The sequence below is a fragment of the Blastococcus sp. SYSU DS0753 genome (genome assembly GCF_054051175.1).
This window is the reverse complement of the sequence record NZ_JBJHAT010000007.1, coordinates 114,436-170,645: the sequence shown is the minus strand read 5'-3', so window position 1 is coordinate 170,645 and position 56,210 is coordinate 114,436. Positions and strand designations below refer to the sequence as shown.

The 56,210-nt window shown below is 74.8% G+C and carries 57 protein-coding genes (2 of these 57 only partly in view); 32 read left to right on the top strand and 25 right to left on the bottom strand.

Annotated features, from left to right (window positions below; all coding sequences use genetic code 11):
* The 4 genes from ACI799_RS08830 to ACI799_RS08815 form a co-directional block, all read right to left on the bottom strand.
* Window positions 1-653, bottom strand: partial view of an FtsX-like permease family protein gene (locus ACI799_RS08830; RefSeq protein WP_456612900.1) — the 5' portion only. 1,876 nt of this gene lie to the left of the window's left edge; the window shows 653 of its 2,529 coding nt (coding positions 1-653); it begins with the start codon at window positions 651-653; its stop codon lies beyond the left edge, outside the window.
* A gap of 6 nt (window positions 654-659) precedes the next feature.
* Window positions 660-1,445 carry an ABC transporter ATP-binding protein gene (locus ACI799_RS08825; protein WP_456612899.1) on the bottom strand — a complete coding sequence of 262 codons (786 nt, stop codon included), beginning with the start codon at window positions 1,443-1,445 and terminating at the stop codon, window positions 660-662.
* A 291-nt stretch (window positions 1,446-1,736) separates the two neighbouring features.
* Window positions 1,737-1,970, bottom strand: coding sequence for a heavy-metal-associated domain-containing protein (locus ACI799_RS08820; protein ID WP_456598879.1), 234 nt, complete (start codon window positions 1,968-1,970; stop codon window positions 1,737-1,739).
* 108 nt (window positions 1,971-2,078) lie between these two features.
* A complete protein-coding gene (locus ACI799_RS08815; RefSeq protein WP_456612898.1) occupies window positions 2,079-3,578 on the bottom strand; it encodes an MFS transporter in 1,500 nt (499 codons plus the stop codon).
* Window positions 3,579-3,706: 128 nt separating this feature from the next.
* Between ACI799_RS08815 and ACI799_RS08810 the strand changes: the two genes are divergently transcribed.
* From ACI799_RS08810 to ACI799_RS08790, 5 genes are all read left to right on the top strand, one after another.
* Window positions 3,707-6,421 (top strand): AAA family ATPase, encoded by a 2,715-nt coding sequence (locus ACI799_RS08810; protein WP_456612897.1) that lies wholly within the window; start codon window positions 3,707-3,709, stop codon window positions 6,419-6,421.
* Window positions 6,422-6,764: 343 nt separating this feature from the next.
* Window positions 6,765-8,384 carry a molybdopterin-dependent oxidoreductase gene (locus ACI799_RS08805; protein ID WP_456612896.1) on the top strand — a complete coding sequence of 540 codons (1,620 nt, stop codon included), beginning with the start codon at window positions 6,765-6,767 and terminating at the stop codon, window positions 8,382-8,384.
* A 174-nt stretch (window positions 8,385-8,558) separates the two neighbouring features.
* Window positions 8,559-9,152 (top strand): HhH-GPD-type base excision DNA repair protein, encoded by a 594-nt coding sequence (locus tag ACI799_RS08800; RefSeq protein WP_456612895.1) that lies wholly within the window; start codon window positions 8,559-8,561, stop codon window positions 9,150-9,152.
* A 100-nt stretch (window positions 9,153-9,252) separates the two neighbouring features.
* Window positions 9,253-9,597: a DUF3099 domain-containing protein gene (locus tag ACI799_RS08795; protein ID WP_456587746.1), complete on the top strand. Its 345-nt coding sequence runs from the start codon at window positions 9,253-9,255 to the stop codon at window positions 9,595-9,597.
* A gap of 251 nt (window positions 9,598-9,848) precedes the next feature.
* Window positions 9,849-10,079, top strand: coding sequence for a DUF3039 domain-containing protein (locus ACI799_RS08790; protein WP_456587747.1), 231 nt, complete (start codon window positions 9,849-9,851; stop codon window positions 10,077-10,079).
* Window positions 10,080-10,081: 2 nt separating this feature from the next.
* On the opposite strand, the gene ACI799_RS08785 is transcribed toward ACI799_RS08790, so the two are convergent.
* From ACI799_RS08785 to ppgK, 5 genes are all read right to left on the bottom strand, one after another.
* Entirely contained in the window at window positions 10,082-11,143 is a 1,062-nt protein-coding gene (locus ACI799_RS08785; protein ID WP_456587748.1) for a YihY/virulence factor BrkB family protein, read from the bottom strand.
* An 83-nt stretch (window positions 11,144-11,226) separates the two neighbouring features.
* Window positions 11,227-13,425 (bottom strand): VanW family protein, encoded by a 2,199-nt coding sequence (locus ACI799_RS08780; protein ID WP_456612894.1) that lies wholly within the window; start codon window positions 13,423-13,425, stop codon window positions 11,227-11,229.
* 142 nt (window positions 13,426-13,567) lie between these two features.
* Complete coding sequence (locus tag ACI799_RS08775; protein WP_091930645.1) at window positions 13,568-13,792, bottom strand: DUF7455 domain-containing protein; 225 nt, start codon at window positions 13,790-13,792, stop codon at window positions 13,568-13,570.
* Between the two features lie 378 nt (window positions 13,793-14,170).
* Window positions 14,171-15,514: an RNA polymerase sigma factor gene (locus ACI799_RS08770; RefSeq protein ID WP_456587750.1), complete on the bottom strand. Its 1,344-nt coding sequence runs from the start codon at window positions 15,512-15,514 to the stop codon at window positions 14,171-14,173.
* Between the two features lie 280 nt (window positions 15,515-15,794).
* The gene (gene ppgK, locus ACI799_RS08765) at window positions 15,795-16,538 is read right to left on the bottom strand and encodes a polyphosphate--glucose phosphotransferase (RefSeq protein WP_456587751.1); all 744 of its coding nucleotides are present in this window, start codon (window positions 16,536-16,538) and stop codon (window positions 15,795-15,797) included.
* 97 nt (window positions 16,539-16,635) lie between these two features.
* On the opposite strand from ppgK, the gene ACI799_RS08760 reads away from it, so the two are divergent.
* Window positions 16,636-17,466, top strand: coding sequence for an inositol monophosphatase family protein (locus tag ACI799_RS08760; RefSeq protein WP_456612893.1), 831 nt, complete (start codon window positions 16,636-16,638; stop codon window positions 17,464-17,466).
* 13 nt (window positions 17,467-17,479) lie between these two features.
* Here ACI799_RS08760 and ACI799_RS08755 read toward each other — a convergent pair whose 3' ends face one another.
* Both ACI799_RS08755 and ACI799_RS08750 read right to left on the bottom strand, forming a co-directional pair.
* Window positions 17,480-18,025 (bottom strand): LytR C-terminal domain-containing protein, encoded by a 546-nt coding sequence (locus ACI799_RS08755; RefSeq protein ID WP_456587753.1) that lies wholly within the window; start codon window positions 18,023-18,025, stop codon window positions 17,480-17,482.
* Window positions 18,026-18,144: 119 nt separating this feature from the next.
* On the bottom strand, window positions 18,145-19,191 hold the full coding sequence (locus ACI799_RS08750) for a phosphotransferase family protein (protein WP_456612892.1): 1,047 nt from the start codon (window positions 19,189-19,191) through the stop codon (window positions 18,145-18,147).
* Window positions 19,192-19,476: 285 nt separating this feature from the next.
* Between ACI799_RS08750 and ACI799_RS08745 the strand changes: the two genes are divergently transcribed.
* The 6 genes from ACI799_RS08745 (at window position 19,477) to ACI799_RS08720 (ending at window position 23,295) form a co-directional block, all read left to right on the top strand.
* Complete coding sequence (locus tag ACI799_RS08745) at window positions 19,477-19,776, top strand: DUF4193 domain-containing protein (RefSeq protein WP_456587755.1); 300 nt, start codon at window positions 19,477-19,479, stop codon at window positions 19,774-19,776.
* A gap of 84 nt (window positions 19,777-19,860) precedes the next feature.
* On the top strand, window positions 19,861-20,736 hold the full coding sequence (locus tag ACI799_RS08740) for a hypothetical protein (protein ID WP_456598873.1): 876 nt from the start codon (window positions 19,861-19,863) through the stop codon (window positions 20,734-20,736).
* A 27-nt stretch (window positions 20,737-20,763) separates the two neighbouring features.
* The gene (gene dut, locus ACI799_RS08735; RefSeq protein ID WP_456596424.1) at window positions 20,764-21,267 is read left to right on the top strand and encodes a dUTP diphosphatase; all 504 of its coding nucleotides are present in this window, start codon (window positions 20,764-20,766) and stop codon (window positions 21,265-21,267) included.
* Between the two features lies 1 nt (window position 21,268).
* Window positions 21,269-22,003, top strand: a complete 735-nt coding sequence (locus ACI799_RS08730) for a DUF3710 domain-containing protein (protein WP_456612891.1) — start codon at window positions 21,269-21,271, stop codon at window positions 22,001-22,003.
* Between the two features lie 64 nt (window positions 22,004-22,067).
* Window positions 22,068-22,445: an OB-fold nucleic acid binding domain-containing protein gene (locus ACI799_RS08725; RefSeq protein ID WP_456596426.1), complete on the top strand. Its 378-nt coding sequence runs from the start codon at window positions 22,068-22,070 to the stop codon at window positions 22,443-22,445.
* Window positions 22,446-22,506: 61 nt separating this feature from the next.
* Window positions 22,507-23,295 carry a DUF3159 domain-containing protein gene (locus tag ACI799_RS08720; protein ID WP_456587760.1) on the top strand — a complete coding sequence of 263 codons (789 nt, stop codon included), beginning with the start codon at window positions 22,507-22,509 and terminating at the stop codon, window positions 23,293-23,295.
* A gap of 85 nt (window positions 23,296-23,380) precedes the next feature.
* Here ACI799_RS08720 and ACI799_RS08715 read toward each other — a convergent pair whose 3' ends face one another.
* The gene (locus ACI799_RS08715; protein ID WP_456612890.1) at window positions 23,381-24,061 is read right to left on the bottom strand and encodes a potassium channel family protein; all 681 of its coding nucleotides are present in this window, start codon (window positions 24,059-24,061) and stop codon (window positions 23,381-23,383) included.
* Complete coding sequence (locus ACI799_RS08710) at window positions 24,061-24,729, bottom strand: potassium channel family protein (RefSeq protein ID WP_456587762.1); 669 nt, start codon at window positions 24,727-24,729, stop codon at window positions 24,061-24,063. The genes ACI799_RS08715 and ACI799_RS08710 overlap by 1 nt, the downstream gene beginning before the upstream one ends.
* 175 nt (window positions 24,730-24,904) lie before the next feature.
* Here ACI799_RS08710 and ACI799_RS08705 point away from each other — a divergent pair, with 175 nt between their 5' ends.
* From ACI799_RS08705 to ACI799_RS08670, 8 genes are all read left to right on the top strand, one after another.
* Window positions 24,905-26,950: an APC family permease gene (locus ACI799_RS08705; protein WP_456612889.1), complete on the top strand. Its 2,046-nt coding sequence runs from the start codon at window positions 24,905-24,907 to the stop codon at window positions 26,948-26,950.
* A complete protein-coding gene (locus tag ACI799_RS08700) occupies window positions 26,943-28,304 on the top strand; it encodes a class I SAM-dependent RNA methyltransferase (protein WP_456587764.1) in 1,362 nt (453 codons plus the stop codon). The genes ACI799_RS08705 and ACI799_RS08700 overlap by 8 nt, the downstream gene beginning before the upstream one ends.
* Window positions 28,305-28,371: 67 nt before the next feature.
* On the top strand, window positions 28,372-28,602 hold the full coding sequence (locus ACI799_RS08695) for a DUF4177 domain-containing protein (RefSeq protein ID WP_456587765.1): 231 nt from the start codon (window positions 28,372-28,374) through the stop codon (window positions 28,600-28,602).
* A gap of 87 nt (window positions 28,603-28,689) precedes the next feature.
* Entirely contained in the window at window positions 28,690-29,058 is a 369-nt protein-coding gene (locus ACI799_RS08690) for a hypothetical protein (RefSeq protein WP_456587766.1), read from the top strand.
* Between the two features lie 108 nt (window positions 29,059-29,166).
* Window positions 29,167-31,086, top strand: coding sequence for a 1-deoxy-D-xylulose-5-phosphate synthase (gene dxs / locus ACI799_RS08685; RefSeq protein ID WP_456612888.1), 1,920 nt, complete (start codon window positions 29,167-29,169; stop codon window positions 31,084-31,086).
* On the top strand, window positions 31,083-31,367 hold the full coding sequence (locus ACI799_RS08680) for a thiamine-binding protein (protein WP_456596430.1): 285 nt from the start codon (window positions 31,083-31,085) through the stop codon (window positions 31,365-31,367). Before dxs ends, ACI799_RS08680 begins: the two co-directional genes overlap by 4 nt.
* A gap of 80 nt (window positions 31,368-31,447) precedes the next feature.
* A complete protein-coding gene (locus ACI799_RS08675) occupies window positions 31,448-32,029 on the top strand; it encodes a SigE family RNA polymerase sigma factor (RefSeq protein WP_456598870.1) in 582 nt (193 codons plus the stop codon).
* Complete coding sequence (locus tag ACI799_RS08670) at window positions 32,026-32,700, top strand: hypothetical protein (RefSeq protein WP_456587770.1); 675 nt, start codon at window positions 32,026-32,028, stop codon at window positions 32,698-32,700. The genes ACI799_RS08675 and ACI799_RS08670 overlap by 4 nt, the downstream gene beginning before the upstream one ends.
* 111 nt (window positions 32,701-32,811) lie before the next feature.
* Here the strand turns inward: ACI799_RS08670 and ACI799_RS08665 are convergent, their stop codons facing one another.
* Entirely contained in the window at window positions 32,812-33,402 is a 591-nt protein-coding gene (locus ACI799_RS08665) for a TetR family transcriptional regulator (RefSeq protein ID WP_456587771.1), read from the bottom strand.
* 78 nt (window positions 33,403-33,480) lie between these two features.
* On the opposite strand from ACI799_RS08665, the gene ACI799_RS08660 reads away from it, so the two are divergent.
* Window positions 33,481-33,885 carry a VOC family protein gene (locus tag ACI799_RS08660; RefSeq protein WP_456612887.1) on the top strand — a complete coding sequence of 135 codons (405 nt, stop codon included), beginning with the start codon at window positions 33,481-33,483 and terminating at the stop codon, window positions 33,883-33,885.
* Window positions 33,886-34,022: 137 nt separating this feature from the next.
* Here ACI799_RS08660 and ACI799_RS08655 read toward each other — a convergent pair whose 3' ends face one another.
* Window positions 34,023-36,110 (bottom strand): 3-hydroxyacyl-CoA dehydrogenase NAD-binding domain-containing protein, encoded by a 2,088-nt coding sequence (locus ACI799_RS08655; RefSeq protein WP_456612886.1) that lies wholly within the window; start codon window positions 36,108-36,110, stop codon window positions 34,023-34,025.
* Window positions 36,107-37,312, bottom strand: coding sequence for a thiolase family protein (locus ACI799_RS08650; RefSeq protein WP_456612885.1), 1,206 nt, complete (start codon window positions 37,310-37,312; stop codon window positions 36,107-36,109). Before ACI799_RS08650 ends, ACI799_RS08655 begins: the two co-directional genes overlap by 4 nt.
* 220 nt (window positions 37,313-37,532) lie before the next feature.
* Between ACI799_RS08650 and ACI799_RS08645 the strand changes: the two genes are divergently transcribed.
* From ACI799_RS08645 to ACI799_RS08635, 3 genes are all read left to right on the top strand, one after another.
* Complete coding sequence (locus ACI799_RS08645; protein ID WP_456612884.1) at window positions 37,533-38,639, top strand: sugar ABC transporter substrate-binding protein; 1,107 nt, start codon at window positions 37,533-37,535, stop codon at window positions 38,637-38,639.
* A gap of 146 nt (window positions 38,640-38,785) precedes the next feature.
* A complete protein-coding gene (locus ACI799_RS08640) occupies window positions 38,786-39,592 on the top strand; it encodes an ATP-binding cassette domain-containing protein (protein ID WP_456596438.1) in 807 nt (268 codons plus the stop codon).
* Between the two features lie 10 nt (window positions 39,593-39,602).
* Entirely contained in the window at window positions 39,603-40,889 is a 1,287-nt protein-coding gene (locus ACI799_RS08635; RefSeq protein ID WP_456587777.1) for a sugar ABC transporter permease, read from the top strand.
* A gap of 208 nt (window positions 40,890-41,097) precedes the next feature.
* On the opposite strand, the gene ACI799_RS08630 is transcribed toward ACI799_RS08635, so the two are convergent.
* Entirely contained in the window at window positions 41,098-42,225 is a 1,128-nt protein-coding gene (locus tag ACI799_RS08630) for an HRDC domain-containing protein (protein ID WP_456587778.1), read from the bottom strand.
* Window positions 42,226-42,482: 257 nt separating this feature from the next.
* A complete protein-coding gene (locus tag ACI799_RS08625; RefSeq protein WP_456587779.1) occupies window positions 42,483-43,115 on the bottom strand; it encodes a DUF3000 domain-containing protein in 633 nt (210 codons plus the stop codon).
* A 104-nt stretch (window positions 43,116-43,219) separates the two neighbouring features.
* Here ACI799_RS08625 and hemE point away from each other — a divergent pair, with 104 nt between their 5' ends.
* The 5 genes from hemE (at window position 43,220) to hemQ (ending at window position 47,683) form a co-directional block, all read left to right on the top strand.
* Window positions 43,220-44,272: a uroporphyrinogen decarboxylase gene (hemE, locus tag ACI799_RS08620; RefSeq protein ID WP_456598862.1), complete on the top strand. Its 1,053-nt coding sequence runs from the start codon at window positions 43,220-43,222 to the stop codon at window positions 44,270-44,272.
* Window positions 44,269-45,639, top strand: coding sequence for a protoporphyrinogen oxidase (gene hemG / locus ACI799_RS08615; RefSeq protein WP_456612883.1), 1,371 nt, complete (start codon window positions 44,269-44,271; stop codon window positions 45,637-45,639). Before hemE ends, hemG begins: the two co-directional genes overlap by 4 nt.
* Window positions 45,640-45,713: 74 nt before the next feature.
* Window positions 45,714-45,899 (top strand): hypothetical protein, encoded by a 186-nt coding sequence (locus ACI799_RS08610; protein ID WP_456587782.1) that lies wholly within the window; start codon window positions 45,714-45,716, stop codon window positions 45,897-45,899.
* Window positions 45,900-45,942: 43 nt separating this feature from the next.
* The gene (locus ACI799_RS08605; RefSeq protein WP_456612882.1) at window positions 45,943-46,917 is read left to right on the top strand and encodes a hypothetical protein; all 975 of its coding nucleotides are present in this window, start codon (window positions 45,943-45,945) and stop codon (window positions 46,915-46,917) included.
* Window positions 46,918-46,963: 46 nt separating this feature from the next.
* A complete protein-coding gene (hemQ, locus tag ACI799_RS08600; protein ID WP_456587784.1) occupies window positions 46,964-47,683 on the top strand; it encodes a hydrogen peroxide-dependent heme synthase in 720 nt (239 codons plus the stop codon).
* A 153-nt stretch (window positions 47,684-47,836) separates the two neighbouring features.
* On the opposite strand, the gene msrB is transcribed toward hemQ, so the two are convergent.
* The 3 genes from msrB to ACI799_RS08585 are packed head-to-tail and all read right to left on the bottom strand — an operon-like array spanning window position 47,837 to window position 51,086.
* A complete protein-coding gene (gene msrB, locus ACI799_RS08595) occupies window positions 47,837-48,259 on the bottom strand; it encodes a peptide-methionine (R)-S-oxide reductase MsrB (RefSeq protein ID WP_456587785.1) in 423 nt (140 codons plus the stop codon).
* 41 nt (window positions 48,260-48,300) lie between these two features.
* Complete coding sequence (locus tag ACI799_RS08590) at window positions 48,301-48,957, bottom strand: response regulator (RefSeq protein ID WP_456587786.1); 657 nt, start codon at window positions 48,955-48,957, stop codon at window positions 48,301-48,303.
* Window positions 48,957-51,086 carry a sensor histidine kinase gene (locus ACI799_RS08585; RefSeq protein ID WP_456612881.1) on the bottom strand — a complete coding sequence of 710 codons (2,130 nt, stop codon included), beginning with the start codon at window positions 51,084-51,086 and terminating at the stop codon, window positions 48,957-48,959. Before ACI799_RS08585 ends, ACI799_RS08590 begins: the two co-directional genes overlap by 1 nt.
* A gap of 174 nt (window positions 51,087-51,260) precedes the next feature.
* Here ACI799_RS08585 and ACI799_RS08580 point away from each other — a divergent pair, with 174 nt between their 5' ends.
* Window positions 51,261-51,902, top strand: coding sequence for a hypothetical protein (locus ACI799_RS08580; protein WP_456612880.1), 642 nt, complete (start codon window positions 51,261-51,263; stop codon window positions 51,900-51,902).
* Between the two features lie 72 nt (window positions 51,903-51,974).
* A complete protein-coding gene (locus ACI799_RS08575; RefSeq protein ID WP_456612879.1) occupies window positions 51,975-52,451 on the top strand; it encodes a hypothetical protein in 477 nt (158 codons plus the stop codon).
* A 75-nt stretch (window positions 52,452-52,526) separates the two neighbouring features.
* On the opposite strand, the gene ACI799_RS08570 is transcribed toward ACI799_RS08575, so the two are convergent.
* The gene (locus ACI799_RS08570; RefSeq protein ID WP_014377016.1) at window positions 52,527-52,730 is read right to left on the bottom strand and encodes a cold-shock protein; all 204 of its coding nucleotides are present in this window, start codon (window positions 52,728-52,730) and stop codon (window positions 52,527-52,529) included.
* Between the two features lie 158 nt (window positions 52,731-52,888).
* Window positions 52,889-53,296, bottom strand: coding sequence for a hypothetical protein (locus ACI799_RS08565; protein ID WP_456587790.1), 408 nt, complete (start codon window positions 53,294-53,296; stop codon window positions 52,889-52,891).
* Window positions 53,297-53,563: 267 nt separating this feature from the next.
* On the opposite strand from ACI799_RS08565, the gene ACI799_RS08560 reads away from it, so the two are divergent.
* Window positions 53,564-53,809: a hypothetical protein gene (locus ACI799_RS08560; RefSeq protein WP_456612878.1), complete on the top strand. Its 246-nt coding sequence runs from the start codon at window positions 53,564-53,566 to the stop codon at window positions 53,807-53,809.
* Between the two features lie 132 nt (window positions 53,810-53,941).
* On the opposite strand, the gene ACI799_RS08555 is transcribed toward ACI799_RS08560, so the two are convergent.
* Both ACI799_RS08555 and ACI799_RS08550 read right to left on the bottom strand, forming a co-directional pair.
* Window positions 53,942-55,045, bottom strand: coding sequence for a glycerophosphodiester phosphodiesterase family protein (locus ACI799_RS08555; RefSeq protein ID WP_456612877.1), 1,104 nt, complete (start codon window positions 55,043-55,045; stop codon window positions 53,942-53,944).
* A gap of 176 nt (window positions 55,046-55,221) precedes the next feature.
* A protein-coding gene (locus ACI799_RS08550) for an alkaline phosphatase D family protein (protein WP_456598857.1) crosses the window boundary here: on the bottom strand, window positions 55,222-56,210 show its 3' portion. It continues 592 nt past the right edge of the window; 989 of the gene's 1,581 nt are visible here — the last part of the coding sequence; its start codon lies off the right edge, out of view; the stop codon is at window positions 55,222-55,224.

The window sequence follows — 56,210 nt, the reverse complement described above, 5'->3', positions numbered from 1 at the left end:
GCGGCGAGCACGTCGAGCGAGGTGACTCCGGCGCCGAGGTCGAGCAGCGCCTGCGCGGTGGGCAGGTCGACCAGCGCCACCGTGCTGTTGGCCAAGCCGTCGCCGTCCCCGACGCCGGTCAGGCCGACCACGCGCAGCTGCCGGCTGGCGGTCGCCGACACGGTGACGGTGTCGCCGAGAGCGATGCCGTGCTCGGCGGCGGTCGCCGAGTCGAGCACCACCTCCCCGTCACCGGCCGGGGCGCGGCCGGCCCGCAGGCTGTAGGCGGTGAACGGGGCCTCGGCCCAGGAGGCGAGGATGGTCGGCCCCGCCAGTCCCACGGACTGCCCGTCGACCTGCAGCTGCCCTGGACCCGAGACCACCGCCCGGACCCGGTCGACACCGGGGGTGGCAGCGATGCGGTCGGCGAGGCCGACCGGTAGCGGGTCGCGCTGCACCTCGACCCCCATCGCGGCGTCGAAGGCGGCCGCACCCCGGACGGTGAGGTCGACGCCGGCGGCGGTGGCGCGGAACTGCTCGTCGAGCAGTCGACTGCTCGTGTCGGTGAGCACGAGGCTGCCGGCGGCGAACGCGACACCGAGCGCGACGGCCAGCCAGGTCAGCGCGAGCCGGGACCGGTGCGCGAGCGCGTTGGCGAAAGCCAGACGGAACATCTCGGCTCACACCCCCGCTCGCGTGTCGAGGCCGGCCATGCGGGCGAGCACCGTCTCGGCGGTGGGGTCGGGCAGCTCGTCGACGATGCGGCCGTCGGCGAGGAAGACGACGCGGTCGGCGGAGGCGGCCGCGACCGGATCGTGGGTGACCATGACGATCGTCTGGCCCAGCGTGCGGGTGGCGTTGCGCAGGAAGGACAGCAGCGCGGCGCCGGCGCGGGAGTCGAGGTTGCCGGTCGGCTCGTCGGCGAAGACCAGCTCTGGGCGGGCGATCAGCGCCCGGCCGACGGCGACGCGCTGCTGCTGCCCCCCGGACAGCTGCGCCGGGCGGTGGTCGAGCCGGTCACCCAAGCCCAGCATCGCCACCAGCTCCTCCTGCCACGCCGGGTCGGGGCGCTTGCCGGCGAGCGTGAGCGGCAAGCTGATGTTCTCGGCGGCGGTCAGCGCCGGGATGAGGTTGAAGGCCTGGAAGACGAAGCCGATCCGCTCGCGACGCAGCAGGGTGCGGTCGCGCTCGGACAGGGTGGTCAGGTCGGTGTCGCCGAGGAGGAGCCGGCCGGAGTCGACGGCGTCGAGGCCGGCGAGGGCGTGCACGAGGGTCGACTTGCCCGACCCGGAGGGACCCATGACGGCGGTGAACTCACCGGCGGGGATCGCGACCGAGGCGCCGTCCAGGGCTCGGACGGTGGCCTCGCCGCGGCCGTAGGTCTTGACCAGGTCGATGGCGCGGGCGGCGATCGGCGGCTCGTCTTCCGTCGTCGCGGCGGCCGGGACGGCGGAGGAGCGGGTCATGGTCTCTCCTGCAGAGGCGGGCCGAGGGCGCGGTGGGAGAAGAGGGCGGGCGGGCATGGCGTCTCCAGGGGGCGTGTGAGGCGGGTGGTCAGCGGGTGCGGCGGCGCAGGGAGCGGGCCACGGCCGCCCGCGCGAGCTGGTGGGTGCGGGCGTCGTGGAGCAGTTCGGCCTGGCGGGCGTGGAAGAGCTCCTCGTGGAGCAGGTTCACGGCGGGTGTCCCTTCGTGCGGGCGGTGCAGGGAGTGGGGGAGCGCCCGCGGCGGAAGCATCGCGGGCTTCCGCCGCCGGGCGGTCAGGGCAGGACGCGGTAGCCGGCCGCCTCGATCGCGGCGGCGATGTCGGCGCGGTCTACCGGCCGGGTGGCGGTGACGGTGGCCATGCCGCTGGCCAGGTCGACGGTGACGGTCTCGACGCCGTCGACGGCGGCGATCCGCTCGGTGACCGCCTGGCGGCAGTGCGCGCAGGTCATCCCGGTGACGCGGAAGGTGGTGGCGCCGATGAAGGTGCGCGGGGTGCCGGACAGCATGGGGAGCTCCTGGTGCGTGGGTGCGGCGTCGGTCGGGAGGAGCCTCGACGCCGGGGTGGGTGCCTCTCACCGGGGAAATCGCCGGGATCTGTGCTGGGATCGGCCGGGTCAGTGCCCGTGCCCGTGCCCGTGCCCGTGCCCGGCGGTGCCGGCCGGGGGCTTGCCGCCGGGAACGGCGAGTGCGGTGAGCACGAACAGCGCGGCGAGGACGGCGGCGGTGACGGCGAACGCCCGGCCGTAGCCGTCGATGAGCCCGGCGGAGGTGGCGAGGTTGCCGGCGACGGCGGTGAGCGCGGCGACGCCGAGGGCGGCGCCGATCTCGTGGCCGGTCATCATCAGCCCCGAGGCCAGCCCGGAGCGCTCGGCGGGCACGTCGCTCATCGCGGCGACGGCGATGGCCACGAACATCGGGCCGACACCGGCACCGACGAGCAGGAAGCCGGGCAGCACGTGGGCGGCGTAGGAGGTGCCGCCGGCGCTCGTGGCCAGCAGCAGCACGCCGGCGGCCAGCGCGACCAACCCGCCGAGGATGAGGGTGCGGGCGCCGAGGTGGCCGATGACCTTCGACGCAGCGGCGGCGGCGAGGGTGATCGCGGCGGCCAGCGGCAGGAACTGCAAGCCGGCCACGACCGGCGTCGAGCCCACGATGGCCTGCAGGTACAGCGAGGTCAGGAAGATCGCGCCGACCACCACACCGGTGACACCGGCCATCACCGCCGAGGCCGGGACCAGCGACCGCATCCGCCAGGTGGCCGGCGGGATGAGCGGATCGGCGGCGCGCCGCTCGAGCCGGGCGAACGTCGTGAGCAGGGCGGCGGCGGCGACCAGCGCGAGCCAGGTGCGCGGCGCGGCCCAGCCGGCCGAGCGGGTGGCCTCGATGCCGAACACCAGGGCCAGCAGCCCGCCGACCAGGGTGAGCGCACCGGGCACGTCGAGGCGGCGCAGCGCACCGGTCCTCGCGTTGCCGCGGGTCACGGTGCGCAGGGTGCCGAGCACGACGGCGATGCCGATCGGCACGTTGATGAAGAAGACCGCCCGCCAGCCCAGCGCGCTGGTCAGCGCCCCGCCGAAGAGCACGCCGGCGGCGATGCCGAGGCTGCCGACGGTGCCCCACACCGCGAGCGCGGTCTGCCGCTGCTTTCCGGCGTAGGCGGTCATGATGATCGACAAGGCGGCCGGGGTGAGCAGTGCCGCACCGGCACCCTGCGCCGCCCGGGCTCCGATGAGCGTGAGCGGGGTCTGCGCCAGACCGCTGACCAGCGACGCGGCGGTGAACAGGGCGATACCGGCGAGGGCCGCGCGGCGCCGGTCGAGCAGGTCGGCGATCCGGCCGCCGAGCAGCAGCAGCCCGCCCGACAGCAGCACGTAGGCGCTGATCGTCCACTGGTAGTCCGCGGCCGACAGGCGCAGGGACTCGCTGATGGACGGCAGGGCGACGTTCACCACCGACACGTCCAGGATGACCATGAACTGGGCGGCGATCATCAGCGCGAAGACCGTCCACGGCCGGCGCGGCTCGTCCGCGGCAGGTGCCGCGTGACCGTGGCCGCAGGCGTGCGGGTGCTGGTGAGCGGGCGCCGCCGGTTCGATGGTGGGGTGGGCCGACATGGCTCCTCCTCGAGGTGGGTCTGCGGGTCTGGCTGCCACGCTCGCCGCCGTCGAGGGCCCTCACGCCGGGAAAACCACCGGGATCGCGATCACGGGACCTGTCCGCTGCGGTCGGTACGGTCCCGTTCGTGCTGGCCGGACGGGATGCCGAACGCGCGGCGATCGCTGCGCTGCTCGGCGCCGCCCGCGCCGGGGCCGGCGGATCCCTGGTGATCCGCGGCGTGGCCGGGTCGGGCAAGTCGACGCTGCTGGCCGACGCGGTCAGCGCTGCGGCCGGCATGCAAGTGCTGCGCACGTCGGGGGTGGAATCGGAGTCGCCGCTGGCGTTCGCCGCGTTGCAGCGGCTGCTGTGGCCGCTGCGCGCCCGCCTGGACGCGCTACCGGCGCGGCAGGCCGCCGCGCTGGGCGCGGCACTGGGCGAGGCCGACGGCGAGGGCGATCGGTTCCTGGCGTTCCTGGGAACGCTGAGCCTGCTCGCCGACGCCGCCGAGGAGGCCCCGGTGCTGGTCGTGGTCGACGATGCGCACTGGCTCGATGACGCCTCGGCCGCGGCGCTGCTGTTCGTCGCTCGCCGGTTGCAGGCCGAGCGCGTCGCGCTGCTGTTCGCCGCCCGCGAGGGCGAGGGCTACGGCTTCGAGGCGCCCGATCTCCCCACCGCTGTGCTCGGTGGCGTGAGCGGTGCCGACGCCGAGGAGCTGCTGACCGCCCAGGGCAACGGTGAGGTCGACCCGGCGGTGCGCGACCGGCTGGTGACCGCGACCGGTGGCAACCCGCTCGCGCTCGGTGAGCTCGCCGCCGCGCTGACCGGTGACCAGCTGGCCGGGCGGGCGCCGCTGCCGACCCCGCTTCCGTTGACCGGCGGGGTCGAGCGCGGGTTCCTCGACCGGGTCCGTCGCCTGAGCGCGCCGGCCCAGCGGCTGCTGCTCCTGGTCGCAGCCGACGACACGGGCCGGCTGACCGTGGTCCGCGACGCCGCCTCGCGTCTCGACATCGCCGACGACGCCCTGGACGAGGCGGAGGGGATCGGGCTGCTCCGCGTCGACGGCGACACCCTGGCGCTGTACCACCCGCTGGTCCGCTCGGCGGTGTACCGGGCGGCCACCAGCGCGCAGCGCCGCGCTGCCCACCGAGCGCTGGCCGACGTCCTCGGCGCCGACCCCGACAGGCGCGCCTGGCACCTGGCCGCGGCGGCCGATCGGCCCGACGAGACGGTGGTCGGCGCGCTCGACGGCGTCGCCGAGCGCGCCGCCGCCCGCGGAGGACACGAGGCCGCCTCCGCCGCCTGGGCCCGCGCGGCCGAACTGACCGTCGACAGCGCCGCCCGCGGCCGGCGGCTGTTCTCCGCTGCCTCCTCGGCCTGGCTCGGCGCCCATCCGTCGCACGCCGCCGGGCTGGCGGCCGCCGCCGCGGCCGACCTCACCCACCCGGTGCAGCGCGCACGGCTGCTGCTGCTGCAGGGCCAGATCGAGTGGAACACCCACTCCCTCGACGACGGCTACGACCTCGTCCTGGAGGCCGCCACCCTCGCCGCCACAGCGGACGAGGCGATCGCGCGGCCGCTGGCGATGCTCGCCGCGGCGCTGTCGGCGTTCGGGGCGCGCTCCCCGCGCCCGGTCGACCCCGCCACGCTGGTCGGCCAACCTCCCGCCGACGCACCGGCCACCGGCCGGGCGGCCTGGGAGCTGCTGCAGGGGTTCGCCGCCGTCGGCCGGCGGGACTGGGCGCACGCCGCGGCCGCGTTCCGGCGCGCGTTCGACCTGACCGACGCCGAGCCGCTCGACGGCGACCACGTGCTGCAGCCCAACCTCGGCATCGCCGCCTGGCTCATCGACGACGACGAGCGCAGCCTGCGGCTGCACGCCGAGCAGCTGACCGCCGCCCGCCGCGCCGGCGCGCTCAACATGGTCGAGCACGCCCTCACCCGCGGGTTCCCCGCGCAGCTGGCGACCGGGGCGTGGACGAGAGCGGCCGCAGCCGCCGCCGAGGCGCTGCCGCTGACCGCGAGCACCGGCTCCACTGGGCTGACCGCCCTGCCCACCGCGCAGCTGGCGGTGATCGCGGCCCTGCGCGGGGACGATGCCGCCAGCCGTCACCTCGCCGACGTCGCCGCGGTCCGCGCGGCGCACCCGGTCGGAATCACCGACAGCCTCGTCACCGACCTGGCGCACTGGGCGCAGGCGCTGCGCGGCGCCGACCGGCCCGCGCCCGCGCTGCACCACCTGGAGCAGCTGCAGAACCCGATGCTGCGCCGCATGGCCGCCCTGGACGTCTTCGACATCGCCGTCCGCGCCGGCCGGACCGACGTCGTGCGCACGTGGCTGGCCGAGGTCGAGCAGTTCGCCGCGGCCACCGGCATCGCCTCGGCGGTCGCCGTCACCGAGCACGGCCGCGCGCTGCTCGCCGACGGCCCGGACGCCGAGAAGCACTTCCTGGCCGGCCTCGATGCGCACGCCGCCTCACCGCGGCTGCCCGACCGGGCCCGCACCCAGCTTGCCTTCGGTGAGCACCTGCGGCGCACCCGGCGGCGGGTCGACGCCCGCGAGCACCTGCGGGCCGCGCTCACCGTCTTCGAGGAGCTCGGCGCCGCGCCCTACGCCGAACGGGCCGCCCAGGAGCTGCGCGCCTCCGGGGAAACCGCCCGCCGCCGCGACGTCACCACCACCACCGAACTGACCGCGCAGGAGCGCCAGGTCGCCGCACTCGTCCGGCAGGGCCTGTCGAATCGGGACGTCGCGGCGCGGCTGTTCGTGTCCCCCCGCACCGTCGACTTCCACCTGCGCAACGTGTTCAGCAAGCTCGGCGTGGCCTCCCGGGCGGAGCTCACCGCTCTTCCGGTCGACTAGCCGCAGGGCTCGGGCCTGCTCCGGCGCCGTGCGGGCGTCCGGAACCGACCTGGAGGTTCTCCCCGGGTGCCCGGACCGGCCGGCGCGACGTTCCCGGCCGGCACGTTCCCGGCCTGCCCTGGCAGACCTGCCGCGGCTCCGCTCTGCTCGCCTCCTCGGCGCTCACGCCCGGGCGCTGGCCGCCCGGCTCATCGCGGACGCCGCCGGGCCGCAGCAGCCCACCGGCCCGGCCCCGGCAATCCCGGCGGTTCTCCCGGCGTGACGCCGGCGGTCCGTTCCTAGCGTCGGCCTCAGCCCACCGAGCCACTGATCCGCGACCGACCGCGCACCCGAGGAGCCCTGGATGGCCCACCACCCCACCCCTGCTGCACGTCCCGCGCGGACCGGCCTGCTCGCCGGGCTGCTCGCCGCCGCGGCCGGTGAGATCGCCGCCTCCGCCACGCGCCGTGGCCGCTCACCGTCCTCCGGCCTGGCCCGCGGCCTGGTCGACGCCGCCCCCGCGATGCTCGTCGACGGCGGCGTCGCCCTCGTCGGCCGGGCCGACAAGCCCGGCCTGGCCGTGCTCGCGGCCGGTGCCAGCGGCCTCGCCGCCGCCGCTGGCGGCACCGTGGTCGGCCGTCGCCCGCTGCTCGGTGCCGCCGTGGCCGCTGCTCCGCACGCCGTCGGCGGCTACCTCGCGCTGCGCCGCGGCGACGCCTCGGCCCGGGACACCGCAGCCGCCACGGCCGCCGGCATGTTCACCGCCGCGGCCGCGGTCGCGGTCGCCCCGCTGACGGTACCGCCGTCGGCGGTGCTGGCCGCCGCCGCGGCGGCCACGGGCGCGGTCGTCGCCACGGACCGCCGCGCACGTCGCCGTGGCGCCGCCGCGCTGCGCGACCAGGTGGCGTTGCCGACCCCCGTCCGGTCGCTGCCGCCGGTGCCTGCCGCCGACGCGGCACCGCAGCCGGGCGTCGCCCCGCTCCTGGCCGAGCCCGGCGAGCTGGTCGTCATCGACGTCACCGTCCCCGAGCCGCGCACCGACCTCGGCACCTGGCGACTCGAGGTGGACGGCGAGGTGGAGCGGCCGCTGTCCCTGACCCTCCGCGAGCTCCTCGCCCTGCCCCTGGAGGAGCGCGACCTGCTGGTGATCTGCGTGCACAACCCCGTCGGCGGCGACCGGATGGGCTGCGCCCGCTGGACCGGCTTCGGCCTGGCCGACCTGCTCGAGCGGGCCGGCGTGACTGACGACGACGGCTGGCTGGTCGCCGAGGCCGTCGACGGCTACGCCAACGTGCTACCGCTGGCCGTGGCCCGCCGGCACGGCTTCCTCGCCGTCGGGATGGCCGGGCAACCACTGCCCCGCGAGCACGGCAGCCCCGCCCGCCTGCTCGTCTCCGGCCGGCACGGGCAGGACGGCAACCTCAAGTGGTTGCGGCGCCTGACCGTCACCGCGACACCTCCGCCGTCCTACTGGGGCTCGCGCGGCTGGACCGACGGCACCTACCCGGTGCACCCGGCCTCCCGCATCGACGCCCCCGGCCCGCATGCCCACATCCAGCCCGGCGAGGTCACCATCCGCGGCTACGTCTGGGCGCCGCCCATCGGCGTCGATCGCGTGCAGCTGCAGATCGACGGCGGCCCGTGGACCGAGGCCACCCTCGGCGTCGACCTCGGCCCGGACGCCTGGCGGCCATGGGCGGCCCGATGGGCGGCCACGCCCGGTACGCACCGGCTGCGCGTCCGGTGCCGCACGACCACCGGCCAGTGGCAGGAGGAGGAGACCACAACACCCTTCCCGCACGGCGTACGGGGCCTCCACGCCATCACCGTCCACGTCGGCGGCAGTCCCGCCGGCCCGGCGCTGCGCCGGCTGGTCGGCCTGGGCGTCACCCGTACGAGCTGGGCGGTGCGGAGTGTCGCCGCATGGCGTCATCCCGAGCCCAGCGGTCCGGCCGCAGCCCGGCCCGCCGACCCAGCCAGCTGACCACACGCATCGCCACCCCCACCCACACCTCTCACTCCCACCGTTCTGCGCCGATCGCAGGAAGGGTGTTCCGATCAGCGCTCTGTCCCTCACCTCACAGGAACTCGCCATCGAGACGCTGCCCCTTGTCCGGGGGTGATTGCGGCAGGACCGCTCTGCGGCACCATCTCCGACGTGACCACCTTGCGCATCGCCCAGGACGACGCCGCCGACGAGCTGCTGAGCCGAGACCCGCTGGCCCTGCTGATCGGGATGCTGCTGGACCAGCAGTTCCCCATGGAGCGGGCCTTCGGGGCCCCGCGCCTGCTGGCCGACCGGCTCGGCGTGGACAGCCTCTCGGCCGAGCAGCTGGCGGCGATGGACGCCGAGGAGCTCGTGCGGGTGTTCCAGGGACCGCCGGCGTTGCACCGCTACCCCGGTTCGATGGCCGGCCGAGCCCAGGAGGTGTGCCGGACCCTCGTCGAGCGCTACGACGGCCGCGTGGAGGGGCTGTGGGCCGACGCACCCGACGGCGCCACGGTGCTGAGGCGGCTGAACCAGCTGCCGGGCTTCGGGGCGCAGAAGTCGAAGATCTTCCTCGCGCTGCTCGGGAAGCAGTACGACGTCACCCCGCCCGGCTGGCGGGAGGCGGCCGGTGACTACGGCGCCGACGGCTCCCGGCGCTCGGTCGCCGACATCACCGGCCCGGAGACCCTGGCCGAGGTGCGGGCGTTCAAGCAGGAGCAGAAGCGGGCCGCGAAGGCGGCGAAGCAGGTGACGACGGGCTGACCGGGGCCCCTGCACCGGGCCCCGCCCGGTGGCACCATGGGGGTGGTCCGGGGAGCCGGCGGGGCTGATCCCCCGCGGCCACCGGCCAGCGGAGGGAAGGGTGCCCGTGGCCTCGAGCCAGCAGTTCCCGCGGTCGCGCAAGCCGGAGCCGGTGCTGATCACCGAAGCTGCGCCGAGCCTGACCGACCAGCAGGCCGCCCGCAGGCGGCGCTACGTGATCACCATGGCGATCCGCGGTCTGGCGCTGATCCTGGCTGCCGTCTTCTACAAGATCGTCTGGCTGATGATCATCCTGGCGATCCTCGGCACGGTGCTGCCGTGGGTCGCGGTCGTCATGGCCAACGACCGGCCGCCCAAGAGTCGGACCCGCCTCGCCGGGGTGGATGCCCGGCCGGACCGGGTGCTGGAGAACCCCGCCCGGACGGGGCGCGTCATCGAGGGATAGCCGGTGAGGGCGGGCCGGCGCGCTCCGGGCTGACCGACCACCCCGGCCGCGCAGGTCACGACCGCGCCGGTGCGGAGCGCCGCCGCGACGGCGGCGGCCGCCGGGCGTCGGCGCCCTCGGCGGACAGGACCGGGCGGGGAGCGGTGCTCGCGCCCGGCACCCTGTCAGAATGGTCGCCGGGTGCGCCGAGCACCGCGGCGATCCCGGCCGCGCGGCCGTCGCACGACTGCACCGTCGAACAGGGAGACCGCATGAGCAGCAGCGACATCCTCGAGCGGCCGGACGTCCGCGACTCCGACACCGGCAACGCCAACGAGGTCTTCCACTACGTCAAGAAGAACAAGATCGCCGAGAGCGCCGTCATGGGCACCATGGTCGAGGCGCTGTGCGGCGAGGTCTTCCCGGTGACCAAGAGCCCCAAGCCCGGTAGCCCCGTGTGCCCGGCGTGCAAGGAGGTCTACCAGCAGCTCCGCAAGGAGTAGCGCTACCGCAGGCCGAGCCGGCGGGCCTCCTCGTCGAGCTTGGCCTGCCGCCGCTCCCGGCGGCGGCGCTCGTGCCGGCGCAGCGGCGCCGGCCAGCGGGCCTGGATGGTGGCGTTGAGCTCCGCACCCAGGAGCACCGCCATGCCGAAGAAGAAGCAGAACAGCAGGGCGCCGATCGGTGCCGCCAGCGCTCCGTAGGGCAGGGCGGTGGTGAGGAAGCTGCCGACGTAGGCGCGCAGCAGCAGCGCGGCCACCAGGAAGAACCCGAGGCTGAGCAGCGCGCCGGGCAGGTGCCGACGCCACGGCAGCCGGTTCGGCAGGGTCACGTGGAAGAAGCTGGTGAGCGCCAGCAGCAGGCCGATCACCACGAGCGGCCAGTACACGGCGTTGATCAGCATGTCGGTGGTGCTCCGCCAGTCGGCCGGGACGAGGCCGACCAGCGTGCCGCGGCCGAGCACCAGGAGCGGGAGCGTCAGCACCGCGAGGAGAAGCCCGACGACGAACAGCCACAGCGCCTTCAGCCGGGTGCGGATCGGGCCACGCACGTCGCGCTGGTCGTAGGCGATGACGATGGTGTTCATGAAGGTCGCGGTCGCCGAGGACCCCGCCCACAGCGAGACCAGGAAGCCGACGCTGACCACCTCCAGCCGGCCCGAGCCCAGGATGTCGGCCAGCGTGGGGCGTACCAGGTCGTCGACGACGTCGTCGGTCAGCACCTCGGAGGAGGCGTTCAGCAGTTGTTCCTCGATCATCGTGACCGCGTCGTCGCCGATGAGGGAGCCCAGGTAGCCCAGCGAGCCGAGCAACCCGATGAGCAGCGGCGGTACCGACAGGATCTGCCAGAACGCCGCCTCGGCCGACAGGCCGATGATGCGGTCCTGCCAGGCCTTGGCCAGCGTGCGCCCGAGCACCTGCAGCGGCACCCGCAGCGGGGTCGGCCACCGGCGCAGCCGGGAGGGCGGTGGCACATCGGCCCGGGTTGCGCCGGAGGCGCCGGGAACGGGGGGCTCCGGCTCGTCCGCGCCGGCCCGGGCGGGCGAGCCGCTGGGGAGGACGGCGCTCACCTGCACAGTGTGCACGCCGCGCCAGCGGGGACCGGCGGGACTCCCGGCGCCGGCGCCCCGCGGAACGCCTCGGGCGGCCGGCGTCAGGCCGCCCGCGGACGCGGCGGGCGCCGGCCTCCGGGCGCGGGCGGGCCGCCCGGTGCGGTGCCCTCGGGGCCCGGCGGGGCCGGCTCCTCGGCGGGGACGCAGTTGATCACGGGTTCGGCGGCGTAGCGCGTGCGGAAGGGTTCCCGCTTGATCTCCGCACCCGTGTCCAGGTCGCGGAAGACGCGGGTCACCGTGATGTCGAACCCGGTCGAGCCGGACTGGGGCTCGCAGGTGGGGCTGTCCGGCTTGTTCTGCACGACCGGCTGGCGGATGTTGTAGCGCTCGCTGCTGATCGACTCGATCTCGTAGCGCGGGGTCCCGTAGAAGGTGACGGTGATGGTCCCCGGCGTCCAGGCGGTGTCGATGTAGACGCCCGTGTCCCCGTCGTTGCGCCACTTGAGGTCGATCGAGTCGTAGTAGACCGTCGCCTCGCGGCCGGCCGGGTAGCGGCTGATGTAGTAGCTGTGCGGCTTGTGGAAGACGTCCTCGAGACCGGCGAAGAAGACGGCGTTGAACATCGTCGTGGCGAACTGGCTGATGCCGCCGCCCACGGCGGTGGTGAACTCGCCGTTGTTGATGACGCCGGCCTCGACGTAGCCCTGCGCCAGACCGCGGGGTCCGGTGAAGCCGTTCAGGCTGAACGTCTCCCCGGGCATGACGATCGCGCCGTCGACCTCTTCGGCCACCACCCGGATGTTCGTCCCGCTGGCCGGGTTGCCGATGTTGGTGGTGAAGCTGGAGATCTCCTCCCGGATGCCGAGGGCCTCGGCCTCCTCGGTGGTGAAGTCCGCGGGGACAGGGCCCAGTTCGGCGGTGACGGTCCGGGGCGCGTCCTCGGTCAGCACCGGCAGCAGCTGCTCGGCCAGCCGAGCCGGCGCGATACCGGTGCCGTCGACCGACGGGACGACGCGCACCGAGCCGCCGGAGACGTCGAAGGTGGCGTCCTGCGCCGGGGCGCCGAAGACCGACAGCTCGTCGTCGAGCGCCGCCTGCAGCGACCCGGGGTCCAGCTCGACGGCGAGCTCGCCGTCGTCCTCGGGGGTGAAGGCGAGCGCGTCGGCGATCGCCGTCACCGGTACCTCGGCCGAGGTGGTGCCGTCCTGGCTCACGACCTGGACGGGGGCGGAGAGCGCGGGGGTGACCGTCTCCTCGAGGACGCGGCGGGCCTCCTCGGCGTCGACCCGGACGGGGGTCTCTTCCACGGGCAGCTCGATCGGCGTGCCGGGGTCCCCGCCGGAGGCCAGGGCGTCGGTGATCGCGTCGGCGGCGCCCTCCCGGTCGAGGGTCCGGCCGTCCACCGGCTCCACGACCGACGGCGTGGTGCCCTCGATGGCGATCGTGGCGTCCTGCGGAGCCCGGTCGACCTGTGCGGCGATGGCCTCGATCTGTGCGTTCAGCGCCGTCTCCTCGCCGGTGATCACCGGCTCCACCTCGCGGTCGGAGACCAGGGTGACCAGGCGCGTCCAGGGGTTGAGCGGCTGCTCCTCGGCCGCGTCCACGGTCCGGGGGACGTCGAGGGTGATCCCCGCCGTGGCGGGGGAGAGGGTGGCCGTCACGTCGGCGGCGGTGACGGGGTGGTCGGCCACGACCCGGGGGGCGAGCTGCTCCTCCAGCCGCTGGGCCGCCATCGCGGGGGAGAGCCCGCCGACGTCGACACCGGCGACGACGGTGTTCCGCGGCACCTCGCCGGAGGACGCGACCAGGTCGATGCCGTAGAGGGCGGCCAGCGCGGCCAGGACACCGGCGGGGACCAGGGCGGCGCGGCGCCGCCACCAGGGGCCACGAGGGCCGCCGTGGTCCTCCTGTCCCGGCGGCGGGGGACCGGCGGCATCGGCGTCCTGGGTGGCCGGCTCGGGGGGCGCGGCGTCCGTGGCGTCCGTGGCGTCGTGGTCGTCGACGGGAGGGATGACGCCGGTTCGCGCGCTGTCGTCGTCCGCGGCGGGTGCCTCCGCGTCCACCGGTATGCGGCGGGTGCTGGCGGCGTCGTCGTCCACCGGGTCCGACCCGGTGGCGGCGTTCTCCGCGGTGACCGGGGACGCAGCGGGCGTGCCGGGCTGCCAGTCCCGGCCCACCGGACGGGTGTCGTCCGCCCCGGCCTGGTAGGCCGGGACCGAGCCCGTGGGCGGTGGTGGCCCGTCGCCGGCGTCGGGACGCATGCGCACCGTCTCGTCGGATGCGGGGTGGTGCTGGGACATGGGGGTTTCCTCCGGTCGCCGCCGACCGGGGGTCCCCACAGACGACGGAGCCGCCGGCCCGGCGCCCGCACGAGGCGGGACGTCGGACGCGGCGGCGTCGTCGGGTGAGGCGGTCATCGCGGGCGCGACGATAGCGCCTCTCTCACGCAGTTACGCGCTGCTCGCCCTCAGTGTCGATGATGTCGACGGCGATGTCACGCAGCTTGCCCTCGTACTCGCGGGCGTGGTGTCCGCAGAACACGAGGTCGCTGCCGTTGGCGAGCACGACACGGACCTTGGCAAGTGCGCCGCAGCGGTCGCAGTGGAAGGGCACGACCAGGTCGTCGGCGGCGGGGGTCGTCGTCAGCGTCTGGGTCATCTGGGTCATCACTCGCTCTCTACCGCACGGACCCGCGGCTGCGGATCGGCCTCCTGCACAGCGCCAGGATGGCCCCTCGGATTCCCGTTCCCGCCCGGTTCATCCCGGACTCGCCGAATGAGATGAGTCCGTAACACGCCGGGCGTGGGTGGAGCGGGTTCAGCAGGGGACGTCACTGGCTGGGACGGGTGGTGCACGTGCTGGTGATCATCTGCCGGGCCGTCGGGTGACCGGTCCGGCCGTGGGTCCGCTGCTGTTCTGACGGGCCCCACGCTACGCCGTCTACCCGACAGGTGTCGGCGTACACCGCCACCGGCACTCCGTGACCCGTCCGGGTCATGGCGCTGCGCGAGGCCGGCGGCGGCGTCCGGGACCGGTGCCGGCGGCCTAGTCCAGGTAGTCGCGCAGCACCTGGGAGCGGCTGGGGTGGCGCAGCTTCGACATCGTCTTCGACTCGATCTGACGGATCCGCTCACGGGTCACGCCGTAGACCTGGCCGATCTCGTCGAGGGTGCGCGGCTGGCCGTCGGTGAGGCCGAAGCGCAGCCGGACCACGCCGGCCTCCCGCTCGGAGAGGGTCTGCAGCACGCTGGTCAGCTGGTCCTGCATCAGGGTGAAGCTGACCGCGTCGACGGCGACGACGGCCTCGGAGTCCTCGATGAAGTCGCCGAGCTGGCTGTCGCCCTCGTCACCGATGGTCTGGTCGAGGCTGATCGGCTCCCGGGCGTACTGCTGGATCTCCAGCACCTTGTCCGGGGTGATGTCCATCTCCTTGGCCAGCTCCTCCGGGGTGGGCTCGCGGCCCAGGTCCTGGAGCAGCTCGCGCTGGATGCGGCCGAGCTTGTTGATGACCTCGACCATGTGCACCGGGATGCGGATGGTGCGGGCCTGGTCGGCCATGGCGCGGGTGATGGCCTGGCGGATCCACCAGGTGGCGTAGGTGGAGAACTTGTAGCCCTTGGTGTAGTCGAACTTCTCGACCGCGCGGATCAGGCCGAGGTTGCCCTCCTGGATCAGGTCCAGGAACGCCATGCCGCGGCCGGTGTAGCGCTTGGCCAGGGAGACCACGAGGCGGAGGTTGGCCTCCAGCAGGTGGTTCTTGGCGCGCTCGCCGTCGCGGACGATCCAGTTGAGGTCGCGGCGCATCTGCGGGGAGAGCTTCTGGCCCTCCTCCTCGGCCTGGCGCAGCCGCTCGGCGCCGTAGAGGCCGGCCTCGATCCGCTTGGCGAGGTCGACCTCCTCCTCGGCGTTGAGCAGCGCGACCTTGCCGATCTGCTTGAGGTAGGCGCGGACCGAGTCGGCCGAGGCGGTGAGCTCGGCGTCCTTGCGGGCCTGGCGGAGGGCCTCGGACTCCTCCTCCTCGTCCCACTCGAAGTCGGTGCCGCCCTCGGCGGTCTCCTCCTCGGCGGCGACCTCGACACCGTCCTTGCCGGTGACGACCGTCTCGTCGAGCTTGAGGCCCTCGGAGCCGGCGTCGACGACCGCGACCGCGCCGTCCTCGCTGGCCACCGCGGTGAGGACCGTGCCCTCGCCGGCCGCCGTGGACGGGGTGATCGCCGGCTTTGCGCGGCCCTTGGCCGCGGTCGTGGTACCGGCGGCCTTGGCCGGTGCCTTCTTCCGCGCAGCGGCCGGCTCGCCGGCCGGCTTCTTGGCACGGGTACCGGCTGCGGCCGTCCTGGCGCGCGGGGTGCTCGCTGCGGCTGCTTCCGGTGCTGGCTGATCGGCGGGCACTCAGGTTCCTTCCCGTGCTGGGTGCGTTCCCCGGGGGACCGTGTGGCCCGCGGGCAGCGGCTCCGGCCCTGTGCTCGGAGCGGGAGGGGACCCCACGGACCGGCGCGGCGTTTGGCCACGATCGGGTATGGGAATCCCTCCCGGCTGGAGCGCGGCGGGCTGGGGCTCCACCATTGTAACGACGTCGCCGGGTGAAACCAGCGCCTCGCACCCCGGCCCCTCGCTCCGAGGGGGCGGTCGGCTCACCCCGGGAGGGTCACCCGGCGCCGGGGCGCCGCGGTCAGGCCTCGCCGCGCTCGGCCGCAGCCAGGGCGGCCCCGACGATCCCGGCGTCGTTCTGCAGCTCCGCGGGCACCACCGGGGTGCGCGTGGACAGCAGCGGGACCCACTTGTGGGCCTTCTTGCTGACCCCGCCGCCCACGATGATCAGGTCCGGCCAGACGCCGGCCTCCAGGACGTCGAGGTAGCGGTCGACGCGCTGCGCCCACTCGGGGTAGCTGAGCTCCTCCCGCTCCCGGGCGGCCGCGGAGGCGCGCTTCTCGCCGTCCTCGCCGTCGACCTGGATGTGACCGAACTCGGTGTTGGGCACCAGCTTCCCGTCGACGAACAGCGCGCTGCCGATGCCCGTGCCGAACGTGAGCATGAGCACCACCCCGCGCCGGTCGCGGCCGGCGCCGTAGCGCATCTCGGCCAGTCCTGCGGCGTCGGCGTCGTTCAGCGTCTCCACCGGGCCGGGGACGCGCTGGGCGACCCCCGCGGCGAGGTCCGTGCCCAGCCAGGTCTTGTCGACGTTCGCGGCCGTGTGCGCGACGCCCGACTTGAGCACCCCCGGGAAGGTCACCCCCACGCGTCCGGACCACCCGAACGACCCGACGATGCGAGCCACGACGTCGAAGACGGGCTCGGGCAGCGACGGCTGCGGCGTCTCGATGCGCAGCCGCTCCCCGATCAGCCGTCCCTCGTCCAGGTCGACCAGGCACCCCTTGATGCCGCTGCCGCCGATGTCCACCCCGAAGCCCTGCACGCCGACAGGCTAGTGGAAGGCCCCCCTCGCCCCCCGCAGCTCGCATGCTCGCAGCGGGCCCCGACGAGGGGTCCCCTCCCTGCGGCAGGATCGCCGCATGACCTCTGCGCACGCACTTCCTTCCGACCAGCCGGCACCGGGCGCGCTGCTGGAGCTCGCGGTGACGGCCGCACGGGAGGCCGCCGCCCTGGTGGCCCGCGGGCGGGAGTCCGCCGGCGAGCACGTCACCACCAAGTCCAGCCCCGTCGACGTCGTCACGGCGGTGGACACCGCCAGCGAGGAGCTGCTGGTGCGGCGGCTGCTCGCCGCCCGGCCGGCGGACGGGGTGCTGGGGGAGGAGGGGGCCGCACGCGAGGGGACGAGCGGGGTGCGGTGGATCGTCGACCCGATCGACGGCACCGTGAACTTCCTCTACGGCATCCCGGCCTACGCCGTCTCGGTGGCCGCCGAGGTCGACGGGATCGTGCGGGCCGGCGTGGTGCTCAACGTGGCCACCGGGGAGCTGTTCTCGGCGACGTCCGGCGGCGGCGCGTGGCTGGAGTCGCCCGGGCGGCCGCCGCGCCGGCTCACCGTTCCGACGCCGGAGGCGCTGGACCGGACGATGGTCGCGACCGGCTTCGGCTACCGGGTCGAGCAGCGGAGGGCCCAGGGCGCGGTGGTGGCGCAGCTGGTCACGCGCGTGCGGGACATCCGGCGGTTCGGCAGCGCCGCGCTGGACCTCTGCGCCGTGGCAGCCGGCCGGGTGGACGCCTACTACGAGCTCGACCTGAACCCGTGGGACCACGCGGCCGGCGCGCTGGTGGCCGCCGAGGCGGGCGCGGTGGTGACGGGCCTCGACGGCACGCCGGTCGGCGAGCCGATGGTCGTCGCGGTGGCGCCCTCGGTGGCCGAGCCCTTCCTCGCGCTGGTGTCCGAGCTGCACCGCTGACCGGCAGTGCGGCTCAGCAGTCCTCGGCGGCGCTCTCCGGCGCGGTGAGCGCCGTCTCGACCTCCTCGGGGGTGGCCAGGCTGTCGGGGAAGGTGAACTCGGGGCCGAGGACGAGGTCGACGACCGCGGTGGCCCGGGTGTCGCGGTAGTCCCCGACGCCCGGCGCGTGCACCGCGAGGAAGCGTGCGGCGTCGTTGCCCGGCGAGCCGTGGCGGACCTCCCCGACGCCCTCCACCTCGCGGCTGCTCGGGTCGTTCGCGACCTCGCTCACCGTGAAGCCGCGTGCGGCGAGCTCGTCGGCCACCGTCTGCGCGAGCCCGCCCTGGTCCGTGGCGTTGAGGACCCGCACCGAGACGGCTGCCGGGTCCAGCGACGGGGGCGCCGCCTCCGCGGTGGCGCACGCCCGCGCGTCCGCGGCCTGCTGCTCCCGGTCCTGCCGGACCACCGTCCACCACACCGCTCCGGCGGCCAGCGCGAGGACCAGCAGGAAGATCAGCGGGGGGAGCGGGCGACGGCCACTGCGCGGGCGCACCGGAGGCTGGACGGTGCGCTCGGTCACGGGAATGCTCCTCGGGCGGGATCCGGCAGGCGGGGGGCCGACCGGCCGGGACGGGACGGACGGCGCCGACGACTGGTGCGGACGGCTGTCAGCAGCGAGCTTAGGGGCGGACGGCGTCCCTAGATCGCACCGTCGTCCAGCGCGGCGCGTCCCCGCTCGACGCAGGGGTCGATCCGGTCGGCGTAGCCCGCCGTGTCCTTGCCCGCCATGGCTCCGGCGGCCGAGCGGGCGACGATGCCGGCGACGATCGCCGCGAACTTGAAGTAGGCGAAGCCCACGTACCAGGGCAGGTCGGAGAGGTCCAGGCCGCTGCGCTCGGCGTAGCGTGCCGCGACCTCCGCGCGGGTGGGGAAGCCCTCCAGGGCCGTCACCGTGCTCTGCCCGGCGACGCTCCGCTCCCCGGCCTGCGGCCAGTAGACGTGGAGCATGCCCAGGTCGGCCAGCGGGTCGCCCAGGGTCGACATCTCCCAGTCCAGCACCGCCCGGACGCGGCCGGGCACCTCCGGGTCGAGGAGGCAGTTGTCCAGCCGGAAGTCGCCGTGGACGATCCCGTGCCGCTGGGTGGTGGGCACGGTCTCCGCCAGCCGGGCGGCGAGGGCGTCCAACCCCGGACGCTCGCGGTCGCGGGTCGCCTCCCACTGCTGGGTCCAGCGACGCACCTGGCGGGCCATGAAGCCCTCCGGTCGGCCGAAGTCGCCCAGGCCCACCGCGATGTGGTCGACCGAGTGCAGATCGGCCAGGACGTCGACCAGTCCCTCGCCGATCGCGCGCCGCCGGGCGGGATCGTCGGCGTAGCCCTCCGGGATCCGGTCGATGACGTGCAGGCCGACGACGCGCTCCATCACGTAGAACGGCGCGCCCAGCACGCTCGTGTCGGTGCACAGGTGCAGTGTCCGCGGCACCGGCACCGGCGTGGGGACCAGCGCGGAGATCACCCGGTGCTCGCGGGCCATGTCGTGCGCGGTGGCCAGCACGGCGCCCGTCGGCGGACGCCGGAGGATCACCGCGTCGTCCGCGGACCCGCCCTCGGGCGTCACCACGTAGGTGAGGTTGGACATGCCCGCGGCGATCAGCTCGACGTCCACCGATCGCCATCGCTCCTCCCCGAAGACGGAGGCCAGGTACGGCCCGACGACGGCTGGATCAGCACCCGGGGGAGTCGCCACCGGCGCAGGGTAACCTCTGGCGCTCCGCCGCCCGCCCGGCCCTTCCCGGGCCCGATGTGTCACCTCCGCGGAGTCGGGCACAAATCGGGGCCGGACGGCGTTGGGCGGCTGCTGGCCACTCCGCGAGGAGAGGCCGGCGCAGTGGACGGGCGCCCGGTGAGGGACGCCCCACACCGACCCACCGGTCGCCCACCGGCGATCGGCCAGGACGACGGCGCGCACCCCGCGCCGCGTCAGACGAGCGGGCACGACGCCCGCGAGAACCCCGGAGGAGGGGCACACCCCATGGCCACCGACTACGACGCCCCGCGCCGCAACGAGACCGACGAGCTCGGCGAGGACTCGCTCGAGGAGCTGAAGGCTCGCCGGGCCGAGGCCCAGTCCTCGTCGGTCGACGTCGACGAGACCGACTTCAACGAGAACCTCGAGCTCCCCGGAGCGGACCTGTCGAACGAGGAGCTGACCGTCCGCGTCCTGCCCAAGCAGGAGGACGAGTTCACCTGCTCGCGCTGCTTCCTGGTGCAGCACCGCAGCCGTCTGGCCTCCACCCGCGGCGACCAGCTGCTCTGCCGCGACTGCGCCTGAAAGGACCCCCGTGCCCCCCGCCACTCGCAGGCTCGCGGCGGGACCCTGCACGGGGGCCGTTCCAGCACCTCACCTGGGGGACCGATGACCGAGGGGCCGCGGACCGGGGCGCCGCGTGACGTCCCGCCGCCACGACCGGTGGCGCCGTCGGACGGCGCCGCGCCGGTCGAGGAAGGCCCCCTGGCGCGCGCCGGGCGGGCCGTCGCCGACGCCGTCGCCGGGCTGACCGGGAGCGGCGCCGACCGGGCGGCCGGAGGCGGCCTGCGCGACGTCGTCGGTGCCGTCGCCGGCGCCGTGGCCGGAGCGTTCGGCGCAGGGGGCAGCGGCCCGCCGACGCCCGGCCCGGCCGACGCCCGGGTTCCCGGCGGGGACGGCCGGGCACCTGGCGCCCTGCTGGGCGACCTCCTGGCGGCCGCGGTGCCCCGGCTGCCGATCCGTGACCGGGAGCGGCTGCGCGCCGCCCATCCCGGTCTCTCGGACGACGAGATCGCCGAGGCGCTCGTCCAGCGCGCCGGCCGGGCCACCTCCGGGATCGGCGCGGCCACCGGCGGGCTGTCCGCCGCGCACTGGTTCGCGCCGCCGTCGCTGCTCGCCGTGCCCCTGGAGCTGGGGGCGGAGACGGTGCTGGTGGCCGCGGTGGAGGTCGTCCTCATCGGTGAGCTGCACGAGCTGCACGGCCGACGACCTCCCGGGGACGCCGCCGCGCGCGCCCAGGCATACCTGGCCGGCTGGTCGCAGCAGCGGGCCGTGGCCGGCGTCGGCGCCGCGGGGCTCGGCTCCGTCCTGGGCACCGCCGGTATGCGCGCCCTGCGCCGGCGCATGACCCGCCGGCTGGCCGGTGCCGTCCCCGGCGCGGCCCCCTTCCTCGTCGGCGCCGCGCTCTCCGGCCGGGTCAACCGCCGGGCGACCGAGGGCCTGGCGCGCCGCGTCCTGTCCGACCTGCGCGGGCCCGGAGCGTGAAGGCGGGGACCTTATAGGGTCGCCGACGTGCCCGATCCCTCCGCCGAGCTGGACGTGCCCGTCCTCCTCACCGCACCCGACGCCGCCGTCCCGCGCTACGCGCTGGCCGGTGACGCAGGCGCCGACCTGGCAGCAGCCGAGGACGTCGAGCTGGCCCCCTTCGAGCGGCGGCTGGTGAGCACCGGCGTCGCGGTGGCCATCCCGGAGGGCTACGCCGGTTTCGTGCACCCGCGCTCGGGGCTGGCGCACCGGGTCGGGCTCAGCATGGTCAACGCGCCCGGCACCATCGACGCGGGGTACCGGGGCGAGATCATGGTCAACCTCATCAACCTCGACCCGGCCGCCCCGCTGCGCCTGTCGCGCGGCGACCGCATCGCGCAGCTCGTGGTGCAGCCGGTGGTCCGCGCGCGGTTCGTGCCGGTCCCCGAGCTGCCGCCCAGCGAGCGCGGCGGGGGTGGGCACGGCTCCACCGGCGGGTACCAGGCCGGTGCGGCCGGGTCCTCCGACACTCCAGCACCCGAGGGGAACTGACATGCCGTTCGGACGACGGCGCAACCGCATCGACCGCAGCCTGCGCGAGCGGGGCGTCCCCCCGGAGCCGCAGCAGCGCATCCGGGACGTCCCGCTCACGAGCGGTCCCTGGGACGAGGCCGACGCGCCCGACGACGGTCTGGCGCGCATCGACCTGGGTGCGATCCGGCTGCCCGCACTGCCCGGCATGGACCTGCGGGTGGAGCTCAACCAGCAGCAGAAGGTGATCGGCGCGACCCTGCGCCACGGGGACTCGCTGCTGCAGATCGCGGCCTTCGCCGCGCCCCGGGCGGCCGGCATCTGGGACGACGTCCGCGCCGAGCTGGCCCGCAGCGCCTCGGGTCAGGGCGCGTCGCTGCGCGAGGTGGAGGGCCCGTTCGGCGCGGAGCTCGTCGGCACCGTCGTGGCGGCCCCGCCGGCGCAGCCCGGGCAGGCCGCCCAGCCGCCGGTCCGGCGACCGGCCCGCTTCCTCGGCGTGGACGGACCCCGCTGGTTCCTGCGGGGGCTGCTCAGCGGTTCCGCGGCCGCGGGCGCCGAGGCCGAGGCGGCGGCGTTGGAGACGGCGTTCCGCGGCATCGTCGTCGTCCGGGGCAGCGAGCCCATGCCGGTGCGCGAGCCGCTCCCGCTCGCCCTGCCCCCGCAGGCCGCGGCCCAGCTGGCCGCGCAGCGGCCCGCCCCGGGGACGGCTGCGGGCCCGCGGTCGCCGGACGGCGGGCCGGCTGCCGGCCCGGCCTGACGACGCGATGCAGGGAACACCCGCGCGCGTCCCCGTGGGCACCGTGGCGCACTACGCTGGAACCGTGACGGAGACCCGACCGGCGGGCTGGTGGTCGCGCACGTTGCAGCGACTCACCGCCGACGACCACGCCATCGACGCGCAGGAGCTGCGCGCGGGAACGGCCACCGCCGGCTGCGAGCCGGTCAGCACCTGCCGCAAGGGCGCGGTGGTCACCGTCACCGGTCGGCTGAAGTCGGTCGTCTACACGCCGCGCGAGACGGTGCCCACGCTCGAGGCCGAGCTGTTCGACGGTTCGGGGTCGGTGACGCTGGTGTGGCTGGGCCGGCGGCGGATCGCGGGCATCGAGCCCGGTCGGTCGCTGACCGCGCGGGGGCGGTTCGCCTCCTTCGAGGGCCGGCAGGTCATCTACAACCCCTGGTACGAGCTGAGCGCCGGCTGACCACCGCCCAGCGGCGGGGAGCCGTCATGCGTGGGCCGGGCAGCGATCGGGGGAGACGAAGGTGACCGCAGCGGGCCGGCCGGGCGACGGCGAGCACGTTCCCGAGGCGGGCGCGCCGGCCTCCCCGTTCGACCGCGAGCAGCTGCTGGCGCAGCTCGGTGGCTGGCGCGGCATGCTCGACGCCACGCTGCCCACGGTCGCCTTCATCGTGGCCAACGGCATCGCCGGGCTGCGCACCGGCATCTGGGCGGCGGTGGTCGCGGCGGTCGCGGTCTTCGTGCTGCGGCTGAGCCGCCGGCAGAGCGTGCAGCAGGCGGTGAGCGGCCTGGTCGGGGTCGGCATCGCGGTGGCCATCGCCGCCAACACCGGTCAGGCCCGCGACTTCTTCGTGCTCGGCATCGTCCGCAGCCTGGTGGTCGGGGTGGTGCTCCTGGGCTCGATCCCGCTGCGCTGGCCGCTGGTCGGGGTGGTGGCCGAGTTCCTGGCGCCGAGCCACCTCGGCGCGATGGCCACCCACTCGCTGCCCTGGAGTCGTCGGGCGGCGCGCGAGGACGCGCCCGCGCCCGCCACCGCGCCGCCGGTGCCCGACCCGGCGGCGGTGCCGCAGCTGCACTGGCGCCGGGAGCCCCGGCTGCTGCGCGCCTACTCCTGGCTGACCGCGCTCTGGGCGGCCTCGTTCTTCCTGCGGGCGGGGGTGCAGTGGGTGCTCTACCGCGCCGACGAGGTGGAGCTGCTCGGCACGGCGTCGGTCGTGCTCGGCCTGCCGCTCACCGCGGTCGTGCTCGTGGTGACCCTGTGGGTGGTCGCCCGGCTGCACCGGCACCGCGCGCCCGGCCCGCCCGTCACCTGATCACGACTCCGGTGCAGGGGCACGTGCGGCCCCGTGCAGAGGGTCGCCCGAGCCTGCGAGGGGTGAGGAGGACGGGGTCCCTCGTTCAGCGGTCGATGCGGCCCGGGCCGTCCGGCGCGAAGACGTGCTGCAGCTCCTCCTCGGTGTCGCCGTGCGACACGAACAGCAGCTCGTCGCCGGACTCCAGCGGTTCGTCCGGCGACGGGGTGATGACCCGGTCGCCGCGCAGGATCGTCGTCAGCACCGTCTCGCGGGGCAGCGGCACCTCGCGCAGGGCGTGGCCGACCCAGGGTGTGTCGTCGCCCAGGGTGATCTCCACCAGGTTGGCCGCGCCCTTGCGGAAGCTCATGAGCCGGACGACGTCGCCCACCGACACGGCCTCCTCGACCAGGGCGGCCAGCACCCGGGGGGTGGAGACGGCGACGTCGACGCCCCACGCCTCGGTGTAGAGCCACTCGTTGCGCGGGTCCTTGACCCTGGCGACCACGCGATTGACCGCGAACTCGGTCTTGGCCAGCAGCGAGACGACGAGGTTGGCCTTGTCGTCGCCGGTCGCGGCCACCACGACGTCGCAGGTGGCCAGCTGCGCCTCCTCCAGCGAGGAGACCTCGCAGGCGTCGGCCTGCACCCACTCCGCGCCGGGCACCGACCGGGTGCGGACCTTGCGGCTGTCCTTCTCGATGAGCATGACGGTGTGGCCGTAACCCAGGAGTTCCCCCGCGATGGACCGTCCCACTGCGCCGGCCCCGACGATCGCGACCCGCATCAGTGACTCCCCTCCTGGGGGCCGCGCTCGACGACCTCGTGCACGCGTGCGGTCAGCTCGTCGGTGACGGCGACGACGAGCTGGTCGCCGTCCTGGAGCACCGTGACCGGCGTGGGCAGCTGGGCTTCACCGAAGCGGACCAGCCAGGCCGCGCGGGCCCCGGTGGCCGCCTCGAGGGCGGCGAGCTTGCGCCCCACCCAGGCGTCGGTGACCGTCACGCGCACCAGCAGCACCTTGCCGGTGGGCTCGCGCCACAGCTCGCTCACCTTGACCGAGAGGAGTTCGCGCAGCAGCCGGTTCACCGTCCAGGGGACGGTGGCGACGCTCGGGATGCCCATGCGCTCGTAGACCTCGGCCCGCTTGGAGTCGTAGATGCGGGCCACGACGTGCTGGACGCCGAAGGTCTCCCGCGCCACGCGGGCCGAGATGATGTTGGAGTTGTCGCCGCTGCTGACCGCCGCGAAGGCGCCCGCGGAGTCGATGCCGGCGTCCAGCAGGGTCTGCCGGTCGAATCCGAGGCCCTTGATCTGGCGCCCGGTGAACTCCGGGCCGAGCCGCCGGAAGGACTCGGGGTCCTGGTCGATCACGGCCACGCTGTGCCCGATCTGCTCCAGGCGCCGGGCGATGGCCGAGCCGACACGGCCGCAGCCCATCACGACCACGTGCACGCGCGTCACTCCCGCAGATCTCCGGCGGCGCCGGCGCCGACCGCCCGCGCATCACCGGCCGCGAAGCTACACCCGCGCACGGTCCGCCAGCGGGCAGGACGCCGGTATCCCCCCGTCGGGGCGAGGTGCGCCGAGTCACGCCCGCGGGCCTCCCGCACGTCCGTACCATCGCGCCGTGCCAAGCCTGTCCGACCTCGGACAACTCCCGAAACGCCTCGTCCTCGGCCGCCCCGTGCGCAGCGACCGGGCGGGGGAGTCCCTGCTGCCCAAGCGGCTCGCGCTGCCGATCTTCGCCAGCGACCCGCTCTCCTCCGTGGCCTACGCCACCCAGGAGATCCTGATCGTGCTGACCCTGGCGGGCACGGCGTTCCTCTACCTGGCCCCCTGGCTCGCGCTGCTCGTCGTGCTCCTGCTGATCACGGTGGTGCTCTCCTACCGGCAGGTGGTGCGTGCCTACCCCTCCGGTGGCGGCGACTACGAGGTCGCGATGAAGAACCACGGCCAGTTCGCCGGCCTCGTCGTGGCCAGCGCGCTGCTGGTCGACTACGTGCTCACCGTGGCGGTGTCGGTCTCGGCCGGCACCGACAACATCATCTCCGCCTTCCCCGCGCTCAACGAGCACCGCGTGGCCATCGCGCTGGGCCTGGTGGCGATCCTCGCGGCGGCGAACCTGCGCGGGCTGCGCGAGTCGGGCCGGACCTTCGCGCTGCCGACGTACATGTTCGTGGCCGGGATCATGATCATGATCGTCACCGGCCTCATCCGGGACTTCTTCACCGACAACCCGGTCGTCGCCGAGAGCGCCCAGTACTCGATCACCCCGGAACCCGGTTACGAGCAGGTGGCGGGGCTGGCGCTGGTGTTCTTCGCGCTCCGCGCCTTCGCCTCCGGCTGCACCGCGCTGACCGGGGTCGAGGCGATCGCCAACGGCGTTCCGGCGTTCCGGCCGCCGAAGAGCCGCAACGCCGCCACGACGCTCGCGCTCATGGGCGGGCTGGCCGCCTTCATGTTCGCCGGGGTCACCGCGCTGGCCCTGCTCGGCGACGTCAAGTACACCGAGTTCCCCTGCGACCTGGTGGGCTTCACCGCCTGCGAGACCGAGCCGCAGCGCACGGTCATCGCCCAGCTGGCCGCGGCGACCTTCGGCGGCGACACCTCGGTCGGCTTCTACTACATCCAGGCCGCCACCGCGCTCATCCTCATCCTGGCCGCCAACACCGCGTTCAACGGCTTCCCGCTGCTGGGATCGGTGCTGGCCCAGGACCGCTTCCTGCCCCGGCAGCTGCACACCCGCGGCGACAAGCTGGTGTACAGCAACGGCATCCTGCTGCTGGCCGGCTTCGCCGGGCTGCTGATCGTCGTCTTCGAGGCCGACGTGACCCGGCTGATCCAGCTCTACATCATCGGGGTGTTCACCAGCTTCACCATCGGCCAGTGGGGGATGGTGCGGCACTGGAACCGGGAGCTGCGCGCGGAGGACGACCCCGTCACCCGCCGGCGCATGCGCCGTTCCCAGGCGATCAACTTCGTCGGCGGGTCGCTCACCACCGTCGTGCTGCTGATCATCGTGGTCACCAAGTTCACCCGCGGCGCCTGGCTGGTGCTGCTGGCCATGCCGGTGCTGTTCCTCCTGATGAGAGCCATCAACCGGCACTACTCGAACGTGTCGCAGCAGCTGGAACCCGACACCGACGCCCGCACGCTGCCGAGCAAGGTGCACGCCGTCGTCCTCGTCTCCAGGGTGCACAAGCCGACGTTGCGCGCGCTGGCCTTCGCCCGGGCCACCCGTCCCGACGCGCTCACCGCGCTGACGGTCAACGTCGACGACGCCGAGACCCGGGCGCTGCAGGCCGACTGGCAGCGCTACGACATCCCGGTGCCGCTGACCGTGCTGGAGTCGCCGTACCGGGAGATCACCCGCCCGGTGCTCGACTACGTCAAGAGCATCCGCCGGGACAGCCCGCGCGAGCTGGTGGTGGTCTTCGTGCCGCAGTACGTCGTCGGCCACTGGTGGGAGAACGTCCTGCACAACCAGAGCGCGCTGCGGCTGCGCGCCCGGCTGCAGTTCCAGCCGGGGGTCATGATCACCACGGTGCCGTGGCAGCTGGAGAGCACCGCCGGGCACGACGACGACGCCGACGGGCGGCGCGGCGGGCCCGCGCCCGGTGACCTCCGGCGGGGCTACACCGACGACGAGATGGACGTGACCCCGTATGGATGAAGGACCCCGTTCTCCTCACCCCTCGCAGGCTCGGGGCGGGGCCCTGCAGCGGGGCCGTAGGCGCTCCGCGGCCAAGGCGCCCGACGCTCCCAAGGGCCTGGGATGGACCGGGCGGGAGTTCGAGGTCGAGGTCGGTCCGGTCGCGCACGGCGGGCACTGCGTCGCCCGGCACGAGGGCCGGGTGGTGTTCGTCCGGCACACCCTGCCGGGCGAGCGGGTGCGGGTGCGGGTGACCGAGGACCGGCACCCCGGCTTCTGCCGCGCCGATGCCGTCGAGGTGCTGGTGGCGGCACCGGGGCGGGTCGAGCGCCCCTGCCCGTACAGCGGCCCCGGGAAGTGCGGCGGCTGCGACTGGCAGCACGTGGAGCCGGCCGAGCAGCACCGGCTCAAGGCCGCGGTGGTGCGGGAGCAGCTGGTCCGGCTCGGCAGGCTCGACCCCGAGGACCCCGTGGTGGCCGGCCTCGCCGTCGAGGAGCTGCCCGGTGGCGCCCTGCGGTGGCGCTCGCGGGCCCGCTTCGCCGTCGACCACGGCGGCGCGCCCGGCCTGCGGCGGCACCGGTCGCACGACGTGGTGCCCCTCGACGACTGCCCGATCACCGTGGAGCCGGCGGCGCGGGCGGTCCTCGGACGGCGCTGGCCGGGGGCGGGCGCCGTCGACGTCTCGGTCGACTCGGCGGGCACGGTCACCACCGCGCGGCTGGATCGCCGGGGCCGGGTGCAGGCCACCGAGGTGCTGCGGGCGGGGGAGGAACTGCCCGCGGAGCCGGCCGGCCGCGCCGAGCGGCGGGCGGGCGGGCGCGACTGGGAGGTCGAGGGCACCGGCTTCTGGCAGGTGCACCCGGCCGCGGCCGACGCGCTCGTCGCGGCGGTGACGGAGTTCGCCGCGGCGGCTCCGGGGGAGCTCGTCCTCGACCTCTACGCCGGCGCGGGCCTCTTCGGCGGTGCTCTCGCCCCCGCCGTCGGCGAGCAGGGCCGGGTGGTGTGCGTGGAGCAGGACCCGGGCGCCTGCGCCGCGGCCGACGCCAACCTGGCCGCGCTCCCGCAGGCCGAGGTGTGGCAGGGCGAGGTGGACGCCGACGGGCTGGGGGGCCTGCTCGCCGAGCTCGGCGCCGCGCCCGACGTCGTCGTCCTGGACCCGCCCCGCGCCGGTGCCGGGACGGCGGTGAGCCGGCTGCTGGCCGGCAGCGGGGCCCGCGCCGTCGTCTACGTGGCCTGCGACCCGGCCGCGCTGGGCCGGGACGTCGCGGCGTTCGGGGAGGCCGGCTACCGGCTGGCCGCGCTGCGCGGGTTCGACGCCTTCCCGATGACCGCCCACGTGGAGTGCGTGGCGCTGCTGGTGCCGGCCGGCCGGTGACCGCGACGGAACCGCCTCCCGTCCTGCTGCCGTCACCCGCCGGATGCCCATTGGATACCGTCTCCCTGTGCCCACGTGGGAATACGCCTCGGTCATCACCGCGAACGACGCCGAGTCGCAGCGGGCCGGAGTGAGCGTCAAGCTCCCCGGCGGTCAGTCGGAACGGCAGCAGGGCGACACCAGCTCGGTGCTCAACAAGCTCGGTGCCGAGGGGTGGGAGCTCGTCAGCTACCACTCCAGCGGTGCCGGCACCTGGGGGTTCGAGCAGTTCTGGCTCAAGCGGCAGGTCGGCTCCTGACGACGGCGCCGCCCGCCGGCTGACGCGGGCACCCGGGCACCGGCACGCCGTCGAACGGATGTTCGACCGGTGCGGCAGACTGGTGCCGTGGACAGGACGCTGCCGCCGGGCTGGCCGGAGGAGGTGCGCCCACCCGGCGCGCCGGACTGGGAGCGCACCGCCGTCGCCTGGCTGTTCGACCTCGTCCCGCCGGACTACCGCGCGCACGAGGTGCTCCGCCGGTACCCGGTGCTGCTCGCCCGCTTCGCCGGGGACCACGTCGCGGCCGGCCTGGAGGCCGCGCGCGCCGGCTGGCGCACGCTGCGCGTCGAGCTGGCCGACCAGCTCCCGCCCGAGGCCATCGAGGCGGCGATGGGGGCCTACGAACGGGAGGGCGCCCGGCTGGCCGCCGCCGCCCGCGGGGTGGAGGTCGTCGGCGGTGCGCTGCGGGGTGAACGGTGGGTTCCCCGGCTGTGAGCTGCATCCGCAGCACCCGCTCGACCGGAAGTACCCGTGAAGCGCAGCTACAGTGGGTCGGCGGCTGCTCAGCAGCCTCCGCCCAGACCGAGAGGACACCGCCGCACCGTGCCGCTCCTGCGATCGCTGCGGGGTCCGGAGGACCTTCGAGCCCTTCCCCCCGAGCAGCTGCCCGCCCTCGCGGCGGAGGTCCGTGACGCCCTGGTCACCAGCGTGGCCAGGACCGGGGGGCACCTCGGCCCGAACCTCGGCTGCGTCGAGCTGACGATCGCCCTGCACCGGGTGTTCGACTCCCCGCGCGAGCCCATCGTCTTCGACACCGGCCACCAGTCCTACGTGCACAAGATGCTGACCGGCCGCGTCGAGGGCTTCGAGCGGCTGCGCCAGCGAGGTGGGCTCTCCGGATACCCCAGCCGCGCCGAGAGCGAGCACGACTGGGTGGAGAACAGCCACGCCTCGACGTCGCTGTCCTACGCCGACGGCCTGGCCAAGGCCTTCGCCATCCGCGGTGACTCCCGCCCCGTCGTCGCGGTGATCGGGGACGGCGCACTGACCGGCGGCATGGCCTGGGAGGCGCTGAACAACATCGCCGCGGCCCAGGACCGCCCGGTCGTCATCGTGGTCAACGACAACGGGCGCTCCTACTCGCCCACGATCGGCGGGGTCGCCGACGCACTCGCCACCCTGCGGCTGCGCCCCGGGTACGAGGAGGCGCTGGCCGCCGTCCGGCAGGCGCTGCACCGGGCCCCCGTCGTCGGCACCAAGCTCTACGACGCGCTGCACGCGATCAAGAAGGGCCTCAAGGACGTCCTGTCACCGCAGGGCATGTTCGAGGACCTCGGCATGAAGTACGTCGGCCCGGTCGACGGTCACGACGTCGAGATGATGGAGTCCGCGCTGCGGCGCGCCCGCTCGTTCGGTGGGCCGGTGATCGTGCACGCCGTCACCACCAAGGGCTTCGGCTACCCGCCGGCCGAGACCGACCAGATCGACGCCTGGCACGCCACCGGCGTCTTCGACCCCGACAGCGGGACCAGCGCCCGCAAGACCGGGCGGCCCTGGACGGACGCCTTCGCCGACGAGCTGGTGCGGGTCGGCGCCGAGCGTCCCGACGTCGTCGCCATCACGGCAGCGATGCTGCACCCGACGGGGCTGGCGCCGTTCGCCGAGCGGTTCCCCGAGCGCACCTTCGACGTCGGCATCGCCGAGCAGCACGCGCTCACCTCCGCCGCCGGGCTGGCGATGGCCGGGATGCACCCGGTGGTCGCGGTCTACTCCACCTTCCTCAACCGGGCGTTCGACCAGCTGCTCATGGACGTCGCGCTGCACCGCCAGCCGGTGACGGTGGTGCTCGACCGCGCCGGGGTGACCGGTGAGGACGGCGCCTCGCACAACGGCATGTGGGACATGTCGATCCTCTCGGTCGTCCCGGGGCTGCGGCTGGCCGCGCCGCGCGACGAGGCCACCCTGCGCGAGGAGCTGCGCGAGGCGGTGGAGGTCTCCGACGGGCCGTCGGTCGTGCGGTTCCCGAAGGGCTCCCTGCCGCCGGACATCCCGGCGGTCGAGCGGCGCGGGCCGGTCGACGTGCTGCGCCGTGGCGAGCGGCGGGACGTGCTGCTGGTCGCCGTCGGTTCCATGGTGCCGATGTGCCTGGCGGTCGCCGAGCGCGCTGCCGACCACGGCATCGAGGTGACCGTCGTCGACCCGCGGTGGGTGCTGCCGGTCTCCGAAGAGCTGCTCGAGCTCGCCGCCGGCTCCCGCCTGGTGGTCACCGTCGAGGACGGGGGTCGCGCCGGGGGAGTGGGGACCACGCTCTCCCAGGCGCTGCAGGACCGCGACGTCGACGTGCCGGTGCGCACCCTCGGCCTGCCGCAGCAGTTCTTCGAGCACGGCAGCCGTGGCCAGGTGCTGGCCGACGCGGGGCTGACCGAGCAGGACGTCGCCCGCCGGATAGCCGAGTGGACGGCCCGGCTCGCCGAGTCCCGCGACGAGCGCGTCGTCGAGTCGGTCGAGGAGGGCCGGCGATGACCGTCATCGCCGAGATCCAGGTGGCGCCGTCGCCGCCCGGCACCGCGGAGGACCCGCACGCCCACGTGGAGGCGGCGATCGCCGTCATCCAGGCGTCGGGGCTGCGCTACGAGGTCGGGGCGCTCGGCACGACCCTCGAGGGCGAGGCCGACGAGGTATGGGCGACGCTGCGGGCCGCGCACGAGGCGATGCTCGCGGCCGGCGCCGCCGGTGGGCTCTCGCACATCAAGGTCGCGTCGGTGAACCGCACGATGGAGAGCCTGACCGCCAAGTTCCGCTGAGTCCGTCCGGCGGGGCCGGCGGTCATGCAACCTCCGCGACGCCGGTTCCGTCTTCCAGTCATGCACGGAACGGACATGCCGTGAGGACGGCTCGGGACGAGGCGTTCCACGACTTCGTGGTCCGCCACCGCGGTGACCTGCTGCGGACCGCGACCATGCTGGCCGCGGGGGACACCCATCTCGCCGAGGACCTCGTGCAGATCGCCCTCACCCGGCTCTACCTGGCCTGGCACTGGGTCCGCGCGCCCCAGGCCCGCCTGGCCTACGCGCGACGCATTCTCGTCAACACCCTGGTCGACGAGTCACGACGCCCGTGGCGGCGACGCGAGCGCTCCCACGGAGAGCTCCCCGACGTGGCGGCCGACCACGCGCCCGCCGAGACCGACGACCGGCTGGGCCGGGTGGGGGCGGCGCTGGCCGAGCTCCCGCCGCGGATGCGGGCCGCCGTCGTCTTCCGCTACCTGCACGAGCTCAGCGTCGCGGAGACCGCGGACGTCCTGAACTGCTCGCAGGGCACCGTCAAGAGCCAGACCTCGCGCGCGCTGGAGCACCTGCGTCGCGCGCTGGGTGCGGCCCCGGTGCCGGATGCCACACCCGATCGGGCGGGTCCGGTACCCGTCGACGACAACCGCACCGCCTCGACCTGCGGGAGGAACCGGTGAACCTCTCCGCGCTGCTCCGCGAGGCCGCCGCCTCGGTCGACACCACCGTGCGACCCGAGACCGTGCGGGCCGACCTCGCCCGCGGTCGTCGTGCGCTGGCCCGTCGGCGGGTCCGGCGTTCCGGCGTCGCCGGGCTGCTCGCGGCCGGCGCGCTGGCCGGCGCCGCTCTGCTGGGCGGCGGTGCGGTGCCGCCGTCCGCGCCGCCGGACGAGCCGCCCCGGATCGCGACGGCCGGGATCGCGCTGGTCGACTACACCGGTGTCCAGCCGGCCGGCTTCGTGGTGGACGCGGTGCCGCAGGGGTGGGTCGTGCAGGGGGTCACCGAGCACGCGCTCACCATCGCGCCGGCCGACGCGGAGAACACCGACCCGGCGCAGTACGCGGGAAAGCTGACCGTGCTGCTGCGCTCGACGCACGCTCCCGCCCCGTCCGGGGGAGTGCCGGTCCGTGTCGGGACGACCGACGGCGTGGTCGTGGACGGCGGTGTCGATCCGGACTCGCCGGGAGCCGTCGACATCGGCGTCGAGCACCTGCTGCACTACGTCGACCCGGTGACCGGCCAGCCGGTCGCCGTCCAGGTCCCGCGGGCGCTGGGCTGGTCGCCGGAGCAGGCCGCCCGCTTCGCCGAGGGGGTGCACATCACCGAGGAGGCCGTGCGCGGCGTCGGGTGAGCCGCTCCTGACCGGAGGGGGCTGCGCGGTCGGTCCCGGCGCGCCGGGCGGTACGGGACCGGGCACGGGCGTCCCACCCCGGGCGTCGCAGCACGGCGGGCGGGTGCCGGTTCAGTCGCGGCGCAGGGCGCGGAGCATGTCGCACAGGGGCGCCCAGGCCTCCTCGATCGCCGCGGCCGTGTCCGGCTCCGCCGCGATCCACAGCGCGGCCTCGTTCATGGCCCCCGACAGCAGGGCTGCGGTGGCGCCAACCGGACGGTCCCCGAGCCGGCCGGCGTCGTGCAGCTGGGTGAGCGCCTCGGCCAGCAGCCGCCCCGACCCGGCGGCGTCCGCCGTCCGCCACTCCTGCCAGCCGAGGACGGCGGGCGCGTCGACGAGCACGATCCGCCGCATCCCCGGCGCGGAGCTCGCCGCGAGGAACGCCCGGCAGCCCGCCTCGAGCCCGCGCCACGGGTCGGTCTCCGCCTCGGCTGCGGCTGCGACCGCATCGGCCACCCGCAACTGGACGCCGCCGACCACGGCGCGGAACAGCTCGGCCTTGCCCGCGTAGTGGTGGTAGACGGCGCCCCGCGTGACCCCGGCCGCCGCGGCGACCGCCTCGAGGGCCACCCGGGCGTACCCGTCACGGGCGAACAGCTCGGTGGCCGCCTCCAGCACGCGTGCGGCGGTGGCCTCGCTCTCCTCCCGGCTGCGTCGTGGCACCGGACCTCCTTGTATACGTACAGCGTGCAGGTATAACGTCGGCGACACTTACCGACAGACTGTACGTAAGGAGCCGTCATGTCCGTGACGAGCGTGTACCCCGTGCTGATGAGCCACGACGTCGAGGCGACCGCAGGGTTCTTCCGGCAGCACCTCGGCTTCCAGCCGACCTTCGAGTCCGACTGGTACGTCAGCCTCCGGCGGGAGCGCTGGGAGCTCGCCGTGCTCGATCCCGACCACCCGACCGTGCCGGCGTCCCACCGCGGCGCGGCTGCCGCCGGGGTGCTGGTCAACGTCGAGGTCGACGACGTGGACGCCGAGTACCGCCGGCTCGTCCTCGACGCCGGGCTCACCGCGGTGCTGCCGCTGCGCACCGAGGCGTTCGGGCAGCGGCACTTCGTGCTCGCGGGCCCGGAGGGCGTGCTGGTCGACGTCATCACGGTGATCCCGCCCTCGGGGGAGTACGTCGACAGCTACCGCTGAGCGGTGGCGGACGACGAACGGCCCCGCGCGTCGTCGTCGACGTGCGGGGCCGTTCGTCCTGGCTCACCGTGTGGGGTCCTGGCTCAGCGCTGACCGTGAGAGCCAGGACCCGTAACGATCAGGTCACCTGATCATCATCACGCGGGGAGGGAGGCCACGCCCTGGGGCAGGAACCGCGAGCCGGTGACCTTCTCCGAGACGCCGGTGCGGTCCAGGTAGGCCGAGATGCCGCCCAGCCAGAACGGCCACCCCGCACCCAGGATCATGCAGAGGTCGATGTCCTGCACCGCCTGCACGACGCCCTCGTCCAGCATCAGCCGGATCTCCTGCGCCAGCGCCTCGACCGCGCGGTCGTGCACCTGCTCCGCGGTGAGCGGCTCGTCGCCGGCGAAGGCGTCCGCGAGCTCCGGGTCGACGACGCCCGGCTCGACGAAGACGCTCGACTTGCCGAGCTCGACGACGCGCTTGAGCCCCTCGCCGACGGCGAACCGGTCCGGGAAGGCCTCGTGCATGCGCTCGGCGACGTGCAGCGCGACCGCGGGGCCGACGAGCGAGAGCAGCTCGAACGGCGTCATGGGCAGGCCCAGCGGGTCGAGCGCCCGCTCCGCCACCTCGACCGGCGTCCCCTGCTCCACGGCCGAGGTGACCTCGCCCAGGAACCGGGTGAGCAGCCGGTTGACGACGAACGCCGGGGCGTCGGCCACCAGCACGCAGCTCTTCTTCAGCGACCTGCCGACGGCGAAGGCGGTGGCCAGCGAGGCGTCGTCGGTCTGCTCGGCGCGCACGACCTCCAGGAGCGGGAGGACGGCGACCGGGTTGAAGAAGTGCAGGCCGACCACGCGCTCGGGGTGCTCGAGCTTGGCGGCCATCTCGGTCACCGACAGCGCCGAGGTGTTGGTCGCCAGCACGCAGGTCTCGGACACGATCGCCTCGACCTCGGCGAACACCTGCTGCTTCACCGACATCTCCTCGAAGACCGCCTCGATGACGAGGTCGGCGTCGGCGAAGACGTCCTTGGACAGTGAGCCGGTGACCAGGCCCTTGAGCTGGTTGAGCTTGTCGGAGCTGAGCCGCCCGCGCTGGGCCAGCTTGTCCAGCTCGCCGTGCACGTAGGCCACGCCCTTGTCCACGCGCGCCTGGTCGATGTCGGTGAGCACCACCGGCACCTTCAGCTGGCGCACGAAGAGCATCGCCAGCTGCGAGGCCATCAGCCCGGCGCCCACGACGCCGACCTTGGTGACCTTCCGGGCCAGCGACTTGTCCGGCGCGCCGGCCGGCCGCTTGGCCCGCTTGTTCACCAGGTCGAACGAGTAGAGCGAGGCCCGCAGCGGGTCGCTCATCAGCAGCTCGGTGAGTGCGTCGTCCTCGGCGGCGGTGCCGGCGGTGAAGGCCTCGCCCTCGACACCGGCCCGGGCCAGGTCGAGCAGCTCGACGGTGCGGACGGCGCCGGGGGAGGCGTTGCGGGTGCGGGCCGCCACGATGCCGCGGGCGCGGGTGATCGCGTCGTCCCAGGCCGAGCGGTCGATCTCGGGCCGGGAGACCGCCACCGAGCCGTCGAGCACGCCGACGGCCCACTCGATCGACCGCTCCAGGAAGTCGGCCGGCTCGAACAGGGCGTCGGCGATGCCCAGCTTCGCGGCCTTCGGCGCCGGCGTCATCTTGTTCTGCGCCAGGGCGTTCTCGACGATGACGGTGACGGCGGCGTCGATGCCGATCAGGTTCGGCAGCAGCTGGGTGCCGCCCCAGCCGGGCACCAGCCCGAGGAAACCCTCGGGGAAGGCGACCGCGGCCGTGCCGCTGATCGTCCGGTAGTGGCAGTGCAGCGCCAGCTCCAGCCCGCCGCCCAGCGCCACGCCGTTGACGAAGGCGAACGTCGGGATCGTCGAGTCCTTGAGCCGCCGGAACACCCGGTGGCCGGTCTCGGCGATCTGCCGTGCCGTCGCCTCGTCGGTCACTGACGGGACGCCGGAGAGGTCAGCGCCGACGGCGAAGATGAACGGCTTGCCGGTGACGGCGATCGCCGCCGGGGCCGGCGTGTGCGCCGCGACCTCGTCCAGCGCGGCGTCCAGGGACGCGAGGCCGCCCGGGCCGAAGGTGGAGGGGCGGGTGTGGTCGTGCCCGTTGTCCAGGGTGATCAGCGCGATCTCCCCGGCCAGGCCCGGGTGGGTCACGAACCGCACCAGGGCGCGCGTCACGACCTCGTTCTCGAAGACGGCGTTCGTCACTTCTGGAACCCCTCCCAGTTCGGGTTCTCCCAGATCACGGTGGCGCCCATGCCGAGGCCGACGCACATGGCGGTCAGCCCGTAGCGGACGTCGGGCCGCTGGGCGAACTGGCGGGACAGCTGGGTCATGAGGCGGACGCCGGAGGACGCCAGCGGGTGGCCGACGGCGATCGCGCCGCCCCACGGGTTGACGCGCTCGTCGTCGTCGGCGATGCCGAAGTGGTCGAGGAACGCCAGCACCTGGATGGCGAAGGCCTCGTTCAGCTCGAACAGGCCGATGTCGGAGATGGAGAGGCCGGTGCGGGCCAGCGCCTTCTCGGTCGAGGGCACCGGGCCGATGCCCATGACCTCGGGCTCGACGCCGGCGAAGCCGTAGCCGACCAGGCGCATGCCGATGTCGAGGCCCAGCTCCTGGGCGACGTCCTCGGCTGCGAGCAGGCAGCCGGTGGCGCCGTCGTTGAGACCGGCGGCGTTGCCGGCGGTCACGTGCCCGTGCGGGCGGAACGGCGTCTTGAGCGTGCCCAGACCCTCGAGGGTGGTCTGCGGCCGCGGCGGCTCGTCGACGGTGGCGACGCCCCAGCCGTGCTCGGCCGAGCGGGTCGCCACGGTCACCAGCTCCGGGCCGATCTGCCCGTTGGCGACGGCCTTGGCGTACTTCTGCTGGCTGGCCAGCGCGAACGCGTCGGCGCGCTCCTTGGTCAGGTGCGGGAACCGGTCGTGCAGGTTCTCGGCGGTGGAGCCCATGACCAGCGCGGAGGGGTCGACCAGCTTCTCGCTCACGATCCGCGGGTTCGGGTCCACGCCCTCGCCCATGGGGTGGTTGCCCATGTGCTCGACGCCGCCGGCGATGGCGACGTCGTAGGCGCCGAAGGCGATGCCGGACGCGGTGGTGGTCACCGCGGTCATCGCGCCGGCGCACATGCGGTCGATCGAGTAGCCGGGGACCGTCTTCGGCAGCCCGGCCAGCAGCGCGGCCGTGCGGCCGAGGGTCAGGCCCTGGTCGCCGATCTGGGTGGTGGCGGCGATGGCCACCTCGTCGACCCGGTCGGCCGGCAGCGCCGGGTTGCGGCGCAGCAGCTCGCGGATGCACCGCACGACGAGGTCGTCGGCGCGCGTCTCGGCGTAGATGCCGTTCGGACCGGCCTTGCCGAAGGGGGTGCGCACGCCGTCGACGAAGACGACCTCACGCAGCGAGCGGGACATGGGACCTCCGCAGGAGTTCGTAGCGGGCCCGGCAGGGCCCGTCCGGCTAGAAGTTACCCGCCGGTAACCGGAGGTCCAAGCGCGGCACGAACCCGATCGAGGGGGTTCCGGATCACGGTCCGGCAACGGCTCCGGGGTGTGCTTGCGGTCACAACCGACAGCTGCGCAAGATGACCCGCCGGAATTTCTCTGCAACCCCAACGAAATAGAGGTCCCTCTCATGGCGCGACGGCGCACGGTGACGACGGCGATCGCTGCGGCCCTGGTCTTCGGGCTGGCCGCGTGTGGTGGCGACGACAGCGGCGGCAATGGCGGCAGCGGTGGCGGCAACGGCGGCGGCAACGGCGGTGACGCCGCCGGCAAGATCGGTGTCATCCTCCCCGACACCGCGTCCTCGGCCCGCTGGGAGTCCGCGGACCGCCCGCTCCTGGAGGCCGCCTTCGACGAGGCCGGTGTCGAGTACGACATCCAGAACGCGCAGGGCGACGCCCAGCGGATGAACACCATCGCCGAGCAGATGATCACCGAGGGCGTCACCGTCCTGGCGATCACGAACCTCGACTCGGCCTCCGGCGCGGCCATCCAGCGCCAGGCCGAGAGCCAGGGCGTGCAGACCATCGACTACGACCGGCTGACCCTCGGCGGGGAGAGCGACTACTACGTCTCCTTCGACAACGTGCAGGTCGGTCGCCTGCAGGGCGAGGGCCTGGCCCAGTGCCTGGGCGACGAGCCGGCGAACATCGCCTTCCTCAACGGCTCGCCCGACGACAACAACGCCACCCTCTTCTCGCAGGGGGCGCACGAGGTCCTCGACCCGATGGACCAGTACACCGTCGTGGCCGAGCAGGCCGTGCCGGACTGGGACAACCAGCAGGCCGCCACCATCTTCGAGCAGATGTACACCCAGGCCGGCGGTGACATCCAGGGCGTGCTGGCCGCCAACGACGGCCTGGCCAACGCGGTCGTGTCGATCCTGGCCCGCAACAACGTCGCCGGGCAGGTGCCGGTGACCGGTCAGGACGCGACGGTCGAGGGGCTGCAGAACATCCTCGCCGAGCGCCAGTGCATGACCGTCTACAAGCCGATCGAGGAGGAGGCCAACGCCCTGGCCGAGCTCGCGGTCGCCCTCGTCAACGGCGAGGAGCCCGAGGTCGACGGCTCGGTCGAGGACCCCGAGGGTGAGCGCGAGGTGCCGGCGGTGCTGCTCGAGCCGGTCTCCATCTTCCGGGACAACGTGAACCAGGTCATCGAGGACGGCTACCAGTCGGCCGAGGACGTCTGCACGGGCGAGTACGCGGCTGCCTGCGAGGAGCTCGGCATCTCCTGAGCCGGTCCGGCCGGGGCGCCCACCAGTCGGGCGCCCCGGCCGTCTGCCGCCCGCCCTGCGGGTCCCCGGCCACCCGCGGACCCCAGGGCACCAGACTGTCTCCCTCCGGCCCCCGACGGGCCGGCCCCCTGCGGAAGGACGCATCGGTGTCCGCACTCGAACAGAGCCCGACCACCACGACCTCGGAGCAGCCCACGCTCAGCCTGCGCGGGGTCAACAAGAGCTTCGGGGCCGTCCAGGTCCTGCACGACGTCCACCTCGACGTCTACCCCGGCAAGGTCACCGCGCTCGTCGGTGACAACGGCGCGGGCAAGAGCACGCTGATCAAGTCGATCGCCGGCATCCACCCGATCGACTCCGGCACCGTCGAGTTCGAGGGGCGGCCGGTGCAGCTGCACGGTCCGCGCGACGCGGCGCGCCTGGGCATCGAGGTCGTCTACCAGGACCTCGCGCTGGCCGACAACCTCGACGTCGTCCAGAACATGTTCCTCGGCCGGGAGCGCAAGCGTGGCATCGTCCTGGACGAGGCCTCGATGGAGGAGGCTGCGCGGGACACGCTCACCAAGCTGTCGGTGCGCACGCTGAAGTCGGTGCGCCAGCTGGTGTCCAGCCTCTCCGGTGGGCAGCGGCAGACGGTCGCCATCGCCAAGGCCGTCCTCTGGGAGTCCAAGCTGGTCATCCTGGACGAGCCCACCGCCGCGCTCGGCGTCGCGCAGACCCGTCAGGTGCTCGACCTGGTCCGCCGCCTCGCCGACACCGGCCACGCCGTCGTGTTCATCACCCACAACATGGTCGACGTGTTCGAGGTCGCCGACCGGGTCGCCGCCCTGTACCTGGGTCGGGTCGCCGCGGACGTCCCCATCTCCGAGGTCGACCGCACCCAGGTCATCGAGCTGATCACCTCTGGCCGCTCCGGCGAGCTGGGGCTCGCGCCGGACGCGCTCGAGGACTGAGAGGACTTCCATGTCGAGCAACACCCTGACCGCCGCGGAGGCGAGCGGGCCGCACAAGCCGGCCGCCGGCTTCGAGGGCGACCGGCAGGACAACTCCCTGGGCGGCGCCGTCCGCGGCTACGTGAACAAGCTGCGGGCCGGTGACCTCGGCGCGCTGCCGGCCATCCTGGGCATCGTCGTCCTGGGAGTCCTGTTCACCGTGCTGCGGCCGGACACGTTCCTGACACCGATCAACCTGGCCAACCTGCTCACCCAGGCCGTCCCGATCACGGTGCTGGCGATGGGCCTGGTCTTCGTCCTGCTGCTGGGGGAGATCGACCTCTCCGCCGGCGTCGTGAGCGGTGTCTGCGCCGCCGTCCTCGCCCAGCTGCTGGTGCAGGCGGACGTGGCCTGGTACGTCGCCGTGCTGGCCGCGGTCGCGGTCGGCGCGCTCATCGGGCTGTTCACCGGCAGCCTCGTCGGCATCGTCGGGATCCCCTCCTTCGTGGTCACCCTGGCGCTGTTCCTGGGCTGGCAGGGCGTCACCCTCTGGCTGATCGGCCAGGGTGGGACCGTGCCCGTCCGGGACGAGGTCATCGTCGGCCTGATCAACCAGAACCTCCCGGTCGTGTGGGGCTGGGTGCTGGCGATCGGGGTCGTGGTCGTCTACGCCGTCGCCGAGCTGTGGCGGTGGCGCAGCCAGCGGGCGCGGGGGCTGGCGCACCAGTCGCTGGTCGTCGTCCTGCTCCGCGTCGCGGTCATCTCGGCGGTCGTGCTGGCGGCGACGGCGATCCTCAGCGTCGACCGGGCGCTGGCCGCCGCGATCGACCTGCAGGGCATCCCCTACGCGGTGCCGATCGTCATCGTGCTCCTGCTGCTGCTCACCTTCGTGCTGAGCCGCACCAGCTACGGCCGGCACATCTACGCGGTCGGGGGGAACGCGGAGGCGGCGCGGCGCGCGGGTATCAACGTCACCCGCATCCGGGTGAGCGTCTTCGTCCTGTCCTCCAGCCTGGCGGCGCTCAGCGGCATCTTCGCCGTCTCCCGGCTCAGCTCGGTCACCCCGGACGCCGGTGCCGGCAACACCCTGCTCTACGCGGTGGGGGCCGCGGTGATCGGTGGCACCAGCCTCTTCGGTGGGCGTGGCCGGGCCCGGGACGCCGTCCTGGGTGGGCTCGTCATCGCGATCATCGCCAACGGGCTCGGGCTGCTGGGGGTGGCCGCGTACCTCAACTTCATCATCACCGGCGGGGTGCTCCTGCTCGCCGCGGGCGTCGACGCGCTCGCCCGCCGACGGGCCGCCACGGCCCGACGATGACCCCTGCCGCCCGCCGTGCTCAGCGCCGGCGGGCGGCAGGTGACCACGCCGGCGCCGGCGTCGTCCGCACCCCGCGGGCGGCGCCGGCGTCGTCGTCCGCCCCCTGGGGACCCGGCGCAGGCCTGGGCCCAGGCAGCACAGGCATAGGAAGCTTCACGTGCGGATGGGGACGCCGATCCGCACGTAGAGCTTCCTGTGCCCGGGGGTGTCAGGCGCGGGTGATCGCGTCGGCGAGCAGGTCGCGGGTGAGCTCGATCTGCCACTCGCGGGCGCCGCCGGCCCGCAGCGCATCCGCCACGGCGCCGGGCTCCCGAGGCTCCGGCGGGCTCCACATCAGCCGGCGCACCAGGTCGGGGGAGAGGATGTTCTCCACCGGCACGGCATGCTTCTCCGACAGCTCGGCGAGCCCTGCGCGGACCACCTGCAGCCGGGCGGCGGCCGCCGGATCGCGGTCGGCCCACCGGTTCACCGGCGGTGGCCCGTCACCGGGCCTGCTGTGCGGCGGCAGCTCGTCCTCCGGCAGCGCCTTGCCGCGGGCCAGCGCGTTGTACCAGTGCGCCACCAGCCGGCGGTTGGCCCGGCCGCGGAACACCGGCAGCTCCAGCAGGGCGCCCTCGTTCTTCGGGTCGGCCTGGACGGCGGCGACCATCGCCGAGTCGGGCAGCACCCGGCCGGGCGCGACGTCCCGCTTGCGGGCCAGCTCGTCGCGCGCCTCCCAGATGGCCTTGAGCATGCCGAGCTGGCGCCGGCTGCGCAGGCCGTGCACGCCCGAGGTGCGGCGCCACGGGTCCTGCCGGGGCGCCGGCGGGCCGGCGGCGAGGATCGCCTCGAACTCCTGCCGTGCCCACTCGGTCTTGCCCTGCTCCTCGAGGATGGCGGCCAGCGCGTCCCGCAGGTCGACCAGCACCTCCACGTCGAGCGCGGCGTAGACCAGCCACTCCTCGGGGAGCGGGCGGGTGCTCCAGTCGGCGGCGGAGTGCCCCTTCTGCAGCGAGAAGCCGAGCAGCGACTCGACCACCGCGCCGAGCCCGACCCGGGGCAGTCCCGCGAGGCGGGCAGCCAGCTCGGTGTCGAAGATCCGGGCGGGGACCAGACCGATCTCGGCCAGGCAGGGCAGGTCCTGGTTCGCCGCGTGCAGCACCCACTCGGCGTCGGCGATCGCCTCCTGCAGCACCGACAGGTCGGGCAGGGGGATCGGGTCGAGCAGGCCGGTGCCCGACCCGTCGCGGCGCAGCTGCACCAGGTAGGCCCGCTGCCCGTAGCGGTAGCCGGAGGCCCGCTCGGCGTCGACGGCGACGGGGCCGCGACCCGCGCGCAGCGCTTCGGCGTACTCCACCAGCTGGGTGGAGGTCTCGATGACCGGCGGCAGCCCGTCGCGGGGGGCCAGTAGCGGGGTCGGTTCGGGGGCCGCAGCGGCCGCCGGGTCCTCCGGTGGCTGGGGGGTGGGCTCGGTGCTCAGTTGCCGTCCACCTTCTCGCCGCTCCTCGTCTGTCGGTCACCGGCGCCCGGGCCGGGGTCCACCGCGGCCGACCGCGCCGATCCTGGGGAGGAGCACCGGCGCAACGGGCTCCGCGCCGCTGTGCCGCACCGATGTTAGAGAGTCTCGCTACCGACCCGGTCGGAGGGACCCAGCAGCCGGACACCGGGCGGCGGGAGCCCGGCGGCGTTGCCGAGCACCTCCAGCCAGGCCAGCAGGTGCCGGTCCAGGTCAGCGCCGTCGGCCGTCCAGGAGGCGCGGATCTCGACGTCGACGGAGTGCTCGGGCCCGGCCAGCTCGCCGAACCGGGTCGAGGCGGTGCGGGTGACGGTGCCGCCGACGGTGTGGTGCGCCGCGCCGGAGTCCGACAGCGCGTCGGTGAGCCAGCTCCACGCCACCTCGGAGAACATCGCGTCGTCGACCAGCTGCTCGTCGGTGGCGGCGGAGAGGTAGCCGACGCAGCGCGTGGTGCCGTGCCACGCCTCGTGGCCCTCCGGGTCGAACAGCACGATGAACCGCGCGCTGGCGATCTCCAGGTCGTCCTCGTCGTCCCCGGCGTCGGGGTCGGGCACCCGGGCACCGATCGCGTAGGCGAAGGGGGCCAGCCGCTGCGGGGCGGGGATGCGGCCCAGTTCGATCTCCGGGCGGACGCGCACCACGGCCAGCGACTCCAGGGCGGCGCGGAAGGCGGCCGGGACGGCGTCGTCCCGGCTCCCGTCCCCGGCCTCGGCCCGGTTGCGCGGCTCCACGTCCGCAGAGTAGGCCTGGAGGCGGCGCGGCGGCGCCGACGCGCCGCAGGCCCGCAGGACGCGGCGGACCGGTGCCGCCCGGCCGTCTGGGAGGATCGGCGGTCGTGAGTCCCGCTCCCGCGTCGGCGTCCCCGGCCGATTCCGACCTCGTCCGTGCCGCTCGCGGCCTCCCGGTGAGCCGCACGCCCGTCTGGTTCATGCGCCAGGCCGGGCGCTCGCTGCCGGAGTACCGGGCCCTGCGCGCCGGCACGGCGATGCTGGCGGCCTGCCAGGATCCCGACCTGGTCACCGAGATCACCCTGCAGCCGGTCCGCCGTCACGGGGTGGACGCCGCCATCCTCTTCTCCGACATCGTGCTGCCGCTGGTCGTCGCCGGTGTGGACATCGAGATCAAGCCGGGCATCGGGCCGGTGGTCGCCGACCCGGTGCGCACCGTCGCCGACGTCGACGCGCTGCCCGACCTGGCGCCCGAGCAGCTCGGCTTCCTCCAGACGGCGGTGCGCTCGCTGGTCGCGGAGCTCGGTCCCACGCCGCTCATCGGCTTCGCCGGGGCGCCGTTCACCCTGGCCACCTACCTGATCGAGGGCGGTCCCTCCAAGGAGCACGCCCGCACGAAGGCGTTCATGTACGCGGAGCCGGAGGCGTGGAGCCGGTTGCTGCAGCGGCTCTCGGCGTCGGCGGCGACCTTCCTGCGCGCCCAGGTGGACGCCGGGGCGTCGGCGGTGCAGCTCTTCGACTCCTGGGCCGGCGTGCTGTCGGCCGCCGACTACGCCGAGCGGGTGCTGCCGCACTCGCGCGCGGCGTTCGACGGGCTGGGGGAGCGGGACGTCCCCCGGATCCACTTCGGGGTGGGCACCGGGGAGCTGCTGCCGCTCATCGGCGAGGCCGGGGCCGACGTCGTGGGGGTCGACTGGCGGGTGCCGCTGGACGAGGCCGTGCGGCGCGTGGGCCCCGACCGCTCCCTGCAGGGCAACCTGGACCCGGCGGTCCTCCTGGCCGACCGGGCGACGGTCGACCGGGAGGTGCGCCGGGTCGTGCGGCAGGCGGAGGCCGCCCGCGGCCACATCTTCAACCTCGGGCACGGGGTGCTGCCCGAGACCGACCCGGACGTGCTCACCCACGTCGTCGAGCTCGTCCACGAGCTGACCACGCGATGACCCGGTCCCGGCTCGTCGTCGTGGGGGCCGGCATCACCGGGCTGGCCGCAGCCTTCGAGTGGCGCCGCAGGCGTCCCGACGACGAGATCGTCGTGCTCGAGGCCGGTGACCGGATCGGCGGGAAGCTGCACCGCATCGAGCTGGCCGGGCACTGGTACGACACCGGGCCCGAGGCGATGCTGGCCCGCGTGCCCGAGGCGATCGGCCTGGTCGAGGCCCTCGGGCTGGGGGACCGGCTCGTCGCGCCGGCCACCACCCAGGCGTCGGTCGTGCTGCCCGACGGCCGCTTCCCGCTCCCGGCCGGCACCGTGCTCGGCGTGCCGGCGTCGGCGGACGGGCTCGACGGCGTCCTCTCGCCCGCGGGCGTCGCCCGGGTGCGGGCCGAGGTGGAGCTGCCGCCGCTCGCCGTGGACGGCGACGTCGCGGTCGGCGGGCTGCTGCGCGAGCGGCTCGGCGACGAGGTGGTCGACCGGCTGGTCGAGCCGCTGCTGGGCGGTGTCTACGCCGGTCGGGCCGACGAGCTCTCCCTGCAGGCGACCATGCCGGCGCTGTTCGCCCACCTGCCGGGCGCGGAGTCGGTGCTGGCCGCGGCCGCGGCCGCCCGAGAGGCGGGGAACCGGAGCCGGGGCGACGCCGACGGCCCCGTGTTCCAGACGGTCGACGAGGGCATCGGCGCGCTGCCCGCGGCGCTGGTGGCAGCGACCCGGGCCGAGGTCCGGCTGCGCACCCCCGCGCACGGGATCCGGCGGACGCCCGCGGGGCTCGAGGTGTCGGTCGGCCCGGCGGGTGCGCCGGAGGTGCTGCGCGCCGACGCCGTGCTGGTGACCGCTCCCGCCGGCAAGGCGGCCCGGCTGCTCGCCGACGTCGCCCCCGGGGCGGTGCAGCCGCTGCTGGGCATCCCGTACGCCTCGATGGCCGTGGTCGCCATGGCCTTCCCCGCGCAGCCCGTCGACGCCGGCAGCGGGCTGCTCGTGCCGCCGGTCACCGGGCGGCTGGTCAAGGGCGTCACGGTCTCCTCGGCCAAGTGGCCGCACCTGGGCGGGGACGTGCTCCTGGTGCGCTCGTCGGTGGGCCGGTTCCGCGACGAGGGCGAACTGCAGCGTGGCGACGACGACCTGGCCGCCGCGGTGGTGGCCGACGTCGCCGACCTGCTGGGGCTCTCCCGCCCGGAGCCGCTGGAGACCGCCGTCGTCCGCTGGGGCGGTGGCCTGCCGCAGTACCTGGTCGGGCACCAGGCGCGCGTGGACGCCGCCCGCGCGGCCGTCGCGGAGGTCCCGGGACTGGGCATCGCAGGGGCCGCGTTCGGCGGGGTGGGCATCCCCGCGTGCATCCGCGACGCCCACCGGGCACTCGACGCGCTGACCTGATGCCCCGGCCCGCCCGTGGTGCGGACCACGGCCGACCGGGGCATCACCGGTGCCGCCGCGGCGTTGGAAGTCCGGTGAGCACGATCCACCGCCACGACCAGTTCCCCGTCACCCCCGTCCGCTGCCTGCGCCACCACGTGTGGATGGCCGCCTGCCCCGACTGCCGCGACGCCCACCGCACACCCGCCCACCGCACACCCGGCGCGCGCACGCCCGCTCCCCGGCGCGGTGCCGCGACCGCGGAGGAGGCCACCGGCTGAGCCTCCGGTTGCCGGGGCCGCCGTCGCAGCACAGGGTCGGAGCATGACCGGCACCTTCGTCCGTGGCCTGGCGGCCGGTGCTCTGGGCACCGTCGTCCTCGACGCCGTCAACTACCTCGACATGGCTGCGCGCGGGCGCCCGGCGAGCACGGTGCCCGAGCGCTTGGTCGATGCCGTCGCCGCACGGGCGGGACGGGAGATCCCCGGCCGCGGCGCCGCCCGCGACGCCCGGCGGACCGCGCTCGGCGCGCTCGCCGGCACCGTGAACGGCCTGGGCGTGGGTGTCCTGGCCAGCACCGCCCGGTCCCTGGGGGTGCGGTTCTCCGCCCCGGTCGGAGCGGCGCTGGCCGGGGCGGCGTCGGCGGCGGTCACCGACGGCGCGGTGGCCGCCCTGGGCGTGGGCGATCCGCGTACCTGGTCGGGTGCGGACTGGATGGCCGACGCGGTTCCGCACCTCGCGTACGGCAGCGCGGTGCAGGCGGTGCTGGAGGCGGTGCCCACCCCGAGCGAGCGGACGGCTCCGCGCGCCCCGGCAAGGCCGGGCCTGGTCCTGCGTGCGGCGGTGCTCGGGCTGGCCGCCGGGAGCCGCAGCTCGCTCGGCTTCGCGGCGCCGGTGCTGACCGCTCCGGCCACCCGCGGGGCCGTCGGCCGGATGTCCAGCGCGAAGAAGGCCTTCGCGGCGGCCGGGGTGCTGGTCGAGGTGGTCGCCGACAAGCAGTCGGGCATCCCGCCGCGCACGGAGCCGGCGGCGCTGGTGCCGCGGCTGTTCGCCGGTGCCGAGGGCGCGTGGCGACTGGCGGCGCGGGAGCTGGCGAACGGCGCCCTCCCCGTGGTGGCGGGGGCCGCCGGCACGCTGGCCGGCTCGTTCGGCGGCCTGGCCTGGCGGCGGTGGGCGGCGGAGCGGATGCCCGACACCCAGGCGGCCTTGGTCGAGGACGGCGTCGCGCTGGCGCTGGCCGCGCTCGCCTGCCTGCCGGGACGCACCCGCCGGCACCTGTCGGTGATCCCGAGCACCTGAGCCGCCCGGTCCTCGCGCCGTCCGCGGCGCGGAGGAAGATGGGGGCATGAGCGAGCAGCAGGTGGACGAGCGCAGCACCGGCAAGCGGGCCAACGAGCTCAACGCCACCATCCGGTACACGATGTGGTCGGTGTTCCGGCTGGCGCAGCCCTTCGGCGACGAGCAGCGGTCCGCCGCCGCCGACGAGGCCACCGCGCTGGTCGAGGAGCTGGCCGGCAAGGACGTCGTCGTCCGCGGCACCTACGACGTGAGCGGGCTGCGGGCCGACGCCGACCTCATGGTCTGGTGGCACTCCTCGTCGGCCGAGGCGCTGCAGGACGCCTACACCCGCCTGCGCCGCACCGCCCTGGGCCGGCGCCTGGAGCCGGTGTGGTCGCAGATGGCGCTGCACCGGCCGGCGGAGTTCAACCGCAGTCACATCCCGGCCTTCCTGGCCGACGAGGAGCCGCGGCGGTTCGTCTGCGTCTACCCGTTCGTGCGGTCCTACGAGTGGTACCTGCTGCCCGACGAGGAGCGGCGGGACATGCTGAAGGAGCACGGCATGCAGGCCCGCCCCTACCCCGACGTGCGGGCCAACACGGTGGCCTCGTTCGGGCTGGGCGACTACGAGTGGATGCTCGCCTTCGAGGCCGACGAGCTGCACCGCATCGTCGACCTGATGCGCGACCTGCGGGCCAGCCGCGCCCGGCGGCACGTGCGCGAGGAGGTGCCGTTCTACACCGGCACCCGCAAGCCGGTCGCCGAGCTGGTCCGCGACCTCGCGTAGTGAGCCCGGCGGTCGGCGTCGCGGGGGCCGGAGGCCTCCCGACGCCGACCGCGGAACAGCTCAGCGCAGCCCGGCCGCGGCACCTGGTCGCGGTGTGATCCGGAGGATCGCCGTGTCAGAGCACGGCTCCTGGCCGCGGTGTGGTCCGGAGGATCACGATGTCGTAGCGGGCTGCAACCTGATGCTCACCGAGTTGATGCAGTAGCGGTCGCCGGTCGGCGTCTGCGGGGCGTCGTCGAACAGGTGGCCCAGGTGGCTGTGGCACGTCGCGCACAGCACCTCGGTGCGGATCATGCCGAAGCTGCGGTCCTCGCGGAGGATGACGTTGTCCTCGGCGGAGGCCTCGTAGAACGACGGCCAGCCGCAGTGCGAGTCGAACTTGGTCTCCGAGCGGAACAGCTCGGCCCCGCACGCGCGGCACTCGTAGACGCCGACGGTCTTCGTGTCGACGTACTCACCGGTCCAGGCGCGCTCGGTGCCGGCCTGGCGGAGCACCGCGTACTCCTCCGGGGACAGCTGCGCCCGCCACTCCTCGTCGGTCTTGGTGACCTGGGGCTTCTCGGGGGAGGTCGTCATGCCAGGTCGAACGAGCCGCGCCGCGGCACCATTCCCGGTGCTCAGCGGCCCAGGCCGGCGTCGCGGGCGCGCACGATCGCCTGCGCCCGGTCGGTGACCTGCAGCTTGCTCAGCACGTTCGACACGTTGTTGCGCACCGTCTTGGGGGAGAGGTAGAGCGCGGCCGCGATCTGCGCGTTGGACCGCCCGGCGGCGACCAGGTCGAGCACCTCCCGCTCGCGGGCGGTCAGCTGGGGGAACGCCGATCCGGGGCCGGCCGGCCCGGCGGCGAAGAAGTCGGTGATCCGCCGGGCCAGCGCCGCCCCGAACACGGCGCCGCCGGAGGCCACCGTGGTCACCGCCCGCACGACCTCCTCCTGGTCGGCGCCCTTGAGCAGGTAACCGCGGGCCCCGGCGCGGACGGCGGCGAACACGGTGCCGTCGTCCTCGCTCATGGTCAGCACGACGACGCCGACCGACGGCGACTCGGTGGTGATCCGGCGGGTGGCCTCGATGCCGTCCAGCCGCGGCATCTGCACGTCCATGACCACGACGTCGGGCTGCTCCTCGCGGGCCAGCGCGACCGCGTCGATGCCGTCGGCGGCGGTGCCCACGACGAGCAGTCCCGGCACCGAGCCCAGCAGCATCGCCAGGCCGTCGCGGTACACCGGGTGGTCGTCGACCACCACCACCCGCAGGGGCTCCTCGGACGAGGTCATCACCGGGTCCTCTCCACGGGCAGGATCGCCCGCACCACCGTGCCGCCCTCGTCGGGGCACTCCACCGTGCACCGGCCGCCCAGTTCCGCGGCCCGCTCCCGCAGCGATACCAGGCCGACGCCCGCGGGTGCCGCAGGATCGATCCCGGCCCCGTCGTCGGCGACCCGGAGGACCAGCGCCCCGTCGTCGTCACGGTGCAGCGAGACGGTGGCGGAACCGGCCCGGGAGTGCTTCGCCACGTTGGCCAGCGCCTCGGAGGCGATCCGGTAGGCGGCGACCTCCACGGCGGCCGGCAGCTCGTCGGCACCGGGACAGGCGGTGACCGAGACGGCGACCCGTGGCGCGAGCAGCCGATCCGCCTGCTGCCGTACGGCACCGGCCAGGCCGAGGTCGTCCAGCGCCGGCGGCCGCAGGTCGTGCACCAGCCGGCGGACGTCGGCCAGGGCGCCGGCGACGTCGTCCCTGACCGCGCGCAGCAGCCGGTCGCCGTCCTCCGCGCGCCCCGCGGAGGTCAGGTTGCGGGCGGTGTCGATGCGGAGGACCACGGCGCCGAGGCTGGGGCCCAGCCCGTCGTGCAGATCCCGGCGCAGCCGGCGCCGTTCCTCCTCGCGGGCGGCCACCAGCTCTTCCCGGCTCCGCTGCAGCTGGGCGGCGAGCGAGCTGGCCCGGGCGGCGGCCGCAGCCTGGCGCACGACGTCGGCCAGCAGCCCCTCGTCGCGGGTGACCAGGTGCGCCCGGACGCCGTCCCCGGGCAGGAGGAGCCGGCCGACCTCCTCGCCGCGGTAGGCGATCGGGAGGGACTGGACCGCCGCCGGGCGCCGGCCGTGCTCGGCCACCAGCCGCTCGCCACCGGCGTGCTCGACCTCGACGCCGACGTAGGGCGACCGGAACGCCTCCGCGACCGCCGCCGCGATCGCCACGAGCTGCGCCTCGACGCCGTCGGACCGCTCCAGCCGGGCCGCGAGCTGGGAGACCACCCGGTAGGGATCGTCCCGCTCCCCGAGGACCCAGCGCCGGACGAGGCGCCACAACGGGGCCCGGAGGGGCACGTAGACGGCGGCGACGAGCAGCAGCGTCAGCAGCGTGGCATCGCGCTCGCCGAACCGGTCGCCGAGCAGCGCGCCGGCTCCGGCCAGCACGGCCAGGTCGAGGAGGACCACGCCGATCCCGAGCACGCCGTAGACGACGGTGCCGCCGAGCAGCCGGTCGATGTCGACCGCCCGCGGGCGCAGGATGCCGAGGGTGACCGCCGTCCCGGTCAGCGCGACGGCGACGGAGAGCGCTGCGGTGCTCGTCCCGCCGGGCAGGAGCAGCGTGGACAGCATCACGAGCACGTCGACGACGGCCGCCCAGAGCAGCCACCGCATCCGGCGGCGCTGCTCGCCGTGGGCCCTCCGGTACCGCGCGACGACCGCGGCGGCCGGCACGGCGACGCCCAGCAGCGCGAGCGGGAAGGCGATCCGGAGCAGCGGCTGCGCGACGTCCGGCGGGATCGGCAGGGTCGTGAGGTCCAGGTCGAGCCCGGCGTAGACGTCGGGCGTGCCGGTGCCCTCCCGGGAGTAGGCCACCTCGGAGGGGACGACGAGCAGCAGCGCCGGCAGCAGCGCGCTGGACACGAGGCTCGCCACGGCCAGGCGGCGCAGGCGGCCGGTGGGCAGCCGGCCGTCGGGGTAGAGCAGCAGGAGCAGCGGCAGGCCCACCAGCAGGAAGGCGCCGAGCCGCTCCACGGTCCACGAGGCGAGGCTGGCCCCGGGGAGGGGAGGGTCGCTGCGCAGCGCGTAGGTGAGCCACGACTCGGCCAGACCGTCCGTGGCCCAGAGCACCGCCGTCCCGGCGACCACCCACGAGAGCGCGTTGCGCGGGACCCGGGTGAGCAGCAGCCACGCGGGGGCGGCGAGGGCGAGCCCCGGCAGCGCGACGACCCAGCCGAGCTCGGCGCCGGGGCGGGCGGCCCGCGCGACCTCCGGGGTGACCGCGTCGAGGACTGCTGCCGCGGCCGTCGAGCCGAGCACCACCGCGACGACGAGCCAGGCGGCGACCCGCGGGCGGCGGCGCGCTGGGGAGGGGGCGACGTCGCCCGCCGGGGTCCCCGCGTCGGTGGACTCGGCCACCGGGATCCTCGCCTGCACGCGCAGATACTGGCCGTCCGGTGTCCCGGACGTCACGAGGCCGGTGTCCCGTATTTCCCGGGACACGCTCCGGGACCGGATCGGGGGCGCGCGGCCCTGGGTGCCCGGGACGCCGCCCCGAGACGGTTCTCCCAGGCGGTGCACAGGGCACCGCACGAGACCACGGGAGACGAGATGTCCCTCAGCACCACCCCCGCCCCGGCCCGCACGGACCTCGACACGCCCGCCGGCGGCGTCCCCGGCGCCTCCGCGAGCCTGGTCCGACGCGCCGGGATCGCCCTCTCCGCCGGCGCCGGGAGCTGGGCGGTCGCCTGCGCGTTCCTGGGTACGACGCCACCCGCCGGCACCTGGCAGGCCACCGTCGTCAACCTGGCCGCGGTCGCCTTCCAGATCGGCCTGGTGCTCCTCGTGACCGTGCAGATGCGGACCGGTGCGATCGGCACCGGCCGCCTGGCCCGGCGGATCCTGCACGTCGAGCACGGCCTGCTCGCGGTAGCGATCGTGTCCTCGCTCATGTGGGCGCTGACGCCCGGGCTGTACGACACCGGGTTCTTCTTCGCGATCGACCTCTTCTGGCCGCTGTCCATGCTGGGCATGGCCGCGCTCGGGGTCCGCATCGCGATCGCCGGCCGCTGGACGGGCGTCGCCCGCTTCTGGCCGATGGTCGCCGAGAGCTGGGCGCCGGTCACCGTCCCGACCGCCTTCCTGCTGCCGGCGATCACCCAGTACGTGGGTGCCGCGCACCTGCTGATCGGGTACGTCGCCCTGGGCGTCATCCTCGCCACCCGGCCACACCTCACCGGCGCCCGCGCCTGAACCGCCGACGGCGCCCCGCCCCTCCGGGGAGGCGGGGCGCCGTCGCGTCCGGGGCCGGGAGAGACTGGGGGAGTGACCTCCGCGCCCCAGCCGCCCGACGGCGTCCTGCCCGACGTCTGGTTCACCCGTGACCTGCCCGTGCTCCGGGCGATCGCCCGGCTGGTCGACGAGCCCAAGCACGGCGGCGCGCCGTACCTGCTCGGCTCCGTCGTGCCGGGGAGCGGGCTGCCCAAGGCGGAGGTCATCGCCGCGGCGAAGGCGCTGGCGTCCGCGGGGTACATCGAGCCGCTGACCAACCACGCCGGCGACATCGTGCGCATCACGGCGATCTCGGCGGAGGCCCGGCGGCTGGCCGGGCTCTGGCCGACCCCCCAGGGGGAGTGGGAACGGCTGCTCGAGCAGCTCGCTACCCGGGCGGAGAACGCCCCGACCGAGTTGGAGCGGCAGCGCTGGCGGGCCTTCGCCGACGCGGCGGCCGCGGTCGGCGAGCACGACGGGGCCCTGCTCATGTCCGCGCTCATCGGTGGGTACGTGCCGCGGGCCCGCTGACCGGCGGCCCGGCCCACGAACGACAGCGCCCCCCGCCCGGAGAACCGGGCGGGGGGCGCTGTGCTGATCAGACGATCAGAGCGGCGTGACGTTCGCAGCCTGCGGGCCCTTCTGGCCCTGCTCGATGTCGAACGCGATCCGCTGGCCTTCATCGAGCGAGCGGTACCCGCTGGACTGGATGGCCGAGTAGTGGACGAAGACGTCCGGTCCGCCGCCGTCCGGGGTGGCGAAGCCGAACCCCTTCTCCGCGTTGAACCACTTGACAGTTCCTTCGGGCATTGCTCGCTCCTAGCTGAGGTGGTGCATCGGGGTCCTGCCATAGCGCGGGGCCTTCCCGACGTCCTCACCCTAGCCGCCGATCGGGGGATGAGGACACCGGTGCGGCAGAACTGTGACCTGGGACTCTTCTCCGTGCCGGTCGTGAGGGCACCCGGGCCTCAGAGCAGGTGGCCGGGCTCCTCCGGGAACGCGGGGGCCACCCGGCGTCCGCGGCGGCTCCACGCCGGCCCGTAGGCGCCCACCGAGTACGGGCTGCGCGCGGAGGTGGCGGCCGGCAGGGCGAGGGGCTCGGCGCGCCACGAGCGGACGCCGAGCGGCCGGTCGACGAGAAACGCCGGAGGCGCCGGGGGGTGCAGCCGCGCGGCCACCACCGGGGCCCAGCGGCGCAGCCCCAGCTGCCCGGCCAGCAGCACGGCGAGGACGATCGAGACGGTGAGGAACGCGTCGGTGACCGCGGTCGCCACGTCGAGGGCGGTGATCCGGGCCCAGCCGACGCTCTCCAGCTGGTGACCGACGATCTCCACGACGACGTACAGCACGCCGTACGCCAGCAACCAGATCCTCACCCGTGCTCCTCCGCCGTGGTCGACACCTGCATCGACCACCGCTACCCCCGGCTGGAGCGCCCGGAGCCGCCCGGGGGCCGGCGCTCACCCGTTGGGGGGACGGGCGCCGCCCCCGCGGCGGACACGGTCGGCGACGTGGTCGCGCAGCGCGGCGACCGGGCGGTCTTGCGGCTTTCCTGCGGTTCTCTCGGCGCCGCCGTGCGGCTGCTCCCCGACGGTGGGACCTGCCGGACGGATCCGGCGCACCACCGATCCAGGAGAACCGCCATGCACCCGCTCGTCGCCTCGCCCGTCTCCTCCCGCGTCGCCGCCCCGAGCGGCGCCGTCTTCCTCCGCGACGTCGACGACCTGCACGACGCCGACCTGGACCTGGTCCTCGCCGACCGGCTGGCCGAGTCCGCCGACGCGCTGCGCGCCGCGGTGACCGCCGCCCAGCTGGCGCAGGAGATCTCCCAGCGGGGCCCGCTGCCGGTGCACGCCCTGGGCCCGGCCGCGCACCGGCTGGCCCGCTGACCGGGCGGGCGCACGCTCACCGGCTCCGGTCAGCCGACCGGGGCAGGACGGGGCGTGGCCGCCAGGACGACGTGGCGGGCCCCGTCGCCCGGACGGGCGCACCGCCCGCCATCGGCGGGCGGTGCGCGGTGGTCACGAACGGTCGATCCGCGGCGGCGGGTAGGCCCGCGGCAGCCGGAACCCGCGCTCCGCGAGGATCTCGCGCAGCAGGTCGGGCCGGTCGGTGATCAGCCCGTCCACCCCGATGCCGATGAGGTGTTCCATGGTGGGGCGGTCGTTGACCGTCCACGGGACGACCTCCATGCCGGCGGCGTGCGCGGCGTCGACGAGCTCCGGCGTGGTGAACGGCACGTACCCCGCGTCGGCGACCGAGCCGCCCTGCGGCGTGCCGTGCACGGGGGAGACCGCGTCGGCACCGAAGGAGGCGGCCGCGGCGACGTAGGCCTCCTGCAGGGAACGACCCTCGGTCATGAAGTCGTCGATGTCGATGCCGCCGAGCCACGGGGAGGCGCCCGGCTGGCCGGCCTGCAGGAACTGCTGACCGTTGGTGAGCGCGACCACCGGCAGCTTCGGCGCGACCTCCTGCATCCGCATCAACGCGCCCCAGTCGAAGGACTGGATGGTCACGTGGCGGGCGACCTTCGCCCGCATCACGAGGTCGGCGACCACCTGGACGAACTGCTCGCGGGGCGCCGTCTCGTGCGGTGCTCCCGCCTCCACCTTCGTCTCGATGTTGAACGTCACCTGCCGGGCCTTGTAGGCCCGGACGAGGTCGAACACCTCGGACAGCAGGGGCATCGGCTCGCCCGGCGCCAGCTCCTGCTCCGGATGGGCGGGGTGGCGCTGCGACCCGCAGTCCAGCGTGCGCACCTGCGCCAGGGTCAGCGTGTGGACGTAGTCGCCGACGTAGGGGAACTCGGGGTCGCCCGGGGTGGCCGGCCCGGTGTCCTGGCACTTGGTGGCGGAGATCTGCCGGTCGTGGGTGACGACGGCCTGCTGGTCCTCGGTGATCTGGACGTCGAGCTCGAGCGTGCTGACCCCCAGTTCGAGGGCGTTGGCGAAGGCCGGGAGGGTGTTCTCCACGGTGAGCGCGAGGCCACCGCGGTGCGCCTGCAGGTCGAAGTCGCGCGGGGACTGGGCGGCGGCCGGGGCGGCGGTCGCCACGAGGGCCAGGAGGGCGGGGACGGCGGTCAGGGCCAGGAGGGGTCGTCGCGGGGACGACGGGAGGAGTGACATGGGGTGAGTCGACCGCACCACCGTGACCTCCTCGTGACCTCCAGGGGGCGACTCGCCGTGCACCGGCCCACCAGCAGGAGCGGGGCGCGGAGGCGCGCCGCGACGGCGGGCGGCCGAGGCCGCACGGACGCGTTCCCGGGAGGCGGCCGCGCTCGCGGCCGCCTCCCGGGAGCCGGTCAGGCCGGGGTCAGGTCTGTCTGGTGCAGGACGTTCCCGGCGACGTCGCGCAGCTGCACCGTCATCGTGCCGCTGCCCCCGTCGACGCGTACGTGGCCGACGAACTGCAGGCCGTCGCTGGGCGGCTGGTTCGGGCGGTCGGCGGCCCGGTTGAAGACGACCTGCGGGCCGAAGGTGGCGTCGAGCTCGTTCGGGCCGAAAGTGCCGGCGTGCAGCGGGCCGGACACGAACTCCCAGAACGGGTCGAAGTCGGTGAACGTCGCCCGTGCCGGGTCGTAGTGGTGTGCCGCGGTGTAGTGGACGTCGGCGGTGAACCAGACGACGTTGCGGACCCCGTGCCGCTTGAGGTCGGACAGCAGGCGGGCGATCTCCAGCTCCCGGCCCGCGGGCAGACCGGGGTCGCGGTTGGCGATGCCCTCGTGGTTCACCGGACCGTCCGGCACGACCAGGCCGATCGGCATGTCGGAGGCGATCACCTTCCACAGGGCCCGGGAGTTGCGGAGCTGCCGGGCGAGCTGGCCCAGCTGGCTGGTGCCGAAGACCCGGGCCTCGGGGCCACCCTGCGCCAGGTTGGGCGAGTTGGGGCCGCGGTAGGTGCGCAGGTCCAGGGTGAACACGTCCACCAGCGGGCCGTACGGCAGCACCCGGTCGATCCGCTTGCCGCCGATGGGCATGTACTCGAGGAACGCCCGCCGGCCGCGGGCGGCCAGCGTGTCGACGTCCTTGACCGTGTACCGCTCGTCGGTGAGCACCTCGCCCGGGTACCAGTTGTTGGTCACCTCGTGGTCGTCCCACTGGACCAGTTGCGGGACCTCCGCCGCGAAGCGCCGAACGTTGTCGTCGAGCAGGTTGTACCGGTACTGGCCGCGGTATTCGTCCAACGTCTCGGCGACCTTGCTCTTCTCCGGGGTGACCACGTTGCGCCAGACCGTGCCGTCGGGCAGGACGACGCGCTCCTCCAGCGGTCCGTCGGCGTACACGCTGTCGC

Excerpts from the sequence above, each read along its gene's own strand:
- ACI799_RS08825 (WP_456612899.1), bottom strand. The coding sequence starts at position 1,445 with ATGACCCGCTCCTCCGCCGTCCCGGCCGCCGCGACGACGGAAGACGAG.
- ACI799_RS08820 (WP_456598879.1), bottom strand. The coding sequence starts at position 1,970 with ATGCTGTCCGGCACCCCGCGCACCTTCATCGGCGCCACCACCTTCCGC.
- ACI799_RS08815 (WP_456612898.1), bottom strand. The coding sequence starts at position 3,578 with ATGTCGGCCCACCCCACCATCGAACCGGCGGCGCCCGCTCACCAGCAC.
- ACI799_RS08805 (WP_456612896.1), top strand. The coding sequence starts at position 6,765 with ATGGCCCACCACCCCACCCCTGCTGCACGTCCCGCGCGGACCGGCCTG.
- ACI799_RS08790 (WP_456587747.1), top strand. The coding sequence starts at position 9,849 with ATGAGCAGCAGCGACATCCTCGAGCGGCCGGACGTCCGCGACTCCGAC.
- ACI799_RS08780 (WP_456612894.1), bottom strand. The coding sequence starts at position 13,425 with ATGTCCCAGCACCACCCCGCATCCGACGAGACGGTGCGCATGCGTCCC.
- ACI799_RS08775 (WP_091930645.1), bottom strand. The coding sequence starts at position 13,792 with ATGACCCAGATGACCCAGACGCTGACGACGACCCCCGCCGCCGACGAC.
- ACI799_RS08760 (WP_456612893.1), top strand. The coding sequence starts at position 16,636 with ATGACCTCTGCGCACGCACTTCCTTCCGACCAGCCGGCACCGGGCGCG.
- ACI799_RS08745 (WP_456587755.1), top strand. The coding sequence starts at position 19,477 with ATGGCCACCGACTACGACGCCCCGCGCCGCAACGAGACCGACGAGCTC.
- ACI799_RS08740 (WP_456598873.1), top strand. The coding sequence starts at position 19,861 with ATGACCGAGGGGCCGCGGACCGGGGCGCCGCGTGACGTCCCGCCGCCA.
- ACI799_RS08730 (WP_456612891.1), top strand. The coding sequence starts at position 21,269 with ATGCCGTTCGGACGACGGCGCAACCGCATCGACCGCAGCCTGCGCGAG.
- ACI799_RS08715 (WP_456612890.1), bottom strand. The coding sequence starts at position 24,061 with ATGCGGGTCGCGATCGTCGGGGCCGGCGCAGTGGGACGGTCCATCGCG.
- ACI799_RS08700 (WP_456587764.1), top strand. The coding sequence starts at position 26,943 with ATGGATGAAGGACCCCGTTCTCCTCACCCCTCGCAGGCTCGGGGCGGG.
- ACI799_RS08680 (WP_456596430.1), top strand. The coding sequence starts at position 31,083 with ATGACCGTCATCGCCGAGATCCAGGTGGCGCCGTCGCCGCCCGGCACC.
- ACI799_RS08660 (WP_456612887.1), top strand. The coding sequence starts at position 33,481 with ATGTCCGTGACGAGCGTGTACCCCGTGCTGATGAGCCACGACGTCGAG.
- ACI799_RS08650 (WP_456612885.1), bottom strand. The coding sequence starts at position 37,312 with ATGTCCCGCTCGCTGCGTGAGGTCGTCTTCGTCGACGGCGTGCGCACC.
- ACI799_RS08645 (WP_456612884.1), top strand. The coding sequence starts at position 37,533 with ATGGCGCGACGGCGCACGGTGACGACGGCGATCGCTGCGGCCCTGGTC.
- ACI799_RS08635 (WP_456587777.1), top strand. The coding sequence starts at position 39,603 with ATGTCGAGCAACACCCTGACCGCCGCGGAGGCGAGCGGGCCGCACAAG.
- hemG (WP_456612883.1), top strand. The coding sequence starts at position 44,269 with ATGACCCGGTCCCGGCTCGTCGTCGTGGGGGCCGGCATCACCGGGCTG.
- ACI799_RS08605 (WP_456612882.1), top strand. The coding sequence starts at position 45,943 with ATGACCGGCACCTTCGTCCGTGGCCTGGCGGCCGGTGCTCTGGGCACC.
- hemQ (WP_456587784.1), top strand. The coding sequence starts at position 46,964 with ATGAGCGAGCAGCAGGTGGACGAGCGCAGCACCGGCAAGCGGGCCAAC.
- msrB (WP_456587785.1), bottom strand. The coding sequence starts at position 48,259 with ATGACGACCTCCCCCGAGAAGCCCCAGGTCACCAAGACCGACGAGGAG.
- ACI799_RS08590 (WP_456587786.1), bottom strand. The coding sequence starts at position 48,957 with ATGACCTCGTCCGAGGAGCCCCTGCGGGTGGTGGTGGTCGACGACCAC.
- ACI799_RS08580 (WP_456612880.1), top strand. The coding sequence starts at position 51,261 with ATGTCCCTCAGCACCACCCCCGCCCCGGCCCGCACGGACCTCGACACG.
- ACI799_RS08570 (WP_014377016.1), bottom strand. The coding sequence starts at position 52,730 with ATGCCCGAAGGAACTGTCAAGTGGTTCAACGCGGAGAAGGGGTTCGGC.
- ACI799_RS08560 (WP_456612878.1), top strand. The coding sequence starts at position 53,564 with ATGCACCCGCTCGTCGCCTCGCCCGTCTCCTCCCGCGTCGCCGCCCCG.
- ACI799_RS08555 (WP_456612877.1), bottom strand. The coding sequence starts at position 55,045 with ATGTCACTCCTCCCGTCGTCCCCGCGACGACCCCTCCTGGCCCTGACC.